Here is a 56,057-nt window from a genome sequence, read left to right as displayed (position 1 = left end):
GGCGGGCCGACCTCGCCTGGGTCGACTCGGTGTGTCAGGGCGAACGTGTCATTCTCGCCGGAGACATGAACGCGACACCCGACCACTTCACCGCGCTCGGCGACCCCGATGGGCTGGGCACGTGCGACTCGGCGAACATCGTCACCGGCAACGGCGCGGTCGGCACGTGGCCCACGCGGCTGCCCCCGCTGCTCGGGGCCCCCATCGACCACATCATGACGACGGACGACATCGCGGTGACCGGGTTCCGGGTCATCACCACCGAGGACGGTACGGGCAGCGATCACCGCCCGATCGTCGCGCGCGTCATTCTGAACTGAGCCCCGCGCATCCGCAGCGATCGGCGCACGCCGGGGCGCACGGTGAAACAATGGTCGGCATGGCTGAGACCGACAAGGCAACCACCGAGGCCCCCCGCGCGACGGAAAACCGATCCACCACCCCCGGGTCGGAGAAGTTCCGCGACTTCATTTCGAGCGGCTGGGCCGAGCGCCCGGCCGGCGTGGGCGAGGCCCGCGAGCAGGCTGCGTACGCGGCGGCGCGTCGCGCGCGCATCTCGTCGCTGTTCCCCGGCCAGCGGCTGATCATTCCGGCGGGCCCGGCGAAGCAGCGCTCGAACGACACCGACTACCCGTACCGCGCCCACTCGGCGTTCGCTCACCTCACCGGCTGGGGTAGCGACACCGTGCCGGGGAGCGTCCTCGTGCTCGAGCCGACAGCCGACGGCCACGAAGCGGTGCTGTTCTTCCGCGAGGCGGCGGGGCGCGACTCCGACGAGTTCTACGCAAACCCCGAGATCGGCGAGTTCTGGACGGGCCCGCGGCCAAGCCGCGACGACGTCGCCGTCGACCTCGCGCTCACCGCCCGCGGTCTCGGCGAGCTCGACGCCATGCTCGACGCCGTCGACGAGGAAACGCTGGTGGTGCGCGAGGCGGATGCTCGCCTCACCGACCGCGTCGATTCCGCGCGCCTGGTCGGCGGCTTCCGCACCGCGGCCGAGGGCGCCGGGGTCGACACGGCGGGCGACGACGAACTCGCCCGCGACGTGAGCGAACTGCGGCTCGTGAAGGACGAGTACGAGGTCGACGAGATGCGCCGCGCCGTTGCCGCGACCGCGCAGGGCTTCGACGACGTCGTGCGCGACCTTCCGCAGATTATCGAGCATCCCCGCGGCGAGCGCCTCGTCGAGGGCACCTTCAATCGGCGGGCCCGCGCCGAGGGCAACACGGTCGGCTACGACACGATCGCGGCCTCCGGCCCGCACGCGTGCATTCTGCACTGGACCCGCAACGACGGGCCCGTGCTGCCCGGCGACCTGATCCTCATCGACGCCGGCGTCGAGCTCGACAGCTACTACACGGCCGACATCACGCGCACGCTACCCGTGTCGGGCACCTTCAGCCCCGTGCAGCGCATGGTGTACGAGGCAGTGCGCGAGGCCGCCGATGCGGCGTTCGCGATCGTGAAGCCCGGCATCCGGTTCCGCGAGGTGCACGCCGCGGCGATGGCCGTCATCGCCGCCAAGACCGCCGAGTGGGGCTTCCTGCCGGTCAGCGCGGAGGAGTCGCTGAAGCCCGACGCCGGCTACCACCGCCGCTACATGGTGCACGGCACCTCGCACCACCTCGGGATCGATGTGCACGACTGCGCGCAGGCCCGCCGCGACCTGTACCTCGACGGCGAGCTGCAGGCCGGCATGGTGTTCACGATCGAGCCCGGGCTGTACTTCCAGCCCGACGACCTGACCGTGCCGGAAGAGTTCCGCGGTATCGGCGTGCGCATCGAAGACGACATCCTCGTCACGGAGGACGGTGCCGAAAACCTGTCGGCGTTCATCCCGCGCACCGCCGACGAGGTCGAAGAGTGGATCGCCGGCCGCGCGCCCGAGTGGGGCGACGAGGAGGAGTAGCGCGTTCTACAACCCGAGCACGGCGCCGGCCACGAGGAAGTAGATGATGAGGCCCGTCGCGTCGACGAGCGTCGTGACCATGGGAGCCGAGATGACGGCCGGGTCGATGCGGATCGCGCGGGCGAGCAGCGGCATGGACGCGCCGACGGTCGCCGCCCACGCACAGATCAGCACGACCGAAATGCCGACGACGGTCGCGACGGGGAAGTCGACGACGATCGATCCGATGCCGAGCGCGACGATGCCCAACGTCATGCCGAGAAGCAGGCCGACGCGACACTCGCGCCAGGCGACGCGCAGCACGTCGCTCGGCCGCACCTCGCCGAGCGCAAGGGCACGCACGGCCGCGGTCGCCGCCTGGGCACCGACATTTCCGCCCGTCCCGACGAGCAACGGAATGAATAGCGCGAGCGCCGTGACCTCTTCGAGCGAGTCCTCGAAGATCTGCAGCACCGACACGGTGAGAGCCGCAGCGACGATCAGGATGAACAGCCACACCACACGCAGACCGGCCAGCTGCCACACGCTCGACGAGAAGTAGTGGCCAGCGCTCGGCAGGGCACCGGCCTGACGCGCGATGTCTTCCGAGTCGGCCTGCTCGATGATTTCGAGTGCGTCATCGACGGTGAGGATGCCGACGACCCGGTCTTCGCGGTCAACGATGACGAGCCCGGTCAGGTTGTACTCCTGCAGTAGACGCGCCGAGGCTTCCGCCTCGTCGTCGACGTGCGCGATCGGGTGGTCGTCGTCAGCGATGTCGATGACGGCTTGGTCGGGGTCGGCGAGCACGAGCTGCTTGAGCGCGACCGTTCCCCGATAGGCGCGCGACGCATCCACGACCGCGACGAGGTCGATCGTCTCGGCGTGCTCGGCGCGGGCCCGCAAACGGGCGAGCGCCTGACCGACGGTGGTGGTGTCGTGCACCGAGATGATCTCGGGGCTCATGACGCGGCCGACCGAACCGGCGGGGTAGCCAAGCAGTTCGGCGGTCATGCGCCGCTCGCGCGGGCTCAGGCCCGCGAGCACCTTCTGAACGAAGCCGGCGGGCGCCTCGCCGAGCAGGCGGGCGCGGTCGTCCGGGTCCATGTTCTCGACCAGTTCGGCGAACAGGTGGTCGCGCATGCCGCCGAGCAGCTCTTGCTGCTGGGTCGAGTCGAGCTCTTCGAACACCTCGAGCGCGCGACCCTTCGGCAGCAGCCGCCAAGCGAGAGCCGAGTCAACGGCGCGCAGACGCGTGAGCTCGTCGGCGATCTCGTGGGGGGCGTGGTCGGCCAGCCACTGCGCCGCCGCGCGCACGTCACGCTCTTCGATCAGGTCCTGCAGGTCCTCGGTCATTCCACACCTCCCGGAAGAAGCGCCCCGTGGGGCGCACGTGTCGGTAGTGCTCGCGGCGTCAGCTGCGCCGCGAGCGGGGTCGGGGGCGGCTCAGGGTTTAGGAGGCGCGGGGTCCGCATCAGCGGAACCCCCGGCGAGCAGGTGCTGAGCCCGGGTCACGAACCCGGGCTCAACGACGATCTCGTAGCGGGATGCGACGACCCGGCTTGTCGACGTGAAGTCGCGCCGGCGACGCTGCAGCGCATACTGCACGACCGACAGCACGAGACCGAAACCGGCGCCGATGAGGGCGGCCGCGGCGAGGAACTCGAACTGCGGGTCGGGCGAGAAGAGCACGAGCAGCAGGCCGACGAACAAGCCGAACCAGGCGCCCGTCGCTGCGCCGCCGAAGGCCACTCGGCCATAGCTCAGCTTGCCGGTGACGTTCTCGACCATGGTGAGGTCGTGGCCCACGATCGCGAGGCGCTTCACGTCGAACTCGGCCTTCGAGAGCCGGTCGACGACCTGCATGGCGTCGGCGTAGGTGTCGTAGGTGCCCAGCACGTCGCCGCGCGGCACCCGCTGGGTGGCCGCGCCGGCGCGACGAAAGAGTCCGGGCACGTTGCTCATGGCTCCCATTCTGTCAGGCGTCGCTAGCCTGTGGGTGTGCCCGCCGCATCCGACACCTCTGACTCGAGTGACCGTTCGGTGAACGTTTCTCTCGAGGACGCTGTGCGCGCATCCCTGTCGCGAGTCATCGATCCCGAATTGCGGCGCCCCGTGACCGAGCTCGACATGATTCCGGCGGTGCGGGTCGTCGAGGGCGATGTCGGCACGACGCGCGCCGAAATCGACCTGCAGCTGACCATCGTCGGCTGCCCCGCAGCCGACCGCATCGAACGCGATGTGCGCGAGGCGGCCGCCGCTGTCTCCGGCATCGACGAGGTCGCCGTCGACGTCGGCGTCATGGACCGGCAGACGCGGGATGCTCTCATCGCCCGGCTGCGCGGCGGTAAGGCCCGCATGCCCTTCACCCCCGACTCGACCACCCGCGTGATCGCGGTGACGAGCGGCAAGGGCGGCGTCGGCAAGTCGACCATCACGGCGAACCTCGCCGTAGCCCTCGCGGCGCAAGGTTTGCGGGTCGGGCTGATCGACGCCGATGTGTTCGGCTTCTCGATTCCGGGCCTGCTCGGCATCGAGGGCGCGAAGCCCACCCGCGTCGGCGAGGCGATCATGCCGCCGCGCGCCCACGACGTTGCGGTCATCTCGATCGGCATGTTCGTCGACCCCGGTGCCGCCGTGTCGTGGCGCGGGCCGATGCTGCACCGTACCGTCGAACAGTTCCTCACCGACGTCTACTTCGGCGACCTCGACGTGCTCGTCATCGACATGCCGCCCGGCACGGGTGACGTCGCCATCTCGGTGGGGCAGCTGTTGCCGCACGCCGAGGTCATCGTCGTCACCACGCCGCAGAAAGCCGCGGCCGATGTGGCCGAGCGCTCCGCGATCGTGGCCCGGCAGACGGGGCAGACCGTCATCGGGGTCGTCGAGAACATGGCGGGACTCGCCCAGCCCGACGGCTCGGTACTCGAGCTGTTCGGCTCGGGAGGCGGAGACGACACGGCGGCCCGCCTCGACGTGCCGCTGCTCGCGCGTGTGCCCCTGTCGGTGGGCTTGCGGGAGGGGGGCGATCAGGGCATCCCGATCGTGACCAACGAGAGCGACGCGGCCGGGGCCGCGATTCGCGAGCTGGCGGCCGCCGTGGCGCGGCGCGGGCGAGGGCTCGCCGGGCGGCCCCTCGGCGTCACGCCGCGCTGACCCCTCGGTCGCCAGCGACGCCCGACAACGACGAAAGCCGCCTGGGCCCGACCCCACCCCTGGAATGGTGGGCTCGAGCACAGACGGCTCTCGCGGTGATCACGCCCGCGCGGGCGCGATACGGGATGCCCCTTAGGCAGCGAGCGTCGGAACGCGGCGGTAGCCATCGCGCACGGCGACGACGACGCTCGCGACGACGGCCCACGCGCCAAGCGCTGCGATGACGATGATTCCGGCGGTCATAACGATCTGCTCCTTCGAGGTGGGTACTGCGTCCTGAACACCTCTAGTGAACCGCGATCAATCCTAAAGAACAAGCTATTGTTTCTGAACTAATCATGTAGCGTTACTACATGGACGTGCGCCGACTCGAACTGCTCCGCGAACTCGCCGATCGCGGGTCTGTGGCCGCCGTCGCCGCCGCCACCCACCGCACACCGTCGGCCGTGTCGCAGCAGCTGAAGGTGCTGGAACGCGAGGCCGGCGTGCCGCTGACCGAGCGCGTGGGCCGCGGCATCCAGCTGACCGGAGCGGGCGAGGCACTCGCCGCGACCGCCCGGCAGATCGCCACCGCCATCGAGGCCGCGGAGGCGCTGTGGAGCGAGTTCACGAAGCTGCCGCAGGGCACCGTGAGCCTCAGCACGTTCCCCACGGCCGGCCAGATGCTGCTGCCGGGTCTGCTGACGATGCTCGACGACGAGCCAGGGCTCGAGGTCGTCGTGACCGACCACGACCTCGACCGGCCCGACTTCGCGAGCCTCACCCCCGACTACGACATCGTGCTGGCCGACTCGCAAGGGATTCCCGAGCACTGGACCCGCGACGGGCTGCGCGCCGTCACCCTCATGACCGAACCGTTCGACATCGCGATGCCGCTCGGCCACCGGCTGTCCGACCGGGCGGTGCTCAAGCCCGCTGACCTCGTCACCGAGCAGTGGATCGGCGCGCCCGTCGGCTACCCGTACGACAAGGTGCTCGACGGGCTCGCGGCGGCCACGGGCCGCGCGCCGCGGGTCGTGCAGCGCATCATGGACAATCTGCTCGTCGAGCGCCTCGTCGCCGCTGGCATCGGGCTGGCGATCTTGCCCCGCTACACGACGCGTATCCACGACAGCGGCATCGTCACGAGGCCGATCACGGGAATTCCCGCCGAACGGCAGATCACCGCGCTGTTGCGCTCCGACCGCGCCGAACGGCCGAGCGTGCGCCGAGTGATCGAGTTGCTCGAGATCGAGGGGCGGCGGGTGTCCGCGCGCTACGCGCATCCGGCCCACCGGCGCTAACCCCGCGGCCGCGGCGGCCGCGCGTCAGGTCGCCTCGGGGTCAAACGGTGCCGGGCGCCCCTCGCGCAGCAGTCGCTGACGCTGAGCGTAGGCCGACTCGCGTTTGGGCGCGGTGACCGTCGCGGCGCCCGCTGCCGCACCCGGCCGCGTCGGCTGCGCCTCGTCCTCCATCAGCGCCTCACGGATGATGCGGCGCGGGTCGTACTGACGCGGGTCGAGCTTCTTCCAGTCGACGTCGTCGTAGTCGGGCCCCATCTCCTCGCGCATGCGCTCCTTCGCCCCGTTGGCCATGTCGCGAAGGCTGCGGATGAGGCGGGCAAACTGTGCGGCCAGTTGCGGCAGGCGGTCGGGGCCGATGATGAGCACGGCAATCAGCCCGATCACGAGCAGCTTCTCGAACGTCAGGCCGAAGGACACGAGCCCAGAATAGCCGCCGAAACCCGAGGGATTCCCTCTAGGCTGGGCCGACGAGGAGGCCGAAGTGCCGAGCAAAGACCTGTCCTGGAAGTACGTCGAAGCGTCCGTCGTCGAACCCGATGTGATCGCCGCAGCGCGGGTGACCGCCGAAGAACTCGGCACCGACCCCGTCAGCCCCGCTACGGGCGCGCACCTTGCCTTTACGACGGCCGCGGTGGGCGCACAGACCATGATCGAGATCGGCACTGGCGTCGGCGTCAGCGGCCTGTGGATGCTGAAAGGCGCCCCCGACGCGCACCTCACCTCGATCGACATCGAAGCTGACCACCAGCAGGCCGCGCGCCGCTTCTTCAGCGACGCCGGGCATCCCGCCTCGCGCGTGCGCCTCATCACGGGCGCGGCGACCGAGGTGTTGCCGCGCATGAACGAGTCGAGCTACGACGTCGTGCTCGTCGACGCCGACCCCAAGGGTCTACTCGACCTGCTCGAGCACGCCCTGCGGCTCGTGCGTGTCGGCGGCGTCGTGTTGGTGCCGCACGCGCTCTGGCGCGACACCGTCGCCGACCCCGCAAAGCGTGAGCAGGTGACCACCGATCGCCGCGGCATCATCGCCGAGCTGTCGCAGTCTCCCGCCGTGCACGTGGCTCTCTCGCCCGTCGGAGACGGCCTGCTGCAGTTGGTGAAGCGCTCGGCCTAAGCGCGACGTCGGCCGTTCGTCGGGGCCGAGAACGAGAAAACCCCCGGCCTCGCGGCCGGGGGTGCACTCGGTCTAGGAGATCGCCGCGCTCAGCGCGTCACGCAGTTCGGTGGCCTCCGCGTCGTTGACGGAGACAACGAGGCGACCGCCGCCTTCCAGCGGCACCCGCACGATGATGAGGCGACCCTCCTTGACAGCCTCCATGGGTCCGTCGCCGGTCCTGGGCTTCATGGCTGCCATAGTGTGGTTCCCCTTTCGAGACGAAAATTCCGATTCCCATTATCCCCCGTTATCGCCCCGCCGCTAAATCGACGCTGAGAGCCACGAGGCCAGTCCGCGCTCCACATCGCGGATCTGCGCGAGCGGGACGCGTTCATCGTCCGCGTGGGCGAGCGACGGATCGCCGGGACCGTAATTCACGGCCGGAATTCCCAACTCGCTAAAGCGCGCAACATCGGTCCAGCCGTATTTCGGAGCGGGGGCGCCGCCAACCGCCGCCATGAAGCGCTGGGCGAGCGGAGCATCCAGACCGGGGCGCGCCCCGGGGGCCGAGTCGGTGACCGTCACCTCGACATCGAGGCCATCGACGAGCGCACGAACGTGCGCCTCCGCGTCGGCGACCGTGCGCGAGGGGGCGAAGCGGTAGTTGACGGTGACGGTGCACGCGTCGGGGATCACATTGCCGGCCACTCCCCCGCGGATGCCGACGGCGTTCAGCCCCTCGCGGTAATCAAGACCATCGACCGTGACGGTTGCCGGCTCGTAGGCGGCAAGGCGCTCGAGGATGGGCGTGGCCACGTGAATCGCGTTGACACCCATCCAGGCGCGGGCCGAGTGGGCGCGGCGACCGCGGGTCGTGATGTCGGCGCGCAGGGTGCCGTTGCAGCCGCCCTCCACGGCGCCGTTCGACGGCTCGCCGAGCACGGCGAAGTCGGCGACGAGTAGCTCGGGGCGGGTACGGGCGAGCCGGCCGAGGCCGTTCAGGCTCGCCTCGACCTCCTCGTGGTCGTACCAGACGAAGGTCACGTCGACGGCCGGTTCGGGAAGGCGACAGGCGAGGGCGAGGGCGACCGCGCATCCGCCCTTCATGTCGACGGTGCCGCGGCCGACGAGCGCGTCGCCGCCCTCGGGGTCGGTGGCGCGGGTCGTCGGCAGGTTGCCGTTCACCGGCACGGTGTCGATGTGCCCGGCGATGATGACGCGCTGCTCGCGGCCGAGCTGCGTGCGGGCGACGATCGCGTCGCCGTCGCGCGTCACCTCCAGGTGCGGGGCGTGCGCGGCAAGCGTCGCCTCGATCGTGTCGGCGAGCGCCGCCTCTGCCCCCGACACGCTCTCGATGTCGCACATCGCCGCGGTCAGGGCGACGACGTCGGCGAGCTGGTCGGGGGCGAAGGGGCGCGTCAGGGTCACCGCTCCAGCCTAGTTCCGGGGTCGGCGCCACTAGCCTGGAAGGCATGAGTGACAGCGCCACAGGGACGCACGACAGTTCGGCCACCCACGCGTGGGGCTACGGCCTCGCGACGGTCCGCACCGCCGACGGGGAGGTGCTCGACACCTGGTTCCCCCACCCGGCCCTCGGAACGCTGCCGGAGGGCCGCGACCCGCACATCGTGCCGGCCGAGATCGAGCACCTCGAGGGCGACGATGAGCGACGCGGCGTGCGACTCGAGGCGCGCACCGTCGAGATCACCCTGGATGCTCCCCCCGCGTCGACCGCGGACGCTTACCTCCGCCTCCACCTGCTCTCGCACCGCCTGGTGCTTCCCAACGCGCTCAACCTGGACGGGATCTTCGGCCACCTGCCGATCGTGACGTGGACGACGGCGGGGCCCGTGCATCCCGATGATTTCGACGCCCGGAGACCGGCGCTGCAGCGCGCCGGCATCTCGGTGCTCGGCGTCGACAAGTTCCCGCGCATGCTCGACTACGTCACCCCGCCGCGCGTGCGCATCGCCGACGCGTCGCGGGTTCGCCTCGGCGCCTACCTGTCGCCCGGAACCACCGTCATGCACGAGGGCTTCGTGAACTTCAACGCCGGAACGCTGGGCGCCTCGATGGTCGAGGGCCGCATCAGCCAGGGCGTCGTCGTCGGCGACGGCAGCGACATTGGCGGCGGTGCCTCAATCATGGGCACCCTGTCGGGCGGAGGCACGCACCGCGTCTCGATTGGCGAGCGCGCGCTGCTGGGCGCGAACTCCGGCATCGGCATCTCGATCGGCGACGACTCGGTGGTCGAGGCGGGGCTTTACGTCACGGCGGGCACGAAGGTCGCCGTCATCGACGGCACGACCGACAGCTACGGGCAGCCGCGCACCGTCAAGGCGGCCGAGCTGAGCGGGGTGGCCGGGTTGCTGTTCCGGCGCAACTCGCTCACCGGAGGGGTCGAGGTGCTGCCGCGCACCGGCGCCGGCGTGCAGCTCAACACGGCCCTGCACGCGTAGGGCGGGCGACGCTGCGCGCATTGCTCGCGCCCGCCTGGCCCCGCGCATTGCTCGCGCGCATCGCTCGCCCCCTCCTGGCCCCGCGCATTGCTCACGCCCCCACCGGGTCGCCCGGGCCGCCCGGGCCGCCCAGACTGGACGATCGTTGCCGCGCGTCGATGTCGCTCATCCCAGGGTTGTTCGCGCCCCACCGCCCGTCGGTGTCGCCTCCACCCGGAGATGTTCGCAATCCGCTGCGCGTCGCACCCGCCCACCGGCGTGTCACCCCGATCAGCGGGTGCACGCGACGACGTGATGTTCCCCCCTCACCAGCTTCCACAACAGCGGAAGCGCTGACGGAGTGTCACCCCTTCCGCTGTTGTGGAAGGCGGTCGAGAGAGGCACACAGCCGCCGGCGACGGGCACACTGCTCGGCAGCGGGCGGGCCTCCAGCCGGACATGCGGGCGGTCCTCCAGCCGGACATGCGGGCGGGCCTCCCCCCGGACATGCGGGTGAGCCCCCAGCCGGACATGCGGCCGGGCCCCCGCCCCGACACACGACGAACCCCCGCAGGCTGAGGCCCGCGGGGGTTCGGTCGGTCGATACGGGATGCGCGGCTCACGCTGGCTGCGCCGACGGCGTCAGCACCAGCACCAGCACCGGCACCGGCACCGGCACCGGCACCAGCACCAGCGTGAGGCCCCGCCCTACCGGCCCTGCGGCCAGTCGCGCGCGCCCGAGCCGATGTACAGCTGCTGCGGGCGGCCGATCTTCGTCTGCGGGTCGGCGTTCATCTCGCGCCAGTGGGCGATCCAGCCGGGCAGTCGACCGATCGCGAACAGGACCGTGAACATGCGCGTGGGGAAGCCCATCGCCTTGTAGATGACGCCCGTGTAGAAGTCGACGTTCGGGTAGAGCTTGCGCTCCTTGAAGTAGTCGTCGTCGAGGGCGATCTGCTCGAGCTCGCGGGCAATGTCGAGCAGCGGGTCGCTGATGCCGAGGTCGGCGAGCACCGCGTCTGCGCTCTCTTTGACGAGCTTCGCGCGCGGGTCGTACGACTTGTACACGCGGTGGCCGAAGCCCATCAGCTTGATGCCGTCTTCCTTGTTCTTGACCCGCTCGACGAAGCGCTCGACGCTCTCGCCGGAGTCGCGAATGCGGGCCAGCATGTCGAGCACCGATTCGTTGGCACCGCCATGCAGCGGGCCCGAGAGGGCATTGATACCGGCCGAGATGGAGGCGAACATGTTGGCCTCGGTCGAACCGACGAGGCGCACGGTCGAGGTCGACGCGTTCTGCTCGTGGTCTTCGTGCAGAATCAGCAGGCGCTCGAGCGCCTTCGACAGCACGGGGTTGACCTCGTAGGGCTCGGCCATGGTGCCGAAGTTCAGTCGAAGGAAGTTGTCGACGAAGCTCAGCGAGTTGTCGGGGTACAGGAAGGCCTGCCCAATCGACTTCTTGTGCGCGTAGGCGGCGATGACGGGCAACTTCGCCAGCAGGCGAATGGTCGAAATCTCGACCTGCTCGGGGTCGTGCGGGTTCAGCGAGTCGCCGTAGTAGGTCGACAGGGCGGACACGGCCGACGACAGCACCGACATGGGGTGCGCCTGGTGCGGCAGCGCGTCAAAGAATCGCTTGAGGTCTTCGTGCAGCAGGGTGTGGCGACGCACGCGCTCGTCGAAGTGGGCGAGCTCGTCGGCCGTCGGCAGTTCGCCGTAGATCAGAAGCCACGCCACCTCGAGGAAGCTGGCGTTCGCCGCAACATCTTCAATCGCGTACCCGCGGTAGCGCAGCACCCCGTTGGCGCCGTCGATGTAGGTGATCGCGCTCTTCGTCGAGGCGGTGTTGACGAAGCCGTAGTCGAGACCGGTGTAGCCGGTCTGCTTCGTCAGGGTCGACAGGTCGAGGCTGGCCGCCCCGTCGACGCTGTCAAGAATGGGGAACTCTGCCGTTCCGCCGGGATAGTGCAGCGTGGCCTTCTTCTCAGCGTCGCTCACATCGCCTCCTCGCGTTGGTTGGACTCGGTGGGGGGCGGGATCCCGGCTCGCGCCAAAGGGTGGTGGCGGCGCGGGTGACCCGGGGTACAGCCTAGGCGCAAACGCTGACCAGTAGCGCATCGACCAACGACCAGGCTGATCCGTTGTGGATGATCACCTAACGAAGGCGCGACGCAGCCGCGGCGATGCGCTCGTCGGTCGCGGTGAGGGCGATGCGGACGTGCTGCGAGCGCTCCCCCTCGTAGAAGGTTCCGGGCGCCGCAAGAATGCCCCGCTCCGCCAGCCACGCGATCGTCTCGAGCGCCGGTTCACCCCGCGTGACCCACAGATACAGGCCGGCCTCGGAGTGGTCGATCGAAAAGCCGGCCTCCGTGAGGGCGGTGACGAGCATCCCGCGCCGCCGCGCGTAGCGCGCCTTCTGTTCGGCCACGTGCGCATCGTCGTCGAGCGCTGCCACCATCGCGGCCTGCACCGGCGCGGGCGGAATGAGCCCCGCGTGCTTGCGCACGGCAAGAATGCGCGCGATGAGCGCCGGGTCTCCCGCGACGAAGGCGGCCCGGTAGCCGGCGAGGTTCGACTGCTTGGACAGCGAGTACACGCTCAGCACGTTCGCCAACCCCGCGTCGCCGTCGCCCAGCGCGTCCGATTCGAGGATGCTCGTGACCGGCCGGTCGGAGAACGGCGCCTTCCAGCCCAGCTCGGCGTAGCACTCGTCGTTCACGATGACGGCGCCGAGCGAACGGGCAGCCTCGACGCGAGCGCGGAGGGCACCGGCGTCGAGAACCGAACCGGTGGGGTTTCCTGGCGAGTTCAGCCAGACGAGCTTCGTGCCAGCGGGCCAGTCGGCGGGGTCGTCGGCGCCGAGCGCGCGCGCTCCGGCGATCGCGGCTCCCACCGCGTAGGTCGGGTAGGCCGTCTCGGGGTGCACGACCGTGTCGCCGGCGCCGACGTCGAGCAGCAGCGGCAGCAGAGCGACGAGCTCTTTCGAGCCGATCGTCGGCAGCACGGCATCGACACCGGGCAGGGTAACCCCGCGGCGCCGCGCGTACCATCGCACGATCGCCTCGCGGAGGGCGAGCGTACCCATCGTCTGCGGGTAGGAGTGCGCGTCGGTCGCGGCAATGAGCGCCGTGCGCACCACCTCGGGGGTCGGGTCGACGGGCGATCCTACTGACAGGTCAACGATTCCCTCGGCGTGCGCGCGGGCGCGCGCCGCGAACGGCGCGAGCGAATCCCACGGAAAGTCGGGTAACGCCGGCACGGCGGCGCGACCTAGTTCTGCGGCGGCAGGGCGGAGACGATCGGGTGATCGGAGTGGATGACCCCGACCTTCGCTGCGCCACCGGGCGAGCCGATCTCGGTGAAGAACTCGACGTTCGCCGTGTAGTACTCGGCCCACTGCTCGGGGACGTCGTCTTCGTAGTAGATGGCCTCAACCGGGCACACCGGCTCGCACGCACCGCAGTCGACGCACTCGTCGGGGTGGATGTAGAGCATGCGGTCGCCCTCGTAGATGCAGTCGACGGGGCACTCGTCGATGCAGGCGCGGTCTTTGACATCGACGCAAGGCAGGGCGATCACGTAGGTCACGGTGCGACGGTTTCCTTCTCGTTGAGGGACTCGTTCATGCTAGCCGCCCGGTGCCGGGGAGCGCGCTGTATGCGGGGCCATGACACGACAACGGCGCTGATCGCCATGACCCCGATCAGCCACGCGTAGCCGACCGCGTTTCCCGGAACAACGAGGCTGCCTCCGGCCACGCCCGGTGCGGCCAGCAGGGTCGTCACGCCCAGCAGGCCGGCCGCTGCGCCGATGACGCCCGCGCGGCTGGGCGCGGCCAACCGCGCGCCGACCAGAAACACGGTGGAGGTGACGAGGGCAAGCCCGATGCCCAGCGGCGGCATCGACTGGTGGGCGAAGGTCGCGATCAGCCCGACGAGCGTGCCAACGAGGGCACCGGCGGCGAGCAGACCTGCGCGCAGCGCCCAGCGCACGCGCGTGCCGGAGCGTGGGCCCATCAGGCGTCCAGGCGCAGCATCCACCCGTGGGGGTCGTCTGCACGCCCGTACTGAATGTCGGTCAGCGCCTGGCGCAGTTCCATCGTGAGCGCCCCGGGGGTCGCGTCGGGGGTGCCGATCGTGAAGCCCTCACCCTTGAGCTGCCCAATCGGCGTCACGACCGCTGCCGTGCCGCAGGCGAAGGCTTCGACGATGTCGCCGGACTCGTAGCCGGCCTTCCATTCGTCAAGCTCGACGGCGCGTCGCTCGACGCGGTGGCCGCGGTCTTCGGCCAGCTGCAGGATCGAGTCGCGCGTGATGCCTTCCAGGATCGAGTCGCTGTGCGGCGTGACGAGCGTGCCGTCCTTGTAGACCAGCACGATGTTCATGCCACCGAGCTCTTCGAGGTACTTCTGTTCGACCGAGTCGAGGAACAGCACCTGCTGGCAGCCGTGCTCGGCCGCCTCGGCCTGCGCGACAAGCGAGGCGGCGTAGTTGCCTCCGGTCTTTGCCGCACCCGTGCCTCCGCGGCCAGCGCGCGAGTACCGCGTTGACAACCAGATGGATACGGGAGCAGGGCCCGAGGTGAAGTACGCCCCCGCCGGCGAGGCGATGACGTAGTAGTTGACCTTCTTCGCCGGCCGCACGCCCAGGAAGGCCTCCTTGGCGAACATGAACGGCCGCAGGTACAGGCTGGTCTCGGGGGCGCTCGGCACCCAGTCGCCGTCGACGGCGATCAGCTGCTTGAGCGATTCGATGAAGTACTCGACCGGCAGTTCGGGCAGCGCGAGTCGCTTCGCCGACCGCTGCAGGCGGCGCGCGTTGGCGTCGGGGCGGAACGACCAGATCGAGCCGTCGGCGTGGCGGTAGGCCTTCAGCCCCTCGAAGATCTCTTGCCCGTAGTGCAGCACGGCGGCCGACGGGTCGAGCGAGATTGGGCCGTACGGCTGCACGCGCGGGCGGTGCCAGCCGCCCCACTCGCTCCAGCAGATGTCGACCATGTGGTCGGTGAAGTTCTGCCCAAAGCCGGGGTTCGCGAGCACCTCCTCCCGAGCCTCAACGCTCGCCGCGTTGTCGTTGCGCGTGACAGCGAACTCCAGGTTCTTCGGAGCCAGGGGCAGGAGGTTGGTCATGGCGGTCCTCGTCGATCGAGCGGTGTGGCTCAAGAGTACTGCCGCCGGGGTGTCGCCGGTGGCGGCCCGATCAGCCCGCGGCGGCGACCGCGGCGGCGATGGATGCTCCGATCTCGCCGGTCGTGCGCGTCGCGTCTCCCCGCTGCGCGAGATCCGCCTCAACGGCACGCTCGATGCGCGCCGCGGCCTCCTCGAGCCCGGAGTGCCGCAGCAGGAGCGCGGCGGAGAGAATCGCCGCGGTCGGGTCGGCCTTCTGCTGCCCCGCGATGTCGGGGGCGGACCCGTGCACGGGCTCAAACATCGAGGGGTGCGCGCCCGACGGGTCGAGGTTTCCCGACGCGGCGATGCCGATGCCACCGCCGACGGCTCCGGCGAGGTCGGTCACGATGTCGCCGAACAGGTTGTCGGTCACGATGACGTCGAATCGTGCGGGGTCGGTGACGAGGAAGATCATGGTGGCGTCGACGTGCAGGTAGTCGACCGCCACCTCGGGGTGCTCGGCCGCGACGCGGTCGACCGTACGCTGCCAGAGCGACCCGGCGTGCACGAGCACGTTGGTCTTGTGTACGAGCGTCACCCGGCGGCGGCGCTTTTCCGCCTCCGCGAAGGCGAACCGAACAACCCGCTCGACCCCGAAGGCGGTGTTGACGCTCGTCTCGTTCGCCACCTCGTGCGGCGTCCCGACCCGGATCGCGCCGCCGTTACCCACGTATGGCCCCTCTGTCCCCTCGCGCACGACGACAAAGTCGATGTCGCCGGGCGCGGCAAGCGGTGAGGTCACCCCGGGATAGAGGCGAGTGGGCCGAAGGTTGACGTGGTGGTCGAACGCGAACCGCAGCTTCAGCAGCAGGCCGCGCTCGATGATGCCGCCGGCGAGTTTCGGGTCGCGCGGGTCGCCGCCGACCGCGCCCAACAAGATGGCGTCGTGTTCACGCAGACGCTCGAGCGTCGAGTCGTTCAAGATTTCGCCGGTCGCGAGGTAGTGGCCAGCCCCAAGCGGGTACGTGGTTTCGCGCACGGTGACGCTGTCGCCAACCGCGGCCCGCAGCACCGTCAGCGCCTCGGCGATGACCTCCGGTCCGATGCCGTCGCCGGGAATCACGGCCAGGTCGAGCGTGCGGGTCACAGGTCCTCCTCGAGTCAGCGGAACGCGCCTCATCCCCCAAACGGGGGACATGTCAGGCGATTCCCAGCATGGCGCTACTCCCCCGGAATGACGGGGAACATCGAGGTTCAGGCTACCGCCTCGCGCGGCCCGGATGCCCGTGGGGGCTTTCGTCGAACGTCCAGGCAGCGCTAACTTTTTGCACGGCCCGCACCCGGGTCTGGCTCACCACGAGTCACCCAAGAAAGGAAACAGTGTCATGAGCATTGGTTTCGGTATCTTCCTGTTCGCCGTCGGCGCGATCCTGGCGTTCGCCGTCAACTTCGCCGTCGAGGGCATCGAGTTGGTCACGATCGGGTACATCCTGATGGCCGCTGGTGTCGTCACCGTGATCATCGGCGTTGCCCTGATGATGCGCCGCCGTTCCGCCGTCGCCACCGAGCGCACGGCCGTTGACCCCGCCAGTGGCGAGCGTGTGACCCGCCGTGAGGCATCGGTCGACGACCCGCCCGTCGCGTAACACCAGACCCCCGGACGCGGTCCCGATCCCGCGCTCCGAGCATCCCGATCAGGCGAATGGCGCTGACCCCGTGGGGTCAGCGCCATTGTCCGTTTCCGCGGGGTCTCGTCAGGGCGCCATGGCGCTGATGAGTTCGTAGGCCACGTGTGAGGCCGCGACCGCGGTGAGCTGGGCGTGGTCGTACGCCGGGGCGACCTCAACGACATCGGAGCCCACCAGACGGTGTTCGCCGAGCGCGCGCACCATCGCGAGCAGTTCGCGACTGGTCAGCCCGCCCGCCTCGGGCGTGCCCGTACCCGGGGCGTGCGCGGGGTCGAGAACGTCGATGTCGATCGAGACGTATACCGGCCGGTCGCCGAGCCGGGCGTGCATCCGCTCGATGGCTCGCGCCAGACCCTCGGTCTCCAGCTCGACCGAGCTGATGATCGCGAATCCGAGCCGCTCATCGTCCCGCAGGTCGTCTTTGCCGTAGAGCGGGCCACGAATGCCCACGTGCAGGCTCGCCTCTAGGTCAATGAGACCCTCCTCGCTGGCTCGGCGGAAGGGCGTGCCGTGCGTCACCGGTGCGCCGAAGTAGGTGTCCCAGGTATCGAGGTGGGCATCGAAGTGCACGACGGCGACGGGGCCACCCTCGCGCTCGGCGGCGACCCGCAGCAGCGGGAGCGCAATGGTGTGGTCTCCCCCGATCGTGACGAGACGGGTGCCCCCGCGCGTCAGCTCGCGGGCTGCGGCCTCGATGGCCGCGACGGCCTCGCTGATGTCGAAGGGGTTGGCGGCGATGTCACCGGCGTCGGCGACCTGCTGCACGGCGAAGGGATGGACGTCTTGGGCCGGGTTGTACGGCCGCAGCAGACGGCTCGCCTCCCTCACGTGGGCGGGGCCGAAGCGCGCTCCCGGCCGGTAACTCACGCCTGAGTCAAATGGCACGCCGACCACTGCGATGTCGGCGTGCTCGACCTGGTCGAGTCGCGGCAGGCGCGCAAAAGTCGCGATGTCGGCGAATCGCGGGCGCGTACTGGCGTCGACGGGTCCGATCGGGTCCGGGCTCATGTCACAAGAGTAATCAACTGATGTCTGTAGGTAAACACACAGAGAGGGATGTCTGCGCTCGGCACTACAGTAAACGTGAGGAGGTTACCGATGAAGCCCGTGCATCCGCGAGCCAGCCGCGAGCCGGTTCGCATCGGCGCAAAGTTGCGTGCCTCCCGCCTCGCGCAGGGCCTCACCGTCGCTCAGGTCGCCGAGGCCTCTGGCCTGACCCGGGGCTTCCTCAGCAGAGTCGAGCGCGACGAAACCTCCCCGAGCGTCTCGACCCTCATCACCATCTGCCAGGTGCTGTCGTTGCCGGTCGGCGACCTGTTCGAGACCGTCGAGAGCGACCTCATCCGTCTCGACGACGCGCCGCTGATCAACATGGGCGGCAGCGACGTTGTCGAGCGCATGCTCACGCCCCGCGGGCAGGGTCGAGTGCAGGTGCTGCGTTCGGTCATGCAGCCCGGAGCCTCCGGCGGCGACGACCCGTACACGGTCAACTGCGACGTCGAGGTGCTGCACATCGTGTCGGGCGAGCTGAAACTGCGCCTCGGCAATGAGTGGCATCACCTGACGGCGGGCGACACGATGACCTTCCCCGGGCGCGAGCCTCACACGTGGCGCAACGAGTCCGACAGCGAGACCATCGCGTTCTGGACCCTGATCCCCGCCCCGTGGAGCGGTTCGCAGTAGCGAACTACTACGCGTCGACGACCGTGATGGCGCGCACCAGGTCGGCGTCGATCGCCTCGCGCACCCGGTCGAGCAGGTCGTCGGGCACCCGCGAGTCGACGGTCAACACACTGAGCGCCGGGCCGCCGGCCGTGTGGCGGGCAATCTGCATGCCCGCGATGTTGATCGATGCCTCGCCGAACTCCTTGCCGTAGACCGCAACGATTCCGGGGCGATCGGTGTAGAGCATGACAATGAGGTTTTCGGCCATCGGCACCTCGACGTCGTAGCCGTTGATCTCGACGATCTTCTGCACCTGCTTCGACCCCACGAGGGTGCCAGACACCGACAACTGGGTGCCGTCGGCGAGGGTGCCCCGGATGGTCAGCAGGTTGCGGTACTCGTCGCTTGTCGCGTCGGTCACGAGGCGAACCGTCACTCCGCGCTGCTCGGCGAACAGGGGGGCGTTGACGTAGCTGACCTGCTCGCTCGAGATACGGCTGAACACGCCCTTCAGAGCGGCGAGCTTCAGCACCCCCACGTCGTGCGCGACGATCTCACCGCGTACCTCCACGTCAATGGCGGCGATCGAGTGATCGGCAAGCGTGGCGAAGACCTGCCCAAGCTTCTCCATGAGCGGGATGCCCGGACGCACGCTCGGGTCGATGATGCCTCCGGCCACGTTCACAGCGTCGGGAACCAGTTCGCCGTCGAGGGCGAGTCGCACCGACTTCGCCACCGAGACGCCCGCCTTCTCCTGGGCCTCATCCGTCGAAGCTCCCAGGTGCGGTGTCAGCTGGATTCGCGGCGCGGTGATGAGCGGCGAGCCGGTCGGCGGCTCGCTGACGAAGACGTCGAGGCCGGCACCCGCGATCTGGCCCTCCGTGAGGGCGGTGAGGAGAGCATCCTCGTCGATGATGCCGCCGCGGCTCGCGTTCACGATGCGCAACGACGGCTTCGCGAGCGCGAACTGCTCGGCGCCGATCAGGTTCGTCGTCTCGGGCGTCTTCGGAATGTGGATGGTGATGAAGTCGCTGCGCTGCATGAGCTCGTCGAGGGTGACGAGCTGCACGCCAAGCTGCTGCGCGCGCGCCGGAGGCACGAACGGGTCGTAGCCGATGAGCTCGACCCCGAACCCGGCGAGGCGCTCGGCGACAAGGGTGCCGATTCGTCCGAGACCGACGATGCCGATCGTCTTCTCGTACAGCTCGACGCCGGTAAAGGCGCTGCGCTTCCACGCGCCCTCCTTCATGGAGGCGTCGGCGGCCGGCAGGTGGCGAGCAAGCGACAAGAGGTGGGTGATGGCGAGCTCGGCGGCCGAGATCACGTTCGAGGTGGGGGCGTTGACGACCATGACGCCGGCGGTCGTGGCCGCCTTGACATCGACGTTGTCGAGCCCGACACCGGCGCGGGCGATGACCTTCAGGCGACGGCCGGCGGCGATTGCCTCGGAGTCCATCTGGGTGGCCGAGCGAATGAGTACGGCGTGGGCCTCGGCGAGAGCCTCAAGAAGTGCCGGACGGTCGGTGCCGTCGACGTGGCGAATCTCGAAGTCGGGCCCGAGGGCGTCGACGGTGGCAGGGGACAGCGTTTCGGCGATGAGCACGACCGGCTTGGGCACAGAGAATCCTTATGACGCGGGGCGACGCGGGCGAAGCGCGACAGGGGTGACGTCGTCGCCGCACACCATCGGGGGCGACCGGTGCTCCCAGGGTATCGCAGGCAGAATGGCCTCCATGACGCCCGTTGATCTTGCCCGCTGGATCACGGCGATCGTTTTCATCGCGATCGGGGTGACCCACTTCATCCCGCCCGTCGTTCGCGGCATGGCGGCGATGGTTCCCGCGGTCTTCCACGGGCGCCCGTTCTCAGCGATCGGCTGGGTGTGGGTGACGGGCGTCGCCGAGATCGCGGGCGGGCTGGGGCTGCTGTGGGAGCCCACGCGCGCGGCGGCCGGCATCGCGCTCGCGGTGTTCCTCGTGTGCGTCTTCCCGGCGAACGCCTACGCGGCGGGTAAGCGCGAGAAGTTCGGTGTGTTCGCCGTGCCGTTCTGGCCCCGGCTGCTCATGCAGCTTGCGCTGATCGCTCTCGTGCTGTGGGTGGGGCTCACGCCGTAGGGGCGGGTCGGAAGCCGCTCAACTGGCCGGGAAGACCGTGATCACACCGGTCGCGACCGCGATCAGGCTGAGTCGGAGCGCCGCGATCACCCCGAGGGTGGCGATGAGCACGAGCGCATAGCGCCCGACCGGCAGCCGGCGGGCGGCGAGCGCCGCGGCCGTGAAGATGACGGGGGCCTGCACCGCTCCGAGCCAGAGCGCGGCCCACGGGGTCTCTGCAGCGATGCCGAGTTGCCCGAACAACTGCGGCAGGTTCACGAGGCTGCCGATGCCGTCGTAGAGGAACCACGCGGCGATCACCCCGAAGACGACCACGAGCAGGATGCGCGCAGCCCCAAACCGCGCCGCGTCCGGTTCGCGCGCCGTCGGCTCCGCGTCGATGTCGCTCATCGGACCACCCCCAGCAGGAACGGCCACGGCACCAATACCAGCGTGCCGAGGGCGAGCCACCCGAGCCGGTGCACGGCACCTCGCCCGCGCGACAGCACGACGCTCGCCACAAACCACATGGGTGCGGCGATGATGGCAAGGAATTCGGCGAACTGGTACGTGACCTCCTGCAAGAGGTCGGTACCCGACAGCGGGAGTTGCGCGACGCCGATGATCCAGCCGACCGCGTACATGAGATAGATGCCGCCGAACACGCTCGTGGCGGCGAGCAGCGCGCTGCGACCGCGCTTCCCCGCGGCACCGCCCGCACTGGCGGTCGCCTCGCCCGACTCGGCGGGGGCTGCCTCCGCCTCGCCGCCGGGGGCCGGGCCCAGGTCGTAACTGGCGTCGTCGACGTCGTCCCAGCGAAGGGCAGCGTCGTCATCCGGGTCGTCGGGGCGCGCCATGGGATAACCCTAGCCGCCGTATCCGAGCGAGCGCCTAGGGTCGACGTGCCCCAACCGAAGGAGTCGCGCATGCCATTCGAGACGCTCGACGGGCGACCACTCGACCGGCTCTCGCTGCTGTATCGGCGCGGCCGCGATTTCCAGGTTGTGGAGCCGTTTCGCTACCGCGAGCCAGCGACGGGAGCGATCACGCGCATCCCCGCACACGACGTCACGTTGCCGCCTGACCCCGGCAACAGCACCGACTTCGCGTCCGTTCCACCGTTTCTGTGGGGACTGATCGCGAACTACGGGCCGCAGACCCTGCCGGCTGTCATGCACGACGCCGAGGTGGCCGCGGCGATGGCGGCGCCCCCACACGAACGGCTGGCGCGGCGGCGCGCGGCTGACGAGCGGTTCCGGCTCGCGTTGATCGACGAGGGCGTTCACCTTTTGCGCGCCCGCACCATGTGGGCGGCCGTGGGGCTCGAGAGCTGGTGGCGCCACGGCGGAGCTCGCGGCCGAGCCCTCATCGCCCAGGTCGCGCTTGGGGCACTCACGCTCGTGGCGATGGTGCCTTTCGCGGTTCTGCTCTCACCCTGGTGGATGCTCGTCGCCGTCGCGCCCGCGGCGCTCGCGCCGCTGTGGCGGCGGGACATCACGCTCGTCACCGCCGCCAGCTACCTCGGCGCGCTGTACCTGCCGCTCGTGCTTGGCGCCTATGCGGCGGCGCACGTCGAGAACGCGATCGCGCTGGTGGTCTGGCTCGTCACAGGGCGGCGTGGTCCGCGTCCTTCCGCCGAACCGAACCCGGCGTGGCGCGACGAGTACCAACGCGAACGGCCCGCCCCGCGCTGAGCGCGAGACGGGCCGACGGGGAAACGAGCGGATCAGCGAGCGGCCGAGCCCTCGGTGTAGTCGGCGTCCTGCTGCTTCCAGGCGAACAGGGCGCGCAGGCCGCGACCGGTCTCCTCGATGGGGTGCTGGGCGGCCTTCTCGCGCAGCTGCTGGAACTCGACAGCGCCGGCATCCTGGTCGTCGATGAAGCGCTTGGCGAACGCGCCCGACTGGATGTCGGCGAGCACGGCCTTCATGTTCTCCTTGACGTGGGCGTCGATGACGCGCGGGCCCGAGACGTAGTCGCCGTACTCGGCGGTGTCGCTGACGCTCCAGCGCTGCTTGGCGATGCCGCCCTCCCACATGAGGTCGACTATGAGCTTCAGCTCGTGCAGCACCTCGAAGTAGGCGATCTCGGGCTGGTAGCCGGCCTCGGTCAGCACCTCAAAGCCGTACTGGACGAGCTGCGAGGTTCCGCCGCAGAGCACGGCCTGCTCACCGAACAGGTCGGTCTCGGTCTCCTCGGTGAAGGTGGTCTTGATGACGCCGGCGCGGGTGCCACCGATGGCCTTGGCGTACGACAGGGCGGTGTCCCACGCGGTGCCCGAGGCGTCGCGCTCGACGGCGACGATGTCGGGGATACCGCGGCCGGCGACGAACTCGCGACGCACGGTGTGGCCGGGGGCCTTCGGGGCGACGAGGATCACGTCGACGCCCTCGGGCGCCTCGATGTAGCCGAAGCGAATGTTGAAGCCGTGGGCGAAGGCGAGCGTCTTGCCCTCGGTCAGCTTGTCCTTGATCGAGTCGGCGAAGATCGCGCGCTGGTGCTGGTCGGGCGCGAGGATCATGATGAGGTCGGCCCACTCGGCGGCGTCGGCGACGCTCAGCACGCGGAAGCCGTCGTTCTCGGCCTTCGGCTGCGACTTTGAGCCCTCCTTGAGGGCGATGACGACCTCGACGCCCGAGTCGCGCAGGTTCTGCGCGTGGGCGTGACCCTGCGAGCCGTAGCCGACGATCGCGACCTTCTTGCTCTGGATGATCGACAGATCGGCGTCCTTGTCGGTGATGACGGAAGTCATGCGGGGATCTTCTCCTTTGGGATTTTCTGTGCGGAATCGGGCGGATGTTCGGGGCTGGCCCCGCGCATCCGGTTCAGTTCTTGAGAACGCGCTCGCTGATGCTCTTGCCGCCGCGGCCGATCGCGAGAAGGCCCGACTGGGCGATCTCCTTGATGCCGTACGGCTCGAGAACGCGCAAGAGCGCCTCGACCTTCTGGGTGTCTCCGGTGACCTCAATGACGAGGGCGTCGGTGGCGACGTCGACGACGCGGGCGCGGAACAGGTTCGCGGCCTCGAGAATCTGCGAGCGGGTGGCGTTGTCGACGCGCACCTTGATGAGCATGTGCTCGCGCTGCACCGACTGGCTGGGGTCAAGCTCGACGATCTTCAGAACGTTGATGAGCTTGTTCAGCTGCTTCGTGATCTGCTCGAGCGGCAGGCCCTCGACCTCGACCACGACGGTGATGCGCGAGAGCCCTTCGATCTCGGTCGTGCCGACCGCGAGCGAGCGGATGTTGAAGCCGCGGCGGGCGAACAGGCCCGCGACGCGGGTCAACAGGCCGGGCTTGTCTTCGACGAGCAGGGAGAGCACGTGATAAGTCATGTCGGTTACTCCCTGTCCCACTCGGGGGCGTGATCGCGGGCGTACTGCACCGACGAGTTGCCCACACCCTGCGGCACCATCGGCCACACCATGGCATCGCGACTGACGATGAAGTCGATGACGACCGGTCGGTCGTTGGTCTCCATCGCGAGCTTGATCGCCGGCTCGACCTCCTCCTTCTTCGTCACGCGGATGCCCAAGGCGCCGTAGGCGTCGGCCATCTTCACGAAGTCGGGAACCATGACGGTGTCGTGGCCCGTATTGAGGTCGGTGAACGAGTGCCGGCCGTCGTAAAACAGCGTCTGCCACTGCCGCACCATGCCGAGCGACGAGTTGTTGATCACGGCCACCTTGATGGGGATGTCGTTGATCGTGCAGGTCGCGAGCTCTTGGTTCGTCATCTGAAAGCACCCGTCGCCGTCGATGGCCCAGACCAGACGCTCGGGCTCGGCGATTTTTGCGCCCATCGCGGCGGGCACGGCGTAGCCCATCGTGCCGGCACCCCCCGAGTTCAGCCACGCGCCGGGGCGCTCGTACTTGATGAACTGCGCGGCCCACATCTGGTGCTGGCCGACGCCCGCGGCGTAGACCGCTTCGGGGCCAGACAGCTCGCCGATCTTCTCGATGATCCACTGCGGCGACAGCAGCCCGTCGTCGGGCTCGGTGTAGCCGAGCGGGTACTGCTGCTTGAGCGTCGAGAGACGCTTCCACCAGTCGGAGTAGTCGGGCGCCGCGTCGGCCGCGGCCTTCTGGAAGGCCGGGAGCAGGTCGGCAAGCACCTCGCGAGCGTCGCCCACGATCGGCACGTCGGCGGCTCGAATCTTGCCGATCTCTGCCGGGTCGATGTCGATGTGGACGATCTTCGCGTGCGGCGCGAACTCGCTCACCTTGCCCGTCACACGGTCGTCGAAGCGGGCGCCGATGGCCACCAGCAGGTCGGCCTCTTGCAGCCCGAGAACAGCGGGAACCGTTCCATGCATGCCGGGCATGCCGAGGTGGTGCGCGTGCGAATCGGGGAACGCCCCGCGAGCCATGAGGGTCGTCACGACCGGCGCGCCCGTGGCCTCCGCAAAGGCCAGCAGTTCGCGGTGGGCGCCGGCGCGCACGACGCCGCCACCGACGTAGAGCACCGGCTTACGGCTCTCGACCAGCAACTGGGCGGCGGCCTGAATCTGCTTGCCGTGCGCCTTCGTCACCGGGCGGTATCCGGGCAGCTCGATCTTCGGCGGCCAGATGAACGGCGCGGTCTTCTGCTGCGCGTCCTTCGTGATGTCGACGAGCACCGGGCCGGGCCGGCCGCTGGTGGCGATGTGCACGGCGGCGGCGAGGACGCCCGGGACGTCGGCGGGGTCGGTCACGAGGAACGAGTGCTTCGTGATCGGCATCGTGATGCCGGTGATGTCGACCTCTTGGAAGGCGTCGGTTCCCATCGAGGTCGAGAAGACCTGGCCGGTGATCGCGAGCAGCGGCACCGAGTCCATGTGCGCATCCGCGATCGCGGTGACGAGGTTCGTGGCGCCGGGGCCGGACGTGGCGATGCAGACGCCGAGCTTGCCGCTCGCGGCGGCGTAGCCCTCGGCCGCGTGGCCGGCGCCCTGCTCGTGGCGCACGAGGATGTGACGAATCGAGGTTGACGCCATCAGCTCGTCATAGAACGGCATGATGGCGCCGCCGGGCAGGCCGAACACGTCGGTCACACCGAGCTTCTCGAGGCTGGCAAGGATCGCACCCGATCCGGTCAGCAGCGGGGGCTCGGTGGATGCCGGGCGCGCGGGAGGTGCAGGAGTCGGCACGGGGGTCGATTCCGTTGGCATGGATATCAGCTTCCCTGACAGGTTGGCGATCGGGCGATGTACGGCCCGCAGTTATCCCGTCACGGCGCCCTGAGAGGCGGAGCGCACCAGTTTGGAGTACTTGGCAAGGACCCCACGGGTATAACGCGGTGGCAGGGGCGCCCAGTCGGTGCGGCGCGCCTCCAGCTCGGCTTCGTCGACCAGTAGGTCGAGGGAGCGAGCAGCGATATCGACCCGGATGAGATCACCATCGCGCACGAAAGCAATAGGACCAGCGTCTACTGCTTCGGGAGCTACGTGGCCGATGCACAGTCCGGTTGTGCCGCCTGAGAATCGACCGTCGGTCAAGAGTAGTACATCTTTTCCGAGCCCCGCGCCCTTGATGCGAGCCGTGATCGCCAGCATCTCGCGCATACCGGGACCGCCCTTCGGCCCTTCGTAGCGAATGACGATGATGTCGCCCTTGTTGATCTGGCCGGCAGCGAGAGCATCCATCGCGGCACGCTCACGCTCGAACACGCGAGCTGGCCCCTCAAAGACCACCGAATCAAACCCAGCGGTCTTGACGACCGCCCCCTCCGGCGCCAACGATCCGTGCAGGATTGTGATGCCGCCTGTCTGGTGGAAGGGATTGTCAAGCGAACGCAGCACCTTGCCGTCAAGGGGCGCGGGATTGAGCGCTTCAAGGTTCTCGCGCATGGTCTTGCCCGTCACCGTCAACGCGTCCCCGTGAAGCAAACCCTCATCGAGGAGCGCCTTCATGAGAACAGGAAGACCACCCTGTCGATCGACATCGTTCATCAAGTAGTTTCCGAACGGCTTCACGTCGGCAATGTGGGGGACCTTGTCGCCGATTCGGTTGAAGTCAGCGAGCGTCAGAGGAACTTCCGCCTCATTCGCGATGGCCAGAAGGTGCAGAACGATGTTGGTCGAGCCGCCGAGCGCCATACCCACAGCAATCGCGTTCTCGAACGCTTCCATCGTGAGAATGTCGCGGGCTGTGTGACCCCGCTCAAGCATTCCGACGACCGCTTCTCCCGATCGATGAGCGAAGACATCCCGCCGACGATCAGCTGACGCGGGGCTCGCCGAGCCCGGCAAACTCATGCCCAGCGCTTCCGCAACGCTCGCCATCGTGTTCGCGGTATACATGCCGCCGCAGGTTCCTTCGCCGGGCGCGAACGAGCACTCGATTCGATGAGCATCTTCCAGCGACATAGTGCCCGCCTGGACGGCGCCAACCGCCTCGAAGCTGTCAATGATGGTGATTTCCTTTTCTGTACCGTCACTCAGCTTCACCCAGCCAGGGGCGATGGAACCGGCGTACAGAAAAACGCTTGCGAGGTCGAGCCGAGCGGCGGCCATCAGCATTCCCGGGATCGACTTGTCACACCCCGCAAGAAGAACTGAACCGTCAAGCCTTTCGGCCTGCATGACCGTCTCGACGCTATCGGCGATGACCTCGCGACTCACGAGCGAGAAGTGCATACCTTCGTGCCCCATCGAGATGCCATCGGAGACACTGACTGTCCCGAACTGCAGCGGATACCCACCTCCCGCATGCACACCCTCTTTGGCGGCCTGCGCGAGGCGCCCAAGCGAGAGATTGCAGGGCGTGATCTCATTCCATGAACTGGCGATACCGACCTGAGGCTTGTCCCAGTCGTCGTCACCCATACCCACGGCGCGGAGCATGCCGCGCGCCGTCATGGCCTCGATTCCATCGGTAACAACGCGGGAACGGGGCTTGCGGTCGATCTCAGTCATAGGCCGATTCTAGAGTGAGCCGCGCCCCTCATCGTCCCGCCGTGATCGGGCCTGATCGTCGTCAGACGGCAGGCGCCGACCGCCCAGTTCGGGAGCCGGTTCGGGGAAGGCGCGCTGAGCCGCCGCGAGGTCGGGAGCGAGCGCATCGTCGATGAGCGTCGCCGGGTCGAACGTGCTGGTTCGGTACCCCGCGCGCCCCACCATGTGGGCGGCGATCGGCGCCGTCAACATCTGCAGCACGACGACCGGGATCAGCAGCAGCAACGCCTGCCAGCTTCGCGCCGTCACCGCGATCGCAAGCACGACCGAGATGAGTCCGAGAATCTGCGGCTTCGTGGCGGCGTGCAAGCGCGCGAGGGCGTCAGGAAAGCGCAAGAGACCGATCGCGGCGGCCAGCGACAGAAACGCGCCGAGCACGAGCAGCAGCGCGGTGATGAGGTCGAGCACGCGGTCGAGCGGCTCGGCGTCGGCCGTGCTCACCGCTCCGGTCACGAGGAGGTCGATCATGCCCGCTCCTCCGCCCCGGTGACGCCCGGCGCCTCGGAGGGCGCGGCGGGCCGCGTGACGAATCGGCTCACCGCCACGGTGCCGAAGATGGCGGTCGCCGCGAGGATCACCATGAGCGGCACGGTGCGCGTGTGACCGTTGATGGCCATCTCAGCACCCACCACGAGAACCAGGGTCGTCAAGATGACGTCCGAGGCGATCATGCGGTCGAGGATGCTCGGCCCGACCACCACGCGCCACAGGCAGATGATCGCGGTCGCCGACAGCATCGCCCCGGCGATCCAGAGCAGGACGGTCGTGGCCAGTTCCATCAGCGCACCGCCTCCCACTCGTCTCGCGAGCCGAGCGCGCGCAGCAGTCGCCGCTCGGTCGCGAGAATGTTCGACTTGGCGCGCGCAATGTCGTCAGCGCTGTCGGCTCCGAGCACGTGGACGTAGAGGATCGCGTGCTCGCGGTCGACCTCGAGGATGACCGAACCCGGCACGAGCGAGATGGCGATGGATGTGCCGGTCAGGATGAAGTCCGACCGGGTGCGCAGCTGCACCTTGATGATGGCGTTTCGTTGGATGCGGCGGGCGAAGACGGCCTGGAACGCGACCTGGAAGGAGGCGGCCACCAACTGGCCGAAGAAGACCCCGAGGAACACGAGGAACCAGAACGGGTTGAAGCGCGGGGCAAGGATGACCCGCGGCAGGTAGAGCACCCGGGTGACGATGACGGCAAGGACGATGCCCGTGATGATGGTGAGCGGCGTGACCGAGCCCCACAGCAGCATCCAGAAAGCGACCAGCGCGATGAGCAGCGGCGAGAGCTGCAGGAGCGTGATGGGACTCTTCGGCTCGGCGGGCGGCTCCGGGGCAGACGCCGGAGAGGGCACGGAATCGCGGTCGGTCATTTCTCGAGCACCTCCTCGATCACGTCGGTTACCGAGGGCTCTGCCCCCGACGGGAACACGCTGAGGATGTACCGGTCGGGCCCGTCGAGGTTCTCGCCCGCACGCTCAGCTACGCCGTACAGGGGTCCCGCGAACACGGTGAGCGCGACGCTCACCGCGACCATCGCGGTCGTCGACGCCGTCATGAGGAACGGCGTCGTTCGCGCCTCCGAGATCGTGGCGGTGCTGAGCGGGGCCTCATTGACGTGCTTGAGCAGACGAGACGACCCGCGCTCGACCTCGTCGGCGCCGCGCCAGAAGGCGAGGTTCCAGATGCGCACGAGGGCGTAGAGCGTCAACAACGACACGAAGGCCCCGGCACCGATCAGCACATAGGCGAGGGCGTCGCCCTGCTCGGCGGTGGCTTGGAAGAGCGCGAGCTTGCCGATGAACCCGGAGAACGGAGGGATTCCGCCCAGGTTCAGGGCCGGCACGAAGAACAGCAGGGCCACCAGCGGCGCGCTCGCGAGCAAGCCTCCGATGCGGCTGATCGACGTCGATCCGGCCTCGCGCTCGATGAGGCCGGCGGCGAGGAACAGCGTCGTTTGCACGATGATGTGGTGCGCGATGTAGTACACGGCCGCGGCGGTACCCGCCGGGGTTCCGAGAGCGACCCCCAAGATCATGTAGCCGATGTGGCTCACGAGGGTGAACGAGAGCACTCGCTTGATATCGGCCTGCGCCACGGCACCGAGCGCGCCGACCACCATCGTCAGCAGGGCCAGCACCATGAGCGCGGGGTTGAGGTCTGGCCCGGGGAAGATCACCGTCTCGACTCGGATGATCGCGTACACGCCAATCTTCGTGAGCAGACCCGCAAAGGCCGCGGTCACCGGCGCCGGCGCACTCGGGTAGCTGTCGGGCAGCCAGAACGACAGCGGAAACACGGCCGCCTTGATGCCGAAGGCGACGAGCAACATGACGTGCAGCACGATTTGAGTGTCGAGCGGAATGTCGACGATGCGAATCGCGATCTGCGCGAGATTGACCGTGCCAAGCGCCCCGTAGACCATCGCGATCGCGGCGAGAAACAGCGTCGATGACACGAGGCTCACGACGACGTACGTGACCCCCGCGCGAATGCGCGACTCGGTGCCGCCGAGCGTGATCAGCACGTAGCTGGCGACAAGCAGAACCTCGAACCCGACATACAGGTTGAACAGGTCGCCGGCGATGAACGCGATCATGACGCCGGCCGTCAAGATCAGGTAGGTGGGGTAATAGATCGACACGGGAGTCTCGTCGTCGCCGTCGGCGAGACCCTGGCCGATCGAGAACACGAGCACCGCGAGCAGCACGATGGTCGACACGACCACCATCAGGGCGCTCAGCCGGTCGACGACCAGCACGATGCCAAAGGGCGCCTGCCACCCTCCGACCTCGACGACGACGGTGCCCGTGCCGTCGACACCGAGCAACAGCGCGACGCCGACCGCGAGCACGCCGACGAGAGCGGCGAGGGCGATGAGCCGCTGCGCGCGGGCGCGCCGGCCAACGACGAGGGTCAGCCCGGCCGCGATGAGAGGAATGAGCACCACAAGCGGCGTGAGGGTGGGCAAGAGGTCGATCACGGCGCCTCCTGACCCGTCGCGCGCTCACCGGGCACGGGGAACTCCGTCGTTGAGTCGTCGGGCGAGGTCTCCTCGAGCGGGACGGTCTCGAGGCCCGCCCGCAGTGCGACGTCGTCGGCGTCGTCGTCGACGTCATCGGCATTGGCCAGGCGCCAGCTGCGGTAGATCAGCGCCAACATGAAGGCCGACACACCGAAGGTGATCACGATGGCCGTGAGCAGCAGCGCCTGCGGCAGCGGGTCGGTGTACTGACCGGGGTCGGCTGCCGGATCGTCGACGATGGGAGCGAGACCCTGCGGGCCCGCCATGATGATGATCAACAGGTTGACGGCGTTGCCCACGAGCAAAAACCCGAGCACGACGCGGGTGAGGCTGCGCTCGAGCATCAGGTAGATGCCGCAGGCGAACAGCGCCGCCATCACGATCACCAGGGTCAACGAAAGACTCACCGGCCACCGCCGATCTGCGGCAGCGACGCGGTCGTCACATCGCCGCCCGCGGTGAGGCCCCCGCGACTGCCCTGACGATCGACTTCAGCGCCGAGGCTTCGCAGCACGTCGAGGACGAGACCGACGACGACGAGGTACACACCGATGTCGAAGATCGTCGAGGTGACGAACTCGACCTCGCCGAGCAACCACAGTTCGCCCTCGACGTACGTCGTCGTCATGACGTCGGCGCCGAAGAACAGCGGGGCGAGCGCCGACACGGTGGCGATCAGGATGCCCGACCCGAGGAGGGCGCCGGCGCTGAACGGGGCGGCGGCACCGAGCTCGTAGCGCCCGCCAGCGAGGTACCGCGCGACGAGCGCGAGCCCCGCGACGAGGCCGCCCGCGAAACCTCCGCCCGGCAGGTTGTGGCCGGCGAAGAGCAGGTAGATCGACAGCACGATGACCGCGTGGAAGATCAGCCGAACCACGACCTCGAGCAAAATCGAGCGGTTGCGCGGATCAAGCGTGAGGCCCGCCAGAATCCAGGCACTGCGCTGCGGGGCATCGCTGCCGCCCTCGAGTCGATCGCGGACCGTGCGCTCGAGTTGCCCGCGGGGAACGCGCGGAAGCACGTCGGTGCGACCCCGCAAGAACAGCAGGCTCGCGACGCCCGTGGCGGCCGCGATCACGACGGCGAGTTCGCCCATGGTGTCCCACGCGCGCAGGTCGACGAGGGCCACGTTGACGACGTTCGCGCCGTGGCCGATCACGGTGGCCAGCGCGGGCCAGGCCACCGAGACGGGGTCGTCGGTGCGGCTCGCCGCCGCGACCAGTGCCACAACGGCCATGACCGCGCCGACGGAGATGCCGATGATTGCCCGCAGCACCTTGTGGCTACTGCCGTGCCGATCGCCCAGCCGGGCCGGCAGTCGGCGCAAGACGAGGACGAAGGCGATCAGCGTGACGATTTCGACGAGTGCCTGGGTGATGGCGAGGTCGGGTGCGCCACCCATGGCGAAGAGAGCGGTCATCCCGAAGCCGGTGACCCCGACGACGATGAGGGCCGCGAAGCGCTTTTCGGCGCGTGTGGCCGCAATCGCCGCGCCGATCATGACGACGCCAACCGCGACCTGCGCTGGCGTGTCCCACCAGCGGAACTCGGTCGGCCAGGTGCGCGCGGCGAACAGGGCGGCGACCGTGCTTCCGACGAAAACGGAGAGAATCACCGCCAGGTAGAACGGGAGCGAGCCTCGCTGGGTCAGCGTCGTCACCCGGTTCGCGATGCGGTCGATGCCGCCCATCGAGCGCCAGTAGGTTTCGGAGGCGTCGATCGGGCTGCGGAGGCGACCCTGGATGCGCGCGATGAGCGGGCGGGACAGGAACAGCCCCGTGCCGATCACCACGGAGACGATGGTGAGGTAGAGGTCGGCGCCAAAGCCGTGCCAGAGGGCGAGCGTGTACTCGTACTCGCCCCCCACCCGCGGGTACGGCGCGGCCACCTCGCGGAGGGCGACGTAGGCGAGCCCGGCGAGCGGACCGAGTGCGAGCGAGACGGAGGCGAGCACGGTGGGAGCGACGGTGGCGAACGGAATGGAGCGCACGGGCACGGCACTGTCATCGACGTCGGCTTTGCGGGCGAAGGCGCCCCAGATGAATCGCGCCGAATAGGCGACCGTCAGCGCCGAGCCAGCGACGACACCGACAACGGCGATGAGGGCGAGCAGATCACCCGTGCCGGCCGCGCCGAGCAGCCCGTGCACAGTTGCCTCCTTGGCAACGAAGCCAAACAGCGGCGGGATCCCGGCCATCGATGCCGCCGAAATGGTCGCGACCGTTGCGAGCCAGGGCAGTCGTCGCCCGAGCCCCGACAGTTCGCGGAGATCTCGGGTCTTTGTCGCTCGGTCGATGATGCCGACCACGAGGAACAGGCTCGACTTGAACAGGGCGTGCCCGAGCAGGAGCGCAGCGGCTCCAAGCGCCGTGTCGCGCGTTCCGTACCCGGTGATGACGACGAGCAGGCCGAGCTGACTGACCGTGCCGTAGGCGAGCAGCAACTTGAGGTCAGTCTGACGCAGCGCTGCCCAGCCCCCCAGCAGCATCGTCGCGAGTCCGAGACTGACGAGCACGATGCGCCAGCCCGGCACCTCGGCGAAGGCCGGTGCGAGCCGCGCGATGAGGAACACGCCGGCCTTCACCATGGCGGCGGCGTGCAGGTACGCGCTCACGGGCGTCGGCGCCGCCATGGCTCCTGGCAACCAGAAGTGCAGAGGGAAGATCGCCGACTTCGACAGGGCGCCGGCCAGCACCAGGAAGACGGCGGTGGTCGTCAGGGCACCAGACGGGGTGGTGGCGAGGATCACGGGGATGCTCGAGGACCCCGCCTGCACGGCCAGCAGAACGAGTCCGACCAGCATGATGAGCCCGCCGAAGGTCGTGACGATGAGGGCCTCGAGCGCGGCACCACGGCTGGCCCGTCGACCCGTGTAGTGACCGATCAGGAGGTATGAGAAGACGCTCGTGGCCTCCCACATCACGAACAAGAGGTAGACGTCGTCGGCGACAACGAGGCCGTACATCGCACCCACGAAGGCGAGCAGCACGGCGGCGAATCGGCCCACCGTGGGGTCATTGCGCCGAAAGTAGCTGGCGCAGTACAGCAGCACCAGCGCCCCGATTCCCGTCACGATAAGCGTCAGCAGCCACGACAGCGGGTCCATGCGTAGATCGAGCGTCAACTGCAGCTGGGGAATCCAGGGCACCCGCTCGACCGGCACGGCATCGCCGCCAGCGAGCACGGCCGGCGAGAGAGTGAGGGCGTGGATGAACGCGGCAAGGGCGACCGCGGACGCGAGGAAGAAGACCCGCGACCCGATATGCCGCGCCAGGTATGCGATGGCGATGGGGCTGAGCGCGAGCGTCAGGAGGACGACGATCATGCATCCTCCTGAGTGCTTGATGTGGGCGCGATCAGGAGGCGCCTGAAGCACCGATCCTGAGAGGTCAGTTTACCGGTCGGGGCCGCCCTTACTCGGCGACTGTGCCCCGCTGTGCCACCAACAGTTCCAGTACGGCGACCATTCCCTCGGGGTCATGAATGCGGTGCTGCGCGACCGTGTCTGCCTCCCCCACCTTGATGCCGACATCTCCTGATTCGAGCACGGCGAGGGCGTCTTCGTCGGTCACATCGTCACCGGCAAAGAGCACAGCGTCAGGCTGCAGCTCAGCGCGCAGCACGCGAAGCCCGTCGCCCTTGGTCGCGTCCCGCACCGAAAATTCGACGAGGTTCTTGCCGTCGCGAACCGTCAACCCGGGGTCGGCCTGTCGCGCCGCCCCCCGGACAGTGTCGATCAGCGCGCGGGCCCCCGCGGGCTCAACGGTGCGGGTGTGCACGGCAAAGCCGGCGGGCTTGTTCTCGATCCAGGCCCCGTCGACCATCTCGACAAGCGGGGCCACCACGGCGCGCAGCGCGTCGACCCGGGCGCGGTCTGCCGGCGTCGCGGCGGGGCGAACATCACCGGGTGCGAGACGCACCTCCAGCCCGTGTGAGCCGATGAGCGGCACAGTGTCGGGCAGCCGGCCGACATGCGCGAGGCTCTCGAGCGAGCGACCCGACACGAGGGCGACGGTCGTGTTCGGCGACGCGGCCAACGCCAGCAGCGCGGCGTGCGCGTCAGGAAGCGCCCGCGCCTCATCGGGCACGTCCACCTCCGGCGCCAGAGTGCCGTCGAAGTCGAGCGCGATGAGCACGCGCGGTGCGGCGGCGAACTGGGTGAGCGCCTCGGTCAGCGCCGGATCGAGGGGGACGCTCATCGGGCATCCCGAACGCTGGCGAGCTCGGCGAGGAACGATGCCGACCAGCGGGCCACGTCGTTGTCGCGCACCCGCTTGCGCAACGCGCGCATGCGGCTGGCGCGCTCTCTGGCCGGCATGGATGCCGCAACCAGCATGGTCTCCTTCAGCCCGTCGATGTCGTGCGGGTTGACGAGGAGCGCGTTTTTGAGTTCGTCGGCCGCTCCGGCGAACTCGCTCAAGATCAGCACGCCGTCGTTGTCGTGGCGGCAGGCCACGTACTCTTTCGCGACCAAGTTCATGCCGTCTCGGAGGGCCGTCACGAGCATGACATCAGCGGCAAGGTACAGAGCCACCATCTCTTCGCGGGGGTAGCCGTGGTGAAGGTAGGCAATTGCCGAGTTGCTGATCGTGGCGTAGTCGCCGTTGATGCGCCCCACGGTCAGCTCGATCTCGTCGCGCAGCTGCATGTACGCCTCCACGCGCTCTCGGCTGGGGCTTGCGACCTGCACGAGCACGCTGTCGCCCGCTTTGGTTCGGCCATCGCGCAGCAGCTCGCCGAACGCCTTCAAGCGGTGGCGGATGCCCTTGGTGTAGTCGAGTCGGTCGACGCCGAGATAGATCGTGTCGGGGTTGCCGAGCTCAGAGCGAATCTCGGCGGCGCGCGCCTGAATCTCGGGGCGACGGGCCAACTCTTCGAACATCGCGGCGTCGATCGAGATGGGGAATGCCTTCGCGATCGCCGTGCGCGGCGCCGCGCCTTCGGCGACGGGGACGCGCACCTCGTGCCCCTTCGTGCTGGCGGCCCCGAACAGTCGACGAACCGCGCGGGTGAAGTTGCCGGCATCGGCGACCCGCTGGAAGCCGATCACGTCGGCCCCCAACAGGCCCTCAACGATCTGCTTGCGCCACGGCAACTGCGCGTAGATGCCGTACGGCGGGAACGGGATGTGGTTGAAGAAACCGATCACCAAGTCGGGGCGCAGCTCGCGCAGCATCTTCGGCGCCAGCTGCAGTTGGTAGTCCTGCACCCACACGGTCGCACCCTCGGCCGCGATGGCCGCGCTCGCCTCGGCGAAGCGCCGGTTGACGCGCACGTAGGCGTCCCACCACTCGCGGTGGAAGCTGGGCGGTGCGATGACGTCGTGGTACAGCGGCCACAGCGTGTCGTTGCTGAAGCCTTCGTAGTAGTCGGCGACCTCGTCAGAGCTCAGGGCGACGGGCACCAGGTAGGTGTCATCGGCACTGAACGGCTCCAGCTCGAGATCGGGCTTGCCGGGCCACCCCACCCATGCGCCGTCGGATGCCCGCATCACCGGTTCGAGGGCTGTCACGAGACCGCCGGGCGAGCGCTGCCACCGTTCCGTGCCGTCCGGGTCGACGACCCGATCTACGGGGAGCCGATTCGAGACAACGACGAAGTCGTACTGGCGGCGGTCGGTCATGCGCTGGCTCGTTCCTGCCGCATCGGCGGCGGTGTTCGGGGGCTGCTCAAGTTTCCGGCTCGACCGTATCAGCCGAGATTCAGAGTTCTCTCAGAGAGTGGTCGACGCGGGGCACCCGCCTCCCTACGCCTGGACATACGCTGCACGCACCGCACGAGAGCGCTGCTGTCGCGCCCCCGCAACCGCGAGCGGAACCGTCGCGGCGACGATCAGTGCGCTCGTCACCAGGGCCGCGATGATGCGGCCGGTGTCCCCGCCCGCCAGCACCGCGAGCATCCCGTCAGCGATGATCGGGACGGGCAGCACCGCCGCCAGCGCCGGGAAGGGCGCCACGAGCGCCTCCACCGGGATGATGATGCCGATGACGACGGCTTGCACGCCGAGCGCGACGAGCGAGGCAATGGTCGTCGCGGCCCGGCCGAGCCAGAGCGCCGCGGCGAGGTGCAGCGCGGCGAAGGCCAGCGAGGCGACGAGGGCGAGCGCGAGCAGCCCCGGCAGCGCCGACCACGCCGCCCCGGCGAGCAGCGGAGCGAGCACCGCCACGAGGGCGCCCTGAGCGAGCGCGACGCCGAGCAGTACCGTCATGCGTCGCCGCAGCTGGGCACGAGCGCCGAGGGCGGAGCCAACCAGCGTTGCGCCGCCGCGGGGCGCCGCGACGGAGGCCGCCAGCGCGCCGAGCCACAGCGCGATGGGGGCGAGCGCGGCGACGATGATGCCCCCGATGCCGTCCACCGCGTTGACGCGGGCGCTGTCGAGGGCGACCGGGCTGAGAAGCACGTCCGTGTTGAGGTCGTCGGCGCTGGGCACCTCGGCGGCACCCTCCGTGAGCCCTGCCCCCAACTCGTCGGCGCCGTCAGCGAGCTGGGTTGCCCCGTCGGCCGCCTCGGCGGCACCGTCAGCGATGAGCGTGGCACCGTCGGCGAGCGCCGCGGCCCCACCCGCGCTCTGGCCGACGCCGGAGGCGAGACGATCGAGCCCGCCGCTGAGTTCTCCGAGGCCGTCCGTCAACCCGTCGAGCCCACCCACGAGGGGGGCGCCGTTCTCGGCGAGCTGGGAGGCGCCGTCGACCAACGGCCCTCCGCCGTCGGCCAGCGCGCGAGCACCCGCGGCGGACTCCGCCACACCGCCTGGCACCGACACGAGCGCGGACTCGGCTTGCGCCGCAACCTGGCCCGAGGCACGAGAGAGCTGCTCGGCCCCGGAGGCGAGCTCGCCGAGCGCCAGAATGAGCCCCTGCTGTTGCTCAGCGGGAAGGCCCGGAGTCGCTAGTGCGGCCGCGATCTCGCTGAGGGAGTCGGAGAGAAGCCCCAGTTGCTGGTCGACGCCCACGATGGCAGTGCCGAGGGTCGGAAGCGGCTCCACCTCGGCGGCGAACGTTTCGAGTCCGGAGGCAAGCTGGTCAACGCCCCCGACGTACGCCGTCACGCCGTCAGCCACACCGCCGACTCCGTCGACGTAGCGGGCGAGGCCGTCGGCCAGTTGACGGGATCCGTCCGCTGACTGGGCTGCGCCGTCGGCCGCTCCACGGGTTCCGGCTGCGAGGGCTCCCAGGCCACTGCCGAGCTCACGCGCACCCGAGCCGATGCCGGCGACACCGTCTCCGAGGCTCGCCACCCCCTCCCCCAGGTCGCGGGTTCCGTCGGCGAGCTGGCGCGCGCCGTCACCCGCCTCGGCAAGCGCGACACCCAGGTCGCCGAGTCCTCCGACGACCCCGGCGAGCACCTGTTCCGTGATCTCCGCGCCGAACTGCGCGACCAGCGCCTCACCAAGCGCCTGGGTGACGCTGCCGGCGAGATAGCTGTGGGCGTCGTCGGTCTGGATGCGGATCGTCGCCACGCGCGCGTCCGGCTCGCCGAGCGTGGCGATCGACGCCGAAAAATCGCTCGGGATCGTGACGACCGCGTACACCTCGCCAGCAGCAAGGGCACGCTCGGCGTCGGCGGCGCTCGTGGGCCGCCAGTCGAAGCCGGGCGCGTCCGGGCCGGTGAGCTCGGTGACGAGCAGCCGCCCCGCGAGGATCAGCTGCTCGTCGCCCTCGGCGTCGATCGTCGTGACGAACTCGTCGTCGTTGACGACGGCCGCCGGGATGCGCGCCAGCGGGTCGTCAGTTCCGCTTCCGAGAGCGGCCAACGCGACGCCGACGATGGCGGCGGGCACGAGTGCCGCGGCGATGAGCGCCGCCAGCAGGCGGGAAGGTCGGCGGGTCATGATCACTTCGCCTCCGAGTCGAGAAGAGAAACGGTCGGGGTCGTTGTCCATCGCCCCCGTGCGCGGTCGTCGGCAGGCAGTGTGGCCGCCTCATCGCCGACGACGACGCGGGCGGCGGTCGGCGCGGTGCAGTCGAGTAGGCGGTCAGCGGCCGCCACCGTCGACGCGGGGAGGTGCCCCGAATCGATCAGCAGAATCGGCGCCTGATCGATGGTTCCGAGGGCCGCGGCGACCAGGGCTCGCACGCCCGGGTCAAGCGCGGCAAGCGGCACCTGCGGATCGACCCGTTCCAGCGTGCGGGCGAGATCGGGCTCGTCGGCGCTAGCCAGTCGCGACACCAGAGACGCGAGCCACGCGTCGACGCTGCGCCGAGACCGTGCGGCGCGCAGCCGCTCGTCGGCGAGCGTTGCCAGATTCACCCCGGCGGGCACGCGCACGGGGTCGAGGTCGATGAGGGTGACGCGTCGGGCGACCCGGGACGGTTGCGACGGCAGCAGCCCGTCGGCGACGCGCGCTCGCCCCGCCGCCGTGGGCACATAGCCCGCGAGCGTGGCGAGCAGGGGCCGGCGCGAGCCGGCCTCGATGGCGAGGGCGAGTCGGGCCCCCGCGGGCACGTCGGCGTCGAGTGTGCCCTCGACGCCGTGGGCGGCAAGCCCGTCAACGACGAGGACGGAGGACGCGTGCTCATCTGCCCACCGCTGGGCGGCGCGGTGCGCGCCGAGCGCCTCGCCCTCGATGTCGAGGTTGGGAAGTGCCCGGTCAAGCGCCGCAGGGAACCACCAACCGGCCCTGCCGAACAGGGTCATGAGCGCCGGCCCGAGCGTCATGCGCACGATGAAGGCGTCGACGGCGATACCGACGGCAAGGCCGAGCGCGACGGGCTTGATCAGGTTGAGCCCCTCGGGCACGAAGGCCGCGAAGACGAGGAACATGATGAGGGCGGCAGCGGTGACGACGCGGGCGCCGTTCGTGAACCCCTCCTCGATCGCCGCGCGGGGGCTCGCGCCGTGCACGTACTGCTCGCGCATACCCGAGACGAGGAAGACCTCGTAGTCCATCGCCAGGCCGAACAGCACGGCCATGAGGATGATCGGCATGAAGCTCAGAATCGGCCCCGGTTCGACGTGCAGTAGCTCGGCGCCGTACCCCCACTGGAAGACGACAGCGGTGACGCCGAGCGCTGTTCCGACCGACAGCAGGAAGCCGAGGGCCGCCTTGATGGGCACAAGCACGGAACGGAAGACGGCCATCAGTAGCAGGATCGAGAGCCCCACGACGATGAGCGCGAAGGGCACGAGCGCGGCGCTCAGCCGCTGCGAGATGTCGATGCCGATGGCGGTGACCCCGGTGACGGCGATCGGGGTGCCGTAGCGTGCATCCAATTCGACGCCGAGGGCGCGAATGTCGGCGACGATCTGTTTTGTCTCGGCGGCGTCGGGCGCGGTCTCGGGGGCAACGCGGAAGATCGCGCGCTCTGTGCCCGGCGACGGGATGCCCGGGCTCACGGTCGCAACGCCTGGCACGTTACTGAGCTCGGCACGAATCGCATCGAGGTCATCGAGGATGTCGGTCGTTTGCGTGATGTCGACGGTGACGAGCAGCGGTCCCGCGGTACCCGGCCCGAACACGCTGGCGATGATGTCGTACGCCTCACGCTGCGTGGTGCCGGCGGGTTCCTTTCCGCCGTCTGGCAGGTTCAAGTCGAGGCTGAACGCGGGCAGCGAGACGGCGCCGAGCACGGCGACGACGGCGAGCGTTGTCACCACCGGTCGCCGCATGACGCCGCGAACCCACCGACGGCCCATCGTCGGTCGTCCCCCGGCGACCGGATGCGCGCGGCGCCACGCCCGCGACCCCTCGCGCGGAATCAGGCGGTCACCCGCGAGCCCCATCAGGGCGGGCAGCAGGGTGAGCGCGGCGGCGACGGCAACCGCGACGGCCGCCGCGCCTCCGATCCCCATGATCGACAGGAAGGGGATGCCGACGACCAGCAAGCCCATGAGCGCGATGATGACGGTCCCGCCGGCGAAGACGACGGCGCTTCCCGCGGTTCCGGCGGCGACCCCGGCCGATTCGTATGGCGCCATCCCGGTCGCGAGTTGCGTGCGGTGACGAGACAGGATGAACAGCGCGTAGTCGATGCCGACGGCGAGCCCGATCATGAGGGCGAGCAACGGTGCGGCGCTCGAGACGGGAACGAGCGAGGCGATGAAGAAGATGCCGCCCATCGATACGCCGACGCCGAGGATGGCGCTGACGATCGGCATGCCGGCGGCGCGCAGCGAGCCGAAGGTGATCAGCAGCACGATCCCGGCGATGCCGACGCCGATCGCCTCGATGATCGAGATGCCGGGCACCTGGTCGGCGAAGATCTGCCCCGCGAACTCGACCCGCGCATCCCGCCCGTCGCCCGTCGCGACGACCGCGTCCAGCGTCTCGTCGGTCACCTCGGCCTGCTGGCCGACGAGGGTTGTTTGAATGATCGCGACCGTTCCGTCAGCACTCACCTGGTTGTCGGCGAACTCGTCGAACGGATCGAGCACCTGGTCGACTCCGCCGATGGACGACAGGTCGGCGGCGATGTCGGCGATCTCGGCGCGCACGGCTGGGTCGTCGACGCGTTGGCCGTCCGGTGCCACGATGACGGCCTGGATGGTGGCTCCGGCGACCTGGGGAAACAGTTCGCCGAGTTCGTCGAGCGCATCCTGCGACTCCGTGCCGGGAATCGTGAACGTGTCATCGGTGGAGCCGCCGAGCCCGAAGCCCACGCCCAGCAGGCCGATCGCAACGAGGAGCCAGATCGCGAGCACGGTGCGGGCGCGGCGGTAGGCAGCGCGGGCGAGACGGTAGAGCAGGGTCGACACGGGCTAGTCCTCGGTTTCGGGGGCGAGCAGTTCGCGCAGGACGGCGTTCAGGGCGGGGCGGATCTCGTCGACGGGCGGACTGTCGAGCCCCAGGAGATCACTGGCGGCGAGCGTGTAGGCGGCACCGGCGAGCGCGATGCCGTAGCGCAGCTTTTCGAGCGTGCTTCCGGCGGCGAGGTCGAAGGCGTCCGACAGCTCGCGCATGAGCGATTGGGCGCGCGCGAACGCGGGCACGTCTTGCTGGGTGGCCGACTGGTTGACGATGAGGTGCACGACCTCGCGATGGGTCAGCAGGGCGTCGACGAAGCGCTCGAGGAAGGCGATGCGCTGGGCGCGGTCGGCGGCGACGTCGCCCATGCCGCGCACGATCTCGGTGAGCTCGTCGAGCGCCGGAGCCATCGCGTCGGCCAGCAGTTGCTCTTTCGACGCGTAGTGGTACAGCACGCTGGCCTTCGACGTGCCGGCGAGGTCGGCAATGCGTTGCAGACTGGTCGCGGCGTAGCCGGCGGCGGCGAATTCGGTGAGCGCGATCTCGCGCAACTGGTCGTGGAGACTCACGAGCCACCAGCGTATTTGACCGATTGGTCAGAGTCTGACCGATCGGTCGAAATCCTGGGATGCGCGGGGTGATTTCCCAGCCACGCGCCCGAATCTGGGCGCCCGCTGAGCGGAACGTGCATCCCGCCGAGGCCGCGCGATAGCGTGAAGGCTCCGATCACGCGAAGGGAACCCGATGCGCAAGTACCTGACGAACGGCGCCGTGCTGAGCTCCGTCTTCGGCGCCGTGGGCGTACTGAAGGCCACCAAGCAGGGCCCGCGCGACTGGCGGCTCGCGCTCATGTGGGTGAGCTGGGGCATCAGCGTCGCCATCGCCGTCGGCACGGTCATCGAAGACAACAAAGAGCAGGGAGCGCTCGAGCGCTAGGCCCTACCGGTCAGAACCCGGCCGACGCCCCCATGCCGAGGCCGAGGGCGACGAGCGCCGCTCCGCCGCCCGCGCGAACGAGGGCGATTCGACGGGAATTGGTGGCGAACCAATCGCGCGCCGAGCCAGCCGCGATCGCCCACAGCGAGTCGCAGGCGATGCCGATCACGAGAAACGCCGCGCCGAGCACGAGCATCTGAGCCGTCGGGGAGCCAATCGCCGGATTCGCCGCCTGCGGCAAAGCGGCGACGAAGAACACGATCGTCTTCGCGTTGGTCAACCCCACAATGACGCTGTCCCGCACCAGCGTGCGCGTGCGCCCCGAGACGGCCGACGCCTCGTCGGCGCTGATGGCATTGCGGTGCCGGATCGACTGAATACCCAGCCAGACGAGCACAAGCGCACCGCCCACCTTCATCGCGGTGAACAGCACCTCCGAGCGCGCGATGATGACCCCGAGACCGGCGGCGACCACCACGATCTGCACGGCGACCCCGGCGGCATTGCCCAGCACGCTGACGAGGGCCCCGCGCGTTCCCAGCACGAGCGCGCGGCCCACGACGAAGAGCACGCCGGGCCCCGGCACCACGATGATGACGAGCGAGAGGGCGAGGAACGCGAGCGCGGACGCGGGGTCGATCACTCGCTGATGCTACGACCTCGAACGCCGGTCTCGTTACCGCTGCAGCGGCAGCAGCACGCCGATGCCGACGAACACTCCGCCCGTCACCCGATTGAAGGTGCGCCCGACGCGCGCGAGCCACGGTTGAACCGACTGCGACGCGCGGGCCACGACGAGCTCGAAGACGATCTCGACGGCGACGAAGGTGGCCGCCATGACGGCGAACTGCGCGAGCAGGCTGGCCGTCGGGTCGAGAAATTGGGGCAGGAACGCAACGAAGAACAGGATGCCCTTCGGGTTCGTCGTCGCCGCCAAGAGACCCTGGGCGAACAGTCCGAAAGGATGCGCGGGGCGCGCCCCCGACGCGGCGCTCACCTGGATCGGCGGCGAGCGCCACACCACGATGCCGAGGTAGACGAGGTAGGCACCACCGGCGAGCTTCAGCCAGAACAGCAGGTCAGCGCTGGCGGCCAGGAGCGCGCCGATGCCGAACAGCGACAGAGCGATCACCGCAGTGAAGCCCAGAGCGCCCCCGAGAATCGTGAACACCGTGCGTCGCACCCCGTGAAGGGCACCGTGGGTGAGCGCGAGCAGCCCGTTGGGCCCGGGCGTGAGCGACAGCCCGGCGCACGCCGCGAGGTAGAGCCACCACGTCTCGATTGCCACAGCGTCAGTATGGAGCCTCGGCGGGGCGTGCGCGAATGCGAAAGGCCCCGCACTGGCGAGAGTGACGGGGCCGTTCGTACACCCCCCGGGACTCGAACCCGGAACCCGCTGATTAAGAGTCAGCTGCTCTGCCAATTGAGCTAGAGGTGCGCGGCCCAGCGTGCGGGCCGAGAGGAAACGATAGCACCTGGGCGACCCGGTCGGCCACTCGGCGGCCGTCCAGCCACCGAGGAGCGATCATCCATACACTGTCGAGCGGATGCGCGGGAAATCGCCGACTGCATCGACCACCGCACCGCACGCCTCAATTCGCAAGGAGCCCGCCATGGCCGACCGTCTGGAAGCCGGTACCCCCGCCCCCGCCTTCACCCTGACCGACAAGGACGGCGCCGACGTGTCGCTGTCGGACTACGCGGGCCAGAAGGTTGTCATCTACTTTTACCCCGCCGCCTCGACCCCGGGCTGCACGACGCAGGCGTGCGACTTCCGCGACAACCTGAACTCGCTCGAGGCCGCCGGCTACCGGGTGCTCGGCGTATCGAAAGACACCGCCGACAAGCTGCAGAAGTTCGCCGACGAGGAAGGCCTGAACTTCCCGCTGCTCAGCGACCCCGACCTTGCCGTGCACAACGCCTACGGCGCGTACGGCGAGAAGTCGATGTATGGCAAGACGGTCACCGGTGTTCTGCGCTCGACCTTCGTCGTCGACGAGGAGGGTGTGCTCACCCACGCGCTCTACAACGTCAAGGCCACGGGGCACGTCGCGAGCCTGCGCAAGAAGCTCGGCATCGACGCGTAACGCCCTCGGGGCGAGCGTCGACGGTCGGCCGGAACGTCAGTCGCGCTCGGACAGATACTCGGTGAGGGTCGGCGTGAGGATCAGGATGATGCCGAGCGCCGAGGGGATGATGATCCACGACGCGATGTCGGGTCGGGGCACGAAACCCTGAACGCTGCCCACCCCGATCGCCAGCTGCAGGAAGTGGTAGGTCAGCACGCTGCCGCGCGTCCAGGCGCGGGCGCGCACGAGCCCGATGATCGTGAGCACGAGCCACAGCCCAACGAGCGCCGCGCAGATGAGAAAGGCGACCGCTGTGGCGGGGAAGTCGGCCGATTCGGCAGCAAAGCGCAGGGTCAGGAACGTCGTGAAGCCAACGACAAACACCGTTTCCAGCACCACCAGGGTGATCAGCGCGATTACCAGAGGTGTACGGCGGGTGTCTGACACGGTAAGAAATTGCTCCAAAAGTATTGATTTGACGTTCTCGACATGAGACTCTATAGGCCGTTGTTGTGACGCCTACAGCGCCGTGGGCGACGAACATTCCGTTCGTTTTCTGACCTACCCCCGACCGTGAGTCGGGGTGTAGCGCGTCCCCCAACTTTCGTGGCGCGCTATCGCCCAATGCTAAGGAGCTGTGCCATGGACTGGCGTGACAAGGCCGCGTGCTTGACCGCTGACCCCGAGCTGTTCTTCCCCGTCGGCAACACCGGCCCCGCCGTCGACCAGATCGAGAAGGCGAAGGCCGTGTGCGGCCGCTGCCCCGTGACCGAGATCTGCCTGCAGTACGCCCTCGAGACCAACCAGGACTCGGGCGTGTGGGGTGGCCTCAGCGAAGACGAGCGCCGCGCCCTCAAGCGCCGCGCTGCGCGCGCGCGTCGCGCCTCCTAGTCGCCGCTTCGCGGTCGCAGGTACAACAGCGGTACCTGAATCGTCACCTCGGTGCCCTCACCGGCGAGGGTGTGCCAGTCGATCGTCCCGCCGAGTTCACCCTGAATCAGAGTGCGCACGATCTGGGTGCCGAGACCGGAACCGACCTTCCCTTCGGCCAGACCGCCGCCGTTGTCACGAACCTTCACGCTCAGCGCGTCATCGGTGCGGGTTGACTCGATGGTGACCTCGCCGTCCGTCCGTCCGGCGAGCCCGTGCTCGACCGCGTTCGTGACAAGCTCGGTGAGCGCGAGGGCCAACGGCGTCGCGTAGGCGCTCGGCAACACTCCGAAGCTTCCCACCGAGCGCGGCCGCACCACGGTGTTGTGGCTCGAGGCCACTTCGGCGATGAGTTTGAGCACGCGGGCGAAGACATCGTCGAAGTCGACGTTCTGCGTCAGCCCCTCCGACAGGGTGTCGTGCACGACGGCGATCGCGGACACGCGGCGCATAGCCTGAGTCAGCGCCTCGCGCGTCGTTTCCGAGTGCGCGCGCCGCGCCTGAATCCGCAGCAGCGATGCGACGGTCTGCAGGTTGTTCTTGACCCGGTGGTGAATCTCGCGAATCGTCGCGTCCTTCGTGATGAGCTCGCGCTCTTGCAGGCGCACCTCCGTGACGTCGCGGCACAGCACGATGGCGCCGATGCGCTGACCGGCGTGCCGCAGCGGAATCGCCCGCAGGCTCACCGTCACCCCGCGCGCGTCGATGTCTGTTCGCCAGGGCGCGCGACCGGTGACCACGAGCGGGAGCGACTCGTCGACCTGGAGCTTGCCCGCCAGCAGCCTCGTGGTGACAGCGGCGAGCGACTCCCCCTCGAGTTCGCCCTGGAATCCCATGCGGTTGAAGGCCGACAGCCCATTGGGGCTCGCGAAGGTGACGACGCCGTCGACGTCCAGCCGGATCAACCCATCGGATGCACGGGGCGCGCCACGACGCGGACCGCTCGGCGCGCTCGGGTCCGGGAAATCGCCGGTGGCGACCATGTGGAAGATGTCGGCGGCGCACTCGTTAAACGTCACCTCCTGGCGGGAGGGCATGCGCGGCTCGGACAGGTTGGTGTGCCGCGTGATGACCGCAATCGGCCGCGCGGGCGCCGTGGGCTCGCTCGGCCCGGGCCTGCGCTGCACCGGAACCGCCAGCACGCGCGTGGGCGTCTCTTCGTACCAGTCGGGGGCCGACGAGTCGACGATCGTTCCCGTTTCGAAGGCTTCACTGACCAGGTCAGACCACTCGGCACGCACCGTTTGACCAACGAAGTCGCGATAGAACAGGGTGGCCGAGCTGGAGGGCCGAGAGTGCGCGACGGCCACGTAGCTGCCCGCGCGGTCTGGCACCCACACGACGATGTCGGCGAAGGCGAGGTCGGCCAGAAGCTGACCGTCGGCGGTGATGAGGTGGAGCCAGTCGATGTCGCTATCGGTCAGCGCGCTGTGCTCATGAACCAGATCGGAAAGCGTCGACACGCGGCAAGGCTACCCGGTGCGCCGCCGCGCAAACGGTGAGCGCCGGGCCGACGAGCGCGGAACCGCATAGCCGAGGGCGTCGGCGAGCTGCGCAATGCCGGTGCGCAAGGCCGACTTCGGGGCCACAACCGGCACGGGCAGGGCGCGCAGCAGCGCCGCGTCCGCGGCCGCCGGGTCGTCGTCGACGAGCACCGCATCCCGAATCCCGGCGAAGCGTTCGAGCGTGTGACGCACCTGCCCGGCCGGATCGAGCCCGAGGATGCTCGAGCGCACCCGGGTGATGATGACCTGCACGGGAGTATCGGTGATTGTCTCCATCAGATCGGGGTAGGTCCGCAAGAACCGCGCGAGACCCAGCGGATCGGCCGCGCCGACAGCGACCACCCGATCGGCGGCCCGCAGTGCGGCAACGGTCGCGGCGTTGCGGCGCGGCGCGAAGATGTCGCTGGAGAGCTCCTCGTCGGACTCGAGGTTGAACCCCGCGTCAACGACGACGACGTCGCACCAGTCGCGGCAGGCGGCGAGGCTCGCCGTCACGCGGTCTTGAGAGAGCTCGGGCCAGCGCGACGGTCTGCCGATGCCGGTGAGGACCCGGAGCCGGTCGGCCGGAACACCCGATTCCGCGCTCAGCGGTTGCGAGACCCGTGCCAACTCGTCGGGGGTGAGAGCCTGCGCGCCCGCCAGGCGGCACGCGGCCGCAAACCCCGGAGATTCGTCGAGCAGACCGAGGGCGGGCGCGATCGTCCCGCCGTAGGTGTCGGCGTCAACGAGCGCGACCCTCCGCCCGCGCAGCGCCAATTCCGTCGCCAGCGCGGTCGCGGTGAGGGTGCGACCCGGGGCGCCGGTGGGACCCCACACCGTGATCACGCGAGAGGGAATCGGCTCGGGATGCTCGCCCTGCGGCTCGACCGGATGGTACGGAATCCGCGCCGGAGGCGGCTCCGCGGCAGCAGCAGGACGCGACCGCGTCGGCGGTGCGGGATCGCTGGGATGAGTCGGCACCCGCGGCTCGGCCGGGTACGGCTGGGGTTCGGCGGCCGCCGGGGCTGCCCGCCGGGGTCCGCTCTCGAGCAGCGACACGTCCGGAGGCGCATCCCCCGAAAGAGCGATGCGGTCGGCGAGCTCGAGCCGCGATCCCTGGGCGGTCACCGCACCGTCGTGGACCAGCAGGCTGCGCACACCGAGTAAGTCGGCTGTCCCGACGAGGTCGGCTCGCGTGAACGCGGGGTCGTCCAGAATGAGGAGGGCGTCCGGAGCGCGCTCGGCCAGCAGGCTGATCGCCTCATCCGCGCTGTGCGCGCGCCACTCGATGCGGTGCCCGGCCCGCAACACCGACAGCTCGAGAGGTTCGATCGGCCGCGAGCCGATCGCCAAACCGACGCTGAGGCTCACGGTGCAACCGCGAGGGAGGCGGGAACGGCCGACAGCGCGTCACGATTCGCCTGGGCGTGCAGGATGCGCGCCACATCCCGGCGGGGAACGAGCAGTTCGACGCGACCCGCCTCCCCCGTCGCCACGACACCCTCCGGGGCGATCGTGCGCACGAGCTGCGCGGAGGACGCGATGACCGAGGGGGCCCCAAAGCGTCCTCCCTCAATGGCAGGCGCCGACCACAGGTCGAGCGTGTCGCCCGGGCGGACCGTGGCTCCGAGGGGCGTGGCGAGCGCGACGACCACCGTCGTCGACTGCGCGCCCCGAGCATCCCCGACGGCGGCGCGCGGGACGAGCTCACCCGCACCGATCGTGCGCGAGACAATGACGCCGGCGTCGTCAAGTGTCGCCGGATCGAGATAGTGGCGCACCTCGGCACCCAGGCCGACCGTCCGCAGTTCGAGGTCGGCAGCCGTCACAAGTTCGCCGGCGACCAGGGCGCGCGGCGCGGCAAACACCTCGACGCCGTCGTCGTTCGCCGCGACGATGCCGACGACAGCGGCAACGGACGCGACCACGAGGGCGAGACCGATGATGAGACGCGGGTCGGTTGCGCGTCGGGGGCGGTCAGAGGCGCGAAGGCGCATGGGGGCTCCTGTTCGACGGGGGGCGGGGTGCCGCGTCGATAGTGGGCGGATGCTCGGATCCGGCAGCCGAGTTATCCACAATCCGGCGCACCTTCAGCCCACCCCGCCATAATCGGGGCATGTCCGATCAATCGCCGGGTGCAGTGGGGCGCTTCCTCAGCCTCACCGACGTGGCCGAGGTGCTCAGCCTGACGGCCGCCGAGGTCATGGCGCTCGTGCGCTCGGGCGAACTCCCCGCCATTCGACTGGGCGCGATCGGGCAATGGCGCGTCGAACACTCGGTTCTCGAATCCTTCATCGCCGACAAGTACGAAGAAACACGCCGCATCGCTCTGTGGAACGAGGCGGAGTACGCCGATGTCGCCGAACTGTTCGGCGAGACGCGCCGTCACAGACGCAGCACCACCACCTGATCGAGTCGAACGAGACGAATGCCCCGCACGGCGTCGCGGCGACGTGGGGTGTCGAGTTCATGCTCAGCGAGGTCGAGGTGGTCGCGGCCCACGCGGTCGATCGTGCCCGTGACGGTTGAGCCGACGGTATCGATCTGCACGGCGACGCGGCGCCGACACAGGTCGCGCAAGAGGAACGGCAGGCCGAGCCGACTCGACAAGTCGGGCTTGGGCTCGTCGGCAACGAGCGACGGCGCCACCTGATCGTCGCGCAGGGCCATCGACTCGATCGCATCAAACGGCACGACGGCCTGCGCGTCGGCGCGGCCGTCGACGTCGCCGGCCATCCAGTCGCGGCCGACGGTCAAAGGCGACAGCCGTAGCCGCGCGCCGTTGCGCAACACGAGAGCGACCTCGCGCAGGGCGGCATCACGCGTGCGCTTAAGAGCGACGATGCGCTCGCGCACGCCAAGCCGGCCAAGCCGGAGCCGCTCTTCCTCCTTCTGCAGGTCAGCCTCTTCGGCGGTCAACTCGTGCTCGAGTTGGCCGGCAAGGTCATCGAAGAGGTGATCCCAACGCATGCGGGCACCGTAGTGAGGGCCACGGACAGCGCCGACACGGTTTTCCACAGAGTCGCGTCGGAATGGACAGATGAGGAATGCATCTGCTTAGGTGTGTTCTACCCCCATAAGGGGGTAAACCTGAAGGTCTGTGGTCAGTGGGGATCACGGCGGCGCCGCACGACGGCCAAGCCATCCCTCTAGGGGAGAGGAGAGACGAGTGAGCACTGCACCTGCACACGCCTTGCTCGACCGAGACGAGAGTCGGCAGCGCATGCCGCGCGGGCGATCGCTCAGTGCTCGCATCGCGCAGGAAGAGTTCTTCGACTACCAGCCAACCTCAACCGCCGACCTTCCCGACCCACAGCCACTGGTCGAGAACCTCACGCGCTGCGTGATCGAGGTTCTCGCGGGTGCCCGTGAGCTCGAACAGATCGCGCGCTGGGTCACCGACGATGTGTACCGCACGCTGCTGAAGCGCCAGACCATCAGCGCCCGCGCCCGCGCGGCACGCGGCACTTCTGCCGTGCGGCCCGCTTTCGCTCTGGGCGGGGTGCGCCTCTGCGAACCACGCGACGGTGTGATTGAGGCCGTGGTCGTGGTGAACTCGCGGGCCCGGTCGCGGGCCGTGGCCATTCGACTCGAGGGCCTCGACCGCCGTTGGCGAGCCAGCGCCATACACGTTCTCTGACCGCCCCGACCCGCCCCCGCTGACCCGGTTCCCCACCGGATGCGGGCGGAGCGGCCTCGGCGCTGGGGTGCGCCGAACGCCGCGACCCGTGGATGCGCTGCATCGCATCGCGGAAATGTGAACGCCCCCGGGATGGCCTCTCCCCCGGGGGCGTTCACGCGCGACGACCCGTCGCGGACTACTTCTTCTTCTTGCCCTGTGCGCGGCGCTGCGCCCGGTTGGCCGCGGGGGCCGCCGCGGTGCCGCCGCCCGATCGCTGACCGAATGCACCCGTCTGGCCCCCACCGGAGGCCGCCGGACGAGCGGCGGCCGGACGACCGAACGCCGGATTCACCGCGGGCGCGGCGTCGCGGGCTCGATCGGTCGCCGACTGCTGCAGCTGGCCGCGCTGGTTGCGCACCTCGACCTCCCCGTCGGCGCTCGGCGCCGTGTAGCTGAGGTTCTGCGGAGTCTGGGGCGCGTTGAGGCCCTTCGCGGTGACCTGCGCGCTCCCCTTCGAGCCGGTGACCTCGACCTCGAGGTTGAACAGGAAGCCAACGGCGTCTTCCCGGATCTGCCCCATCATCGTCTGGAACAGCGCAAAGCCTTCGCGCTGGTACTCGATGAGCGGGTCGCGCTGGGCCATCGCGCGCAGGCCGATGCCGTCTTTGAGGTAGTCCATCTCATAGAGGTGGTCGCGCCAGCGCCGATCGATCACGCTCAACACCACGCGGCGCTCGAGCTCGCGCGTAGCGGTACGACCGAGGCTTTCTTCCCGGCGCTGATACGCCAGCTTCGCGTCCGAGGTCAGCTCGCGCTTGAGGAACTCGGGGCTGAGCTTCGCGCCCGCCTCGCTCAGCACCTCATCGATGGTGAGGGAGATGGGGTACATCGTCTTCAGCTCGGTCCAGAGCTGATCGAGATCCCAGTCGTCCGAGTGGCCGACGGCGGTCGCCTCGTCGACGACATCGGAGATGACCTGCTCGATGAAGCCCTGAACACGGTCTTGCAGATCGTCGCCCTCGAGAATGTGGCGACGGTCGGCGTAGATCGCCTCGCGCTGCCGGTTCAGCACGTCGTCGTACTTGAGAACGTTCTTGCGAATCTCCGCGTTGCGGCTTTCGACCTGCGACTGGGCCGAGCGAATCGCGCGGCTGACGACCTTCGACTCGATGGCCATGTCGTCTGGCACGTTCGTGCGGGTCATCAGCGACTCAGCCGCGCCGGCGTTGAACAGGCGCATCAGGTCATCTTGCAGCGACAGGTAGAAGCGGCTCTCGCCGGGGTCTCCCTGACGGCCCGAGCGACCGCGCAACTGGTTGTCGATGCGGCGCGACTCGTGGCGCTCCGTGCCGAGCACGTACAACCCACCAGCCGCGATGACCTTCTCGGCCTCCTCTTTCACCTCAGCCTGAACACGCTCAAACACGGCGTCCCACTCGGCCTCGTACTCGTCCGGCGTGTCGACCGGCGAGAGGCCACGGCTGTTCATCTCGGTCACGGCGAGGAACTCGGCGTTGCCGCCCAGCATGATGTCGGTTCCGCGACCGGCCATGTTGGTCGCCACGGTGACAGCACCCAGCCGCCCCGCCTGAGCGATGATCGACGCCTCACGGGCGTGGTTCTTCGCGTTGAGCACCTCGTGCTTGATGCCCTTCTTGGCGAGCATGCGGCTGATCGTCTCGCTCTTCTCGACGCTCGTCGTACCCACGAGCACGGGCTGCCCCGTCGCGTGCCGCTGAACGATGTCTTCGACGACCTGCTCGAACTTGCCCTGCTCGTTCTTGTAGACGAGGTCGGGCTGGTCGATGCGCTGCATCGGCTTGTTCGTCGGGATCGGCACGACACCGAGCTTGTAGGTGCTCATGAACTCGGCGGCCTCGGTCTCGGCCGTTCCGGTCATGCCAGACAGCTTCGAGTAGAGACGGAAGTAGTTCTGCAGCGTGACGGTCGCGAGCGTCTGGTTCTCGGCCTTGACCTGCACGCCCTCCTTCGCCTCGATCGCCTGGTGGATGCCCTCGTTGTAGCGGCGACCGACCAGGATGCGACCCGTGTGCTCATCGACGATGAGCACCTCGCCGTTCATCACGACGTAGTCTTTGTCGCGCTTGAACAGCGCCTGGGCCTTGATGGCGTTGTTGAGGAACGAGATCAGCGGGGTATTGGCCGACTCGTACAGGTTGTCAATGCCGAGGTAGTCTTCGACCTTCTCGATGCCCGGCTCGAGGACGCCGACCGTGCGCTTCTTCTCGTCGACCTCATAGTCGACTCCCGCCGAGAGCTTCGTCGCGATGCGCGCGAATTCGGTGAACCAACGGTTGGCTTCTCCCGAGGACGGGCCGGAAATGATCAACGGCGTGCGCGCCTCGTCGATGAGGATCGAGTCGACCTCGTCGACAATGGCAAAGAAGTGCCCACGCTGCACCATGTCACTCGCCTGCCACGCCATGTTGTCGCGCAGGTAGTCGAAGCCGAACTCGTTGTTCGTTCCGTACGTGATGTCGGCGGCGTACTGCTGGCGACGCACATCAGGGGTCTGGCCAGACAGGATGCAGCCGGTCGTCATGCCGAGGGCGCGGAACACGCGACCCATCAGTTCGCTCTGGTAGCTGGCGAGATAGTCGTTGACGGTGATGATGTGCACGCCGCGCGAAGCAATGGCGTTCAGGTAGGCCGGGAGCGTGGCCACGAGGGTCTTACCCTCGCCGGTCTTCATCTCGGCGATATTGCCGAGGTGCAGGGCCGCGCCGCCCATAAGCTGCACATCGAAGTGACGCATGCCCAGCGTGCGCTTGGCGGCCTCCCGCACAGCGGCGAAGGCCTCGGGCAGCAAGTCATCGAGGGACTCGCCGTTTCCGTAGCGCTCGCGCAGCTCGGCGGTCTCGTTCTTCAGCTCGTCATCGGTGAGGTCGCTGAAGTCTTCTTCGAGCCGATTGATGGCCTCGGCGTAGGCCTTCAAGCGCTTGAGGGTGCGCCCTTCGCCGACACGCAAGACACGTTCGAGAACATTCGCCACGTCGATCTACTCCAGTCATTGGGGCCGTGAAAACACTGCGCGGTTCAGCGGGGGACGCATCGAGGCCCGCCGCGCGGTGCGGCGGGCCCCATGCTAGCAAGCGCGCTCAGAGGTGAGCCGAACGCGCGCGTGCCACGGTCATCCGCGGCCCCGCTTTGCTGTTGTCTCATCGGCCTCGTGTTCGAGGCTGATGACACCGTAGTTCCACCCGGTGCGTCGGTAGACCACGCTCGCGCGGTCGGTGGCGGCGTCGATGAACAGGAAGAAGTCGTGCCCCACCAGCTCGAGTTGATCGAGCGCCTCGTCGACCGTCATGGAGGCCGCCGGGAACACCTTCTGGCGTACGACGACGGGAGTGTAGGCCGGCTCGTCGGCCGTCTCCGCCTCCTGCACGGGGATCGAGCCGGTGGAGACACTCTCGATCACCTCGGGGCGCGCTGGCGTGATGTCAACCACGCTGAAGCCGTCAGCGGAGGCCTCGCGCAATGAGACCGGTCGATGCTTTCCGCGGTGCACCTTCTTCTTATCTTTGGCGCGACGTAAGCGTTCCATAAGCTTGTCGATCGCCAGGTCGAAGGCCGCGTACTTGTCACTCGCCGCCGACTCGGCGCGCACAACGGGTCCCGGTCCGATCAAGGTCATCTCGACGCGGTCATCGCCCGGCTTGCCGTTCTTCTCGTGGTGGCGCGACACCTTGATCTCGAGAACCTGGGGGCGGTCGGCGAGGTGCTCAACCTTCTCGCCCTTCTCGGTGGCGTAGTCGCGGAACCGGTCGGTGATGCCAATGTTGCGTCCGGTGATTGTGATGTCCACGTCGACCTCCTTGACCGTCGGCGCGTCGCCCGAGGGTCAGGCGATCGTCGCGCCGTCCATGACCCAACGCTAGTGGGTGGGGACGGAAGCGCAAGAGGTCTTTCGACTCCTTTGTGGACTCGCTCTGTCACGTCTAACCGGATACCCAGGGGATCGAGGACGCGCCCGTGCGACGGGGTGTCGCCATGACGGCGGCACACGCCACAACCTCGGCGCCCGCCGCGCGGAGCACCGCCGCGGAAGCCCTCAGCGTGGCTCCCGAGGTCACCACGTCGTCGACCAGAACAACACGCCGGCCGAGCAGGCGCTCACCACCGCGCGCGACCACCCCGCCCTCTCGTGTGAGGCGCTCGTCGAGCCGACGCAGCTTTTGGGCGGGCTCATGACCCCGCGCAGGCACCAAGGCGCGGGTGGCCTGAAACCCGGCGCGCCGCAGGAGGGTGTCGGTCGGGTGGAAGCCGCGCCGCGCGAACCCCGCGCGGCTGCCCGGCACCGCGACGAGCAGCGGCGACTCTCGTCGCCTCACGCTGTACCGGGCCGCCTGTCGGTAGGCCTCCACCACGGCCGCATCAACCGCGGTGGCGAGCACCGCCGCGAGTTCGGTGCGCCCCTCTTCTTTCAGCGCGAGCAGGGCACGGCGCGGCACGCCCTCGTAGTCGAGCGCCGCGACGAGTGGTACGTCGTCGCGTCCGACGGTGAGCGCCGCCGTGCGCACGCGGGGGACGAGCTCGGGCGCGCAGCCCTCACACACGACCACGTCGGGTTCGTCACAGCCGACGCAGTCGATCGGGGCAACGAGGGCCCACGCCGAGCGCAGCGCCGAGGCGATGAGCGGTCGTGGCGGCGCGAGGTGGCCCGCCGAAGGTCGGGGCGCGGAACGGGGTGTGAGCGCATCAGCCATGCCAGGGAGGGTGGCGCCGAGGCGATGTGCGCGGGGTGCCCGCACGGGCATCCGTGGACAGTGTCTACTGCTGGACGCCGAGGAAGGAGGCGCGCACGCCCGTCGACTGCCAGCCGTTGCCGCGGGGTTCGACGACGACCCCGGTGTCGGTGAGAACGCGCAGCCCGGTGACTCCGCCGTTGCCGCCGACGATCTGCACGGCACCTGGGGGCCGACCAAGCGAGCGCGAGCGACCGCCCAGCTCGTGCAGGTCGACCGCCGTTCCCTGCGAGGTTTCGATCACCGACGCGACGCGCACCTCATCGACCCAGGCGGCGTCGACCGCGGTTCCACCGGCGGCGCCCTCGATCGGAATGTCGAGCAGGTCACCGATGCGGATCGGCCGGCCCGTCGCTTCGTCGCGCGCGATGGCGCCGACGACCAGCCGCGGGCCGCTCTCGCCCTGCACCATGATCAGGATGCGCGCGTCATCGCGCGAGACATCGATCGATACGAGGCGGCTGCCTTCGGGGAGCACCACGTCGACCGCCACGACCTCGCCCGCCGTGGTGATCGCGCGCAGCCCCTCCCCCGCGTCGCTCGTGGCCGTCCACATGAGTTGGAAGCCGTCAAAGGACGGTGGCACGAGGCCGGCGCGATCGTCCAGCAGGAGCGGCTCGAGGTCGTTGCTGCGCACGATCCACGCCCCCTGTTCGGTGAGCATCGCGCCCACCGTGCGCGTGGGGCCAAGTGCGAGCGCCTGCGCGCCGAGCTCGATGGCGCGCTCGCTCAGCCGGCCCACCGGCTCGACCGTCGCCCCGCCGCTCGAGAAGCCGAAACGGTCGCCGTCTGGCCCCATCAGGAGGAGGCGACCGTCGACCTGAGGGTTTACCTCGGGAACCACCGTCGTGGTCGGGATGGACACGGGCGTCTGGTCGACCGTCAACTGCACGCCGGCGACGTTGCCGAGCGAACCGAAGCTCGCACGGAACTGGGCGAGCAACCGCTGCCGCTCGGCATCCCCCAGTTCGAGGATCTCGGAACTCAGGTCGACGACCGCCTGGCCGTCGACGATGCCGACGGGTGCCGCGACCAACTGCACGCCCTCCGGAATTGCCGACACGGTCGCGCCCTGGTCGAGCCAGGAGGACGGGCCGTCCAAGAGCGCCCGGACGATCCGGGTGGGCACGCCGGAGCGCGTCGGGAACCACCGCAGGTCGGGGACGAGGTTCGTGAACGTCGGGTCGTAGAAGTACAGAACGT

General features: G+C 69.0%; 56 protein-coding genes and 1 tRNA gene (2 of these 57 running past the window's edge). 15 read left to right on the top strand and 42 right to left on the bottom strand.

Annotated features, from left to right (window positions below; translation table 11 throughout):
* Together ACK4SC_RS06695 and ACK4SC_RS06690 are read left to right on the top strand one after the other, a co-directional pair.
* On the top strand, positions 1-320 hold the 3' end of the coding sequence (locus tag ACK4SC_RS06695; protein ID WP_409616318.1) for an endonuclease/exonuclease/phosphatase family protein. 685 nt of this gene lie to the left of the window's left edge; the window shows 320 of its 1,005 coding nt (coding positions 686-1,005); its start codon lies beyond the left edge, outside the window; it ends in the stop codon at positions 318-320.
* A gap of 59 nt (positions 321-379) precedes the next feature.
* On the top strand, positions 380-1,909 hold the full coding sequence (locus tag ACK4SC_RS06690; protein WP_409616316.1) for an aminopeptidase P family protein: 1,530 nt from the start codon (positions 380-382) through the stop codon (positions 1,907-1,909).
* A 6-nt stretch (positions 1,910-1,915) separates the two neighbouring features.
* Here the strand turns inward: ACK4SC_RS06690 and mgtE are convergent, their stop codons facing one another.
* A complete protein-coding gene (gene mgtE, locus ACK4SC_RS06685; RefSeq protein ID WP_409616313.1) occupies positions 1,916-3,244 on the bottom strand; it encodes a magnesium transporter in 1,329 nt (442 codons plus the stop codon).
* 90 nt (positions 3,245-3,334) lie between these two features.
* Complete coding sequence (locus ACK4SC_RS06680) at positions 3,335-3,853, bottom strand: general stress protein (protein ID WP_409616311.1); 519 nt, start codon at positions 3,851-3,853, stop codon at positions 3,335-3,337.
* A gap of 36 nt (positions 3,854-3,889) precedes the next feature.
* Between ACK4SC_RS06680 and ACK4SC_RS06675 the strand changes: the two genes are divergently transcribed.
* On the top strand, positions 3,890-5,044 hold the full coding sequence (locus tag ACK4SC_RS06675; protein WP_409616308.1) for an Mrp/NBP35 family ATP-binding protein: 1,155 nt from the start codon (positions 3,890-3,892) through the stop codon (positions 5,042-5,044).
* A gap of 353 nt (positions 5,045-5,397) precedes the next feature.
* Positions 5,398-6,327, top strand: a complete 930-nt coding sequence (locus ACK4SC_RS06670) for a LysR family transcriptional regulator (RefSeq protein WP_409616305.1) — start codon at positions 5,398-5,400, stop codon at positions 6,325-6,327.
* Positions 6,328-6,351: 24 nt separating this feature from the next.
* Here ACK4SC_RS06670 and ACK4SC_RS06665 read toward each other — a convergent pair whose 3' ends face one another.
* On the bottom strand, positions 6,352-6,744 hold the full coding sequence (locus ACK4SC_RS06665) for a sec-independent translocase (RefSeq protein ID WP_409616303.1): 393 nt from the start codon (positions 6,742-6,744) through the stop codon (positions 6,352-6,354).
* 64 nt (positions 6,745-6,808) lie between these two features.
* On the opposite strand from ACK4SC_RS06665, the gene ACK4SC_RS06660 reads away from it, so the two are divergent.
* The gene (locus tag ACK4SC_RS06660) at positions 6,809-7,441 is read left to right on the top strand and encodes an O-methyltransferase (protein ID WP_409616300.1); all 633 of its coding nucleotides are present in this window, start codon (positions 6,809-6,811) and stop codon (positions 7,439-7,441) included.
* A gap of 72 nt (positions 7,442-7,513) precedes the next feature.
* Here the strand turns inward: ACK4SC_RS06660 and ACK4SC_RS06655 are convergent, their stop codons facing one another.
* Positions 7,514-7,681 carry a DUF3117 domain-containing protein gene (locus ACK4SC_RS06655; protein ID WP_096422594.1) on the bottom strand — a complete coding sequence of 56 codons (168 nt, stop codon included), beginning with the start codon at positions 7,679-7,681 and terminating at the stop codon, positions 7,514-7,516.
* A gap of 63 nt (positions 7,682-7,744) precedes the next feature.
* Entirely contained in the window at positions 7,745-8,845 is a 1,101-nt protein-coding gene (gene dapE, locus ACK4SC_RS06650) for a succinyl-diaminopimelate desuccinylase (protein ID WP_409616346.1), read from the bottom strand.
* Between the two features lie 50 nt (positions 8,846-8,895).
* Here dapE and dapD point away from each other — a divergent pair, with 50 nt between their 5' ends.
* Positions 8,896-9,882 carry a 2,3,4,5-tetrahydropyridine-2,6-dicarboxylate N-succinyltransferase gene (gene dapD / locus ACK4SC_RS06645; protein WP_409616298.1) on the top strand — a complete coding sequence of 329 codons (987 nt, stop codon included), beginning with the start codon at positions 8,896-8,898 and terminating at the stop codon, positions 9,880-9,882.
* 687 nt (positions 9,883-10,569) lie between these two features.
* On the opposite strand, the gene ACK4SC_RS06640 is transcribed toward dapD, so the two are convergent.
* From ACK4SC_RS06640 to ACK4SC_RS06615, 6 genes are all read right to left on the bottom strand, one after another.
* A complete protein-coding gene (locus ACK4SC_RS06640; RefSeq protein WP_409616295.1) occupies positions 10,570-11,859 on the bottom strand; it encodes a citrate synthase in 1,290 nt (429 codons plus the stop codon).
* A 157-nt stretch (positions 11,860-12,016) separates the two neighbouring features.
* Complete coding sequence (dapC, locus tag ACK4SC_RS06635) at positions 12,017-13,120, bottom strand: succinyldiaminopimelate transaminase (protein WP_409616292.1); 1,104 nt, start codon at positions 13,118-13,120, stop codon at positions 12,017-12,019.
* Positions 13,121-13,131: 11 nt separating this feature from the next.
* On the bottom strand, positions 13,132-13,449 hold the full coding sequence (gene fdxA / locus ACK4SC_RS06630; protein WP_409616289.1) for a ferredoxin: 318 nt from the start codon (positions 13,447-13,449) through the stop codon (positions 13,132-13,134).
* Complete coding sequence (locus ACK4SC_RS06625) at positions 13,446-13,877, bottom strand: DUF6113 family protein (RefSeq protein WP_409616286.1); 432 nt, start codon at positions 13,875-13,877, stop codon at positions 13,446-13,448. Before ACK4SC_RS06625 ends, fdxA begins: the two co-directional genes overlap by 4 nt.
* Entirely contained in the window at positions 13,877-14,989 is a 1,113-nt protein-coding gene (locus ACK4SC_RS06620) for a branched-chain amino acid aminotransferase (protein ID WP_409616283.1), read from the bottom strand. Before ACK4SC_RS06620 ends, ACK4SC_RS06625 begins: the two co-directional genes overlap by 1 nt.
* 70 nt (positions 14,990-15,059) lie before the next feature.
* On the bottom strand, positions 15,060-16,115 hold the full coding sequence (locus ACK4SC_RS06615; protein WP_409616281.1) for a 3-isopropylmalate dehydrogenase: 1,056 nt from the start codon (positions 16,113-16,115) through the stop codon (positions 15,060-15,062).
* Between the two features lie 238 nt (positions 16,116-16,353).
* Between ACK4SC_RS06615 and ACK4SC_RS06610 the strand changes: the two genes are divergently transcribed.
* Positions 16,354-16,614: a DUF6458 family protein gene (locus tag ACK4SC_RS06610; protein WP_409616278.1), complete on the top strand. Its 261-nt coding sequence runs from the start codon at positions 16,354-16,356 to the stop codon at positions 16,612-16,614.
* A 108-nt stretch (positions 16,615-16,722) separates the two neighbouring features.
* On the opposite strand, the gene speB is transcribed toward ACK4SC_RS06610, so the two are convergent.
* Positions 16,723-17,664: an agmatinase gene (gene speB / locus ACK4SC_RS06605; protein ID WP_409616275.1), complete on the bottom strand. Its 942-nt coding sequence runs from the start codon at positions 17,662-17,664 to the stop codon at positions 16,723-16,725.
* A 90-nt stretch (positions 17,665-17,754) separates the two neighbouring features.
* Here speB and ACK4SC_RS06600 point away from each other — a divergent pair, with 90 nt between their 5' ends.
* Entirely contained in the window at positions 17,755-18,339 is a 585-nt protein-coding gene (locus tag ACK4SC_RS06600) for a helix-turn-helix domain-containing protein (RefSeq protein WP_409616273.1), read from the top strand.
* Positions 18,340-18,346: 7 nt separating this feature from the next.
* Here the strand turns inward: ACK4SC_RS06600 and serA are convergent, their stop codons facing one another.
* Complete coding sequence (gene serA / locus ACK4SC_RS06595; protein ID WP_409616270.1) at positions 18,347-19,939, bottom strand: phosphoglycerate dehydrogenase; 1,593 nt, start codon at positions 19,937-19,939, stop codon at positions 18,347-18,349.
* Between the two features lie 115 nt (positions 19,940-20,054).
* Here serA and ACK4SC_RS06590 point away from each other — a divergent pair, with 115 nt between their 5' ends.
* On the top strand, positions 20,055-20,435 hold the full coding sequence (locus ACK4SC_RS06590) for a hypothetical protein (RefSeq protein ID WP_409616267.1): 381 nt from the start codon (positions 20,055-20,057) through the stop codon (positions 20,433-20,435).
* A gap of 18 nt (positions 20,436-20,453) precedes the next feature.
* On the opposite strand, the gene ACK4SC_RS06585 is transcribed toward ACK4SC_RS06590, so the two are convergent.
* Entirely contained in the window at positions 20,454-20,825 is a 372-nt protein-coding gene (locus ACK4SC_RS06585; RefSeq protein ID WP_409616264.1) for a hypothetical protein, read from the bottom strand.
* Positions 20,822-21,271: a hypothetical protein gene (locus ACK4SC_RS06580; RefSeq protein ID WP_409616261.1), complete on the bottom strand. Its 450-nt coding sequence runs from the start codon at positions 21,269-21,271 to the stop codon at positions 20,822-20,824. Before ACK4SC_RS06580 ends, ACK4SC_RS06585 begins: the two co-directional genes overlap by 4 nt.
* Positions 21,272-21,340: 69 nt before the next feature.
* Between ACK4SC_RS06580 and ACK4SC_RS06575 the strand changes: the two genes are divergently transcribed.
* Entirely contained in the window at positions 21,341-22,108 is a 768-nt protein-coding gene (locus ACK4SC_RS06575) for a DUF1353 domain-containing protein (protein WP_409616258.1), read from the top strand.
* A gap of 32 nt (positions 22,109-22,140) precedes the next feature.
* On the opposite strand, the gene ilvC is transcribed toward ACK4SC_RS06575, so the two are convergent.
* The 15 genes from ilvC to ACK4SC_RS06500 form a co-directional block, all read right to left on the bottom strand.
* Entirely contained in the window at positions 22,141-23,166 is a 1,026-nt protein-coding gene (gene ilvC, locus ACK4SC_RS06570) for a ketol-acid reductoisomerase (RefSeq protein ID WP_409616255.1), read from the bottom strand.
* 73 nt (positions 23,167-23,239) lie between these two features.
* Positions 23,240-23,749 (bottom strand): acetolactate synthase small subunit, encoded by a 510-nt coding sequence (gene ilvN, locus ACK4SC_RS06565; protein ID WP_409616253.1) that lies wholly within the window; start codon positions 23,747-23,749, stop codon positions 23,240-23,242.
* A 5-nt stretch (positions 23,750-23,754) separates the two neighbouring features.
* Positions 23,755-25,563 carry an acetolactate synthase large subunit gene (locus ACK4SC_RS06560; protein ID WP_409616250.1) on the bottom strand — a complete coding sequence of 603 codons (1,809 nt, stop codon included), beginning with the start codon at positions 25,561-25,563 and terminating at the stop codon, positions 23,755-23,757.
* A 51-nt stretch (positions 25,564-25,614) separates the two neighbouring features.
* Positions 25,615-27,309 (bottom strand): dihydroxy-acid dehydratase, encoded by a 1,695-nt coding sequence (gene ilvD, locus ACK4SC_RS06555; protein ID WP_409616247.1) that lies wholly within the window; start codon positions 27,307-27,309, stop codon positions 25,615-25,617.
* Positions 27,310-27,318: 9 nt separating this feature from the next.
* Complete coding sequence (mnhG, locus tag ACK4SC_RS06550) at positions 27,319-27,816, bottom strand: monovalent cation/H(+) antiporter subunit G (protein ID WP_409616244.1); 498 nt, start codon at positions 27,814-27,816, stop codon at positions 27,319-27,321.
* Positions 27,813-28,127 carry a monovalent cation/H+ antiporter complex subunit F gene (locus tag ACK4SC_RS06545; protein ID WP_409616241.1) on the bottom strand — a complete coding sequence of 105 codons (315 nt, stop codon included), beginning with the start codon at positions 28,125-28,127 and terminating at the stop codon, positions 27,813-27,815. Before ACK4SC_RS06545 ends, mnhG begins: the two co-directional genes overlap by 4 nt.
* Positions 28,127-28,711 (bottom strand): Na+/H+ antiporter subunit E, encoded by a 585-nt coding sequence (locus ACK4SC_RS06540; RefSeq protein ID WP_409616238.1) that lies wholly within the window; start codon positions 28,709-28,711, stop codon positions 28,127-28,129. Before ACK4SC_RS06540 ends, ACK4SC_RS06545 begins: the two co-directional genes overlap by 1 nt.
* Entirely contained in the window at positions 28,708-30,318 is a 1,611-nt protein-coding gene (locus tag ACK4SC_RS06535; RefSeq protein WP_409616343.1) for a Na+/H+ antiporter subunit D, read from the bottom strand. The genes ACK4SC_RS06540 and ACK4SC_RS06535 overlap by 4 nt, the downstream gene beginning before the upstream one ends.
* Positions 30,318-30,770: a Na(+)/H(+) antiporter subunit C gene (locus ACK4SC_RS06530; RefSeq protein ID WP_409616236.1), complete on the bottom strand. Its 453-nt coding sequence runs from the start codon at positions 30,768-30,770 to the stop codon at positions 30,318-30,320. The genes ACK4SC_RS06535 and ACK4SC_RS06530 overlap by 1 nt, the downstream gene beginning before the upstream one ends.
* A complete protein-coding gene (locus tag ACK4SC_RS06525) occupies positions 30,767-33,688 on the bottom strand; it encodes a Na+/H+ antiporter subunit A (protein WP_409616233.1) in 2,922 nt (973 codons plus the stop codon). The genes ACK4SC_RS06530 and ACK4SC_RS06525 overlap by 4 nt, the downstream gene beginning before the upstream one ends.
* Before the next feature lie 88 nt (positions 33,689-33,776).
* Positions 33,777-34,562 (bottom strand): trehalose-phosphatase, encoded by a 786-nt coding sequence (gene otsB / locus ACK4SC_RS06520; protein WP_409616230.1) that lies wholly within the window; start codon positions 34,560-34,562, stop codon positions 33,777-33,779.
* Complete coding sequence (locus ACK4SC_RS06515; RefSeq protein ID WP_409616227.1) at positions 34,559-35,986, bottom strand: trehalose-6-phosphate synthase; 1,428 nt, start codon at positions 35,984-35,986, stop codon at positions 34,559-34,561. Before ACK4SC_RS06515 ends, otsB begins: the two co-directional genes overlap by 4 nt.
* Before the next feature lie 123 nt (positions 35,987-36,109).
* Positions 36,110-38,194: a YhgE/Pip domain-containing protein gene (locus ACK4SC_RS06510; RefSeq protein WP_409616225.1), complete on the bottom strand. Its 2,085-nt coding sequence runs from the start codon at positions 38,192-38,194 to the stop codon at positions 36,110-36,112.
* 2 nt (positions 38,195-38,196) lie between these two features.
* Positions 38,197-41,058, bottom strand: a complete 2,862-nt coding sequence (locus tag ACK4SC_RS06505; RefSeq protein ID WP_409616222.1) for an MMPL family transporter — start codon at positions 41,056-41,058, stop codon at positions 38,197-38,199.
* A gap of 3 nt (positions 41,059-41,061) precedes the next feature.
* Positions 41,062-41,616, bottom strand: coding sequence for a TetR/AcrR family transcriptional regulator (locus tag ACK4SC_RS06500; protein ID WP_409616220.1), 555 nt, complete (start codon positions 41,614-41,616; stop codon positions 41,062-41,064).
* A 175-nt stretch (positions 41,617-41,791) separates the two neighbouring features.
* On the opposite strand from ACK4SC_RS06500, the gene ACK4SC_RS06495 reads away from it, so the two are divergent.
* A complete protein-coding gene (locus tag ACK4SC_RS06495) occupies positions 41,792-41,983 on the top strand; it encodes a hypothetical protein (RefSeq protein ID WP_409616217.1) in 192 nt (63 codons plus the stop codon).
* A 10-nt stretch (positions 41,984-41,993) separates the two neighbouring features.
* Here the strand turns inward: ACK4SC_RS06495 and ACK4SC_RS06490 are convergent, their stop codons facing one another.
* The 3 genes from ACK4SC_RS06490 to ACK4SC_RS06480 all read right to left on the bottom strand — a co-directional run bounded on the left by ACK4SC_RS06490 (position 41,994) and on the right by ACK4SC_RS06480 (position 43,421).
* Positions 41,994-42,626 (bottom strand): LysE family translocator, encoded by a 633-nt coding sequence (locus ACK4SC_RS06490; protein ID WP_409616215.1) that lies wholly within the window; start codon positions 42,624-42,626, stop codon positions 41,994-41,996.
* A gap of 33 nt (positions 42,627-42,659) precedes the next feature.
* On the bottom strand, positions 42,660-43,271 hold the full coding sequence (locus ACK4SC_RS06485; protein ID WP_409616212.1) for a LysE family translocator: 612 nt from the start codon (positions 43,269-43,271) through the stop codon (positions 42,660-42,662).
* Between the two features lie 77 nt (positions 43,272-43,348).
* Positions 43,349-43,421: transfer RNA gene (locus ACK4SC_RS06480), tRNA-Lys, on the bottom strand.
* 175 nt (positions 43,422-43,596) lie between these two features.
* On the opposite strand from ACK4SC_RS06480, the gene bcp reads away from it, so the two are divergent.
* Entirely contained in the window at positions 43,597-44,070 is a 474-nt protein-coding gene (bcp, locus tag ACK4SC_RS06475; RefSeq protein WP_409616209.1) for a thioredoxin-dependent thiol peroxidase, read from the top strand.
* A gap of 36 nt (positions 44,071-44,106) precedes the next feature.
* Here bcp and ACK4SC_RS06470 read toward each other — a convergent pair whose 3' ends face one another.
* On the bottom strand, positions 44,107-44,499 hold the full coding sequence (locus tag ACK4SC_RS06470) for a hypothetical protein (protein ID WP_409616207.1): 393 nt from the start codon (positions 44,497-44,499) through the stop codon (positions 44,107-44,109).
* 195 nt (positions 44,500-44,694) lie between these two features.
* Between ACK4SC_RS06470 and ACK4SC_RS06465 the strand changes: the two genes are divergently transcribed.
* Positions 44,695-44,943 (top strand): WhiB family transcriptional regulator, encoded by a 249-nt coding sequence (locus tag ACK4SC_RS06465; RefSeq protein ID WP_409616204.1) that lies wholly within the window; start codon positions 44,695-44,697, stop codon positions 44,941-44,943.
* Here ACK4SC_RS06465 and ACK4SC_RS06460 read toward each other — a convergent pair.
* Genes ACK4SC_RS06460 through ACK4SC_RS06450 form a run of 3 tightly spaced genes read right to left on the bottom strand, consistent with a single transcriptional unit; the run spans position 44,940 to position 48,463 of the window.
* Entirely contained in the window at positions 44,940-46,445 is a 1,506-nt protein-coding gene (locus ACK4SC_RS06460; RefSeq protein ID WP_409616201.1) for a sensor histidine kinase, read from the bottom strand. The two genes, ACK4SC_RS06465 and ACK4SC_RS06460, sit on opposite strands and share 4 nt — an antisense overlap.
* Positions 46,446-46,454: 9 nt before the next feature.
* A complete protein-coding gene (locus ACK4SC_RS06455; RefSeq protein ID WP_409616198.1) occupies positions 46,455-47,837 on the bottom strand; it encodes a CpaE family protein in 1,383 nt (460 codons plus the stop codon).
* A complete protein-coding gene (locus ACK4SC_RS06450; protein WP_409616196.1) occupies positions 47,834-48,463 on the bottom strand; it encodes a hypothetical protein in 630 nt (209 codons plus the stop codon). The genes ACK4SC_RS06455 and ACK4SC_RS06450 overlap by 4 nt, the downstream gene beginning before the upstream one ends.
* Before the next feature lie 119 nt (positions 48,464-48,582).
* Here ACK4SC_RS06450 and ACK4SC_RS06445 point away from each other — a divergent pair, with 119 nt between their 5' ends.
* Positions 48,583-48,876: a helix-turn-helix domain-containing protein gene (locus tag ACK4SC_RS06445; protein WP_409616194.1), complete on the top strand. Its 294-nt coding sequence runs from the start codon at positions 48,583-48,585 to the stop codon at positions 48,874-48,876.
* Here ACK4SC_RS06445 and ACK4SC_RS06440 read toward each other — a convergent pair.
* Positions 48,852-49,436: a hypothetical protein gene (locus ACK4SC_RS06440; RefSeq protein ID WP_409616192.1), complete on the bottom strand. Its 585-nt coding sequence runs from the start codon at positions 49,434-49,436 to the stop codon at positions 48,852-48,854. The two genes, ACK4SC_RS06445 and ACK4SC_RS06440, sit on opposite strands and share 25 nt — an antisense overlap.
* Before the next feature lie 199 nt (positions 49,437-49,635).
* Here ACK4SC_RS06440 and ACK4SC_RS06435 point away from each other — a divergent pair, with 199 nt between their 5' ends.
* The gene (locus ACK4SC_RS06435; protein WP_409616189.1) at positions 49,636-50,106 is read left to right on the top strand and encodes an Rv3235 family protein; all 471 of its coding nucleotides are present in this window, start codon (positions 49,636-49,638) and stop codon (positions 50,104-50,106) included.
* 178 nt (positions 50,107-50,284) lie between these two features.
* Here ACK4SC_RS06435 and secA read toward each other — a convergent pair whose 3' ends face one another.
* The 4 genes from secA to ACK4SC_RS06415 all read right to left on the bottom strand — a co-directional run.
* Entirely contained in the window at positions 50,285-53,101 is a 2,817-nt protein-coding gene (secA, locus tag ACK4SC_RS06430) for a preprotein translocase subunit SecA (protein ID WP_409616186.1), read from the bottom strand.
* 138 nt (positions 53,102-53,239) lie between these two features.
* The gene (gene hpf / locus ACK4SC_RS06425) at positions 53,240-53,914 is read right to left on the bottom strand and encodes a ribosome hibernation-promoting factor, HPF/YfiA family (RefSeq protein WP_409616184.1); all 675 of its coding nucleotides are present in this window, start codon (positions 53,912-53,914) and stop codon (positions 53,240-53,242) included.
* A gap of 133 nt (positions 53,915-54,047) precedes the next feature.
* Positions 54,048-54,815: a ComF family protein gene (locus ACK4SC_RS06420; RefSeq protein WP_409616181.1), complete on the bottom strand. Its 768-nt coding sequence runs from the start codon at positions 54,813-54,815 to the stop codon at positions 54,048-54,050.
* Between the two features lie 64 nt (positions 54,816-54,879).
* Positions 54,880-56,057, bottom strand: partial view of an LpqB family beta-propeller domain-containing protein gene (locus ACK4SC_RS06415; protein ID WP_409616179.1) — the 3' portion only. Its footprint extends 526 nt past the window's final position; only the last 1,178 of its 1,704 coding nucleotides appear in the window; the start codon falls outside the window, past its right edge; the stop codon is at positions 54,880-54,882.

The sequence above is a fragment of the Microcella sp. genome, assembly GCF_046293215.1.
Classification (GTDB): Bacteria; Actinomycetota; Actinomycetes; order Actinomycetales; family Microbacteriaceae; genus Microcella.
This window is presented reverse-complemented; position numbering and strand designations above follow the sequence as displayed.

What these genes read in the sequence shown, in the direction of transcription:
- dapD (WP_409616298.1), top strand. Translation starts at nt 8,896, where the DNA reads ATGAGTGACAGCGCCACAGGGACGCACGACAGTTCGGCCACCCACGCG.
- ACK4SC_RS06680 (WP_409616311.1), bottom strand. Translation starts at nt 3,853, where the DNA reads ATGAGCAACGTGCCCGGACTCTTTCGTCGCGCCGGCGCGGCCACCCAG.
- ilvC (WP_409616255.1), bottom strand. Translation starts at nt 23,166, where the DNA reads ATGACTTCCGTCATCACCGACAAGGACGCCGATCTGTCGATCATCCAG.
- ACK4SC_RS06545 (WP_409616241.1), bottom strand. Translation starts at nt 28,127, where the DNA reads ATGGAACTGGCCACGACCGTCCTGCTCTGGATCGCCGGGGCGATGCTG.
- ACK4SC_RS06525 (WP_409616233.1), bottom strand. Translation starts at nt 33,688, where the DNA reads ATGATCGTCGTCCTCCTGACGCTCGCGCTCAGCCCCATCGCCATCGCA.
- mnhG (WP_409616244.1), bottom strand. Translation starts at nt 27,816, where the DNA reads ATGATCGACCTCCTCGTGACCGGAGCGGTGAGCACGGCCGACGCCGAG.
- ilvN (WP_409616253.1), bottom strand. Translation starts at nt 23,749, where the DNA reads ATGACTTATCACGTGCTCTCCCTGCTCGTCGAAGACAAGCCCGGCCTG.
- ACK4SC_RS06420 (WP_409616181.1), bottom strand. Translation starts at nt 54,815, where the DNA reads ATGGCTGATGCGCTCACACCCCGTTCCGCGCCCCGACCTTCGGCGGGC.
- ACK4SC_RS06625 (WP_409616286.1), bottom strand. Translation starts at nt 13,877, where the DNA reads ATGGGCCCACGCTCCGGCACGCGCGTGCGCTGGGCGCTGCGCGCAGGT.
- ACK4SC_RS06465 (WP_409616204.1), top strand. Translation starts at nt 44,695, where the DNA reads ATGGACTGGCGTGACAAGGCCGCGTGCTTGACCGCTGACCCCGAGCTG.
- ACK4SC_RS06510 (WP_409616225.1), bottom strand. Translation starts at nt 38,194, where the DNA reads ATGACCCGCCGACCTTCCCGCCTGCTGGCGGCGCTCATCGCCGCGGCA.
- ACK4SC_RS06690 (WP_409616316.1), top strand. Translation starts at nt 380, where the DNA reads ATGGCTGAGACCGACAAGGCAACCACCGAGGCCCCCCGCGCGACGGAA.
- ACK4SC_RS06495 (WP_409616217.1), top strand. Translation starts at nt 41,792, where the DNA reads ATGCGCAAGTACCTGACGAACGGCGCCGTGCTGAGCTCCGTCTTCGGC.
- ACK4SC_RS06560 (WP_409616250.1), bottom strand. Translation starts at nt 25,563, where the DNA reads ATGCCAACGGAATCGACCCCCGTGCCGACTCCTGCACCTCCCGCGCGC.
- ACK4SC_RS06515 (WP_409616227.1), bottom strand. Translation starts at nt 35,986, where the DNA reads ATGACCGACCGCCGCCAGTACGACTTCGTCGTTGTCTCGAATCGGCTC.
- ACK4SC_RS06440 (WP_409616192.1), bottom strand. Translation starts at nt 49,436, where the DNA reads ATGCGTTGGGATCACCTCTTCGATGACCTTGCCGGCCAACTCGAGCAC.
- ACK4SC_RS06590 (WP_409616267.1), top strand. Translation starts at nt 20,055, where the DNA reads ATGACGCCCGTTGATCTTGCCCGCTGGATCACGGCGATCGTTTTCATC.
- ACK4SC_RS06575 (WP_409616258.1), top strand. Translation starts at nt 21,341, where the DNA reads ATGCCATTCGAGACGCTCGACGGGCGACCACTCGACCGGCTCTCGCTG.
- otsB (WP_409616230.1), bottom strand. Translation starts at nt 34,562, where the DNA reads ATGAGCGTCCCCCTCGATCCGGCGCTGACCGAGGCGCTCACCCAGTTC.
- ACK4SC_RS06450 (WP_409616196.1), bottom strand. Translation starts at nt 48,463, where the DNA reads ATGCGCCTTCGCGCCTCTGACCGCCCCCGACGCGCAACCGACCCGCGT.
- ACK4SC_RS06620 (WP_409616283.1), bottom strand. Translation starts at nt 14,989, where the DNA reads ATGACCAACCTCCTGCCCCTGGCTCCGAAGAACCTGGAGTTCGCTGTC.
- ACK4SC_RS06670 (WP_409616305.1), top strand. Translation starts at nt 5,398, where the DNA reads ATGGACGTGCGCCGACTCGAACTGCTCCGCGAACTCGCCGATCGCGGG.
- ACK4SC_RS06580 (WP_409616261.1), bottom strand. Translation starts at nt 21,271, where the DNA reads ATGGCGCGCCCCGACGACCCGGATGACGACGCTGCCCTTCGCTGGGAC.
- speB (WP_409616275.1), bottom strand. Translation starts at nt 17,664, where the DNA reads ATGAGCCCGGACCCGATCGGACCCGTCGACGCCAGTACGCGCCCGCGA.
- ACK4SC_RS06600 (WP_409616273.1), top strand. Translation starts at nt 17,755, where the DNA reads ATGAAGCCCGTGCATCCGCGAGCCAGCCGCGAGCCGGTTCGCATCGGC.
- mgtE (WP_409616313.1), bottom strand. Translation starts at nt 3,244, where the DNA reads ATGACCGAGGACCTGCAGGACCTGATCGAAGAGCGTGACGTGCGCGCG.
- ACK4SC_RS06585 (WP_409616264.1), bottom strand. Translation starts at nt 20,825, where the DNA reads ATGAGCGACATCGACGCGGAGCCGACGGCGCGCGAACCGGACGCGGCG.
- ACK4SC_RS06655 (WP_096422594.1), bottom strand. Translation starts at nt 7,681, where the DNA reads ATGGCAGCCATGAAGCCCAGGACCGGCGACGGACCCATGGAGGCTGTC.
- ACK4SC_RS06610 (WP_409616278.1), top strand. Translation starts at nt 16,354, where the DNA reads ATGAGCATTGGTTTCGGTATCTTCCTGTTCGCCGTCGGCGCGATCCTG.
- ilvD (WP_409616247.1), bottom strand. Translation starts at nt 27,309, where the DNA reads ATGACTGAGATCGACCGCAAGCCCCGTTCCCGCGTTGTTACCGATGGA.
- bcp (WP_409616209.1), top strand. Translation starts at nt 43,597, where the DNA reads ATGGCCGACCGTCTGGAAGCCGGTACCCCCGCCCCCGCCTTCACCCTG.
- ACK4SC_RS06540 (WP_409616238.1), bottom strand. Translation starts at nt 28,711, where the DNA reads ATGACCGACCGCGATTCCGTGCCCTCTCCGGCGTCTGCCCCGGAGCCG.
- ACK4SC_RS06445 (WP_409616194.1), top strand. Translation starts at nt 48,583, where the DNA reads ATGTCCGATCAATCGCCGGGTGCAGTGGGGCGCTTCCTCAGCCTCACC.